Source organism: Nocardia otitidiscaviarum (assembly GCF_007362295.1).
Lineage (GTDB): Bacteria > Actinomycetota > Actinomycetes > Mycobacteriales > Mycobacteriaceae > Nocardia > Nocardia otitidiscaviarum.
This window is the reverse complement of the sequence record NZ_CP041695.1, coordinates 1,953,019-2,010,689: the sequence shown is the minus strand read 5'-3', so window position 1 is coordinate 2,010,689 and position 57,671 is coordinate 1,953,019. Positions and strand designations below refer to the sequence as shown.

The window sequence follows — 57,671 nt, the reverse complement described above, 5'->3', positions numbered from 1 at the left end:
GCCGATCACCACGGCCGCCGCGACCAGGGTCAGCAGCCAGGTCATGCTGGTCGCCATGGAGAAGGCCGCGCCCGGATTGCGCACCAGGCTGAACCGCAGCCAATCGCCGATGAGGTAGACGGGCTCGCCGGGCGTCAGCGTCGCCACGGCGACGACCTTCGTCAGCAGGTCCAGGCCGAGCAGGACGGCGGCGATGATCAACAGCGTCCGCAACCGCAGCGGCCGACCCGCGGTCGCCGCATCATCCGGACCAACAGCGCCGGCTGCGCCATCCGAACCGACAGCGCCGGCTGCGACATCCGAACCGACAGCGCCGCCCGAACCAACAGCGCCATCCGCGCCTGCCGTGGTATTCGAGCCTGCAGCGGTGTCCGAGGTTGCTTCGGCAATCGACCCCGTCGCGAAATCCGTGCCCGTGGCGGTGTCCGCGTGTGTCTCCGCACCCGAGCCCGCCTCAGCGTCCGAACCCACAGCGGCGTCCGAACCCACCGCAACACCCGAATCCGCCGCCGTGCCCGAGCCCTTCTCGCGCGCCGCTCCGGCCTCGGCCGCCCCGCGCTCCGCCCCTGCGCCGGACACCCCGGAACCACCCCTCGACGGCGCGTTCTCCGCGTCGGCAGGGGTGTCGGGCGTGTGCTCGCCCACGGCGGAGCCGCCGGGTGGCGGTGGGGATTGGTCTGCGCCGGTGTCGCGCGGCCGGTCGATACTCACGCCTGCCATCATCCCCTATGCCGATTGCCGCCTCGTCGCTCACCGTGTCGCACACTCGGGCGCCGCCTGAGAACCAGGTGGGGACCCACCCCCTGACAACCCAGCTGATTATCAGGATCGCGCCGTACCCTGTTCGACGTGACGGTGTTGTCTTCTCCCACTTGCTCGGCGACCGCCACCGCACCCTGCGCCGGAGACTCCGGCCGACCGCGGTCCGCGATCCGATCCGCCCGCCCCAGCGTGCTGCTGGTGGTGATCGCCGTCGCCTTCTCGGCGTTCGGCGTCGGATGCAGCAATCGTTCGGAGGCCACCGTCGATGTCGAGGGTGCGGAACCGGCCGGGATCGGCAAGGAGGTCACGGTGCCCATCGCGGCGGTGGTGACCACCGTCCTCGATGCCGGGGAGAGCCCGCGCGACATGCTGTCGCGCAGCCTCCCGACCGGCACCACCCAGGAGGTGACGCTGCGCACCGACCACCACATCGTGCAGCAGATCAACGACCAGGCGGTGCGCGACTTCTCCCCGCCGGCGGTCACCATTCCGCTCACCGCGCTGACCGATGAGCAGGGCTGCGAGCTGGTGCTCGGCAATGTCACCTCCAGCGATCCGGTGCTGGCCAAGGCGCTGCGGCCCGCCGACGGTTCGCGTGCGGGCCTGGAGATGAGCGAGTACGGGGCCATCACCGCACTGCGGCTGACCCCCAACACCGCCACCTCCGATCCGGCCCGCGCCGCCCTGGAGCAGGCGTTCTACCAGGCGGTATACCAGTCCATCGCCTTCCCGCGCACCCCGGTGGGCGTCGGCGCGGTGTGGACGGTGCGGCAACGAGTGTCGGGCAGTGTGCCGCTCGACCAGGTGACCACCGCGACCCTCACCGATCGGGAGGGCGATCTGCTCACCATCGCGCTCGACGTCACCCAGACGCCGAAAGTGTCGGAGTGGGAACTGCCCAACAATGCCGGCACCCTCGATATCGTCGACTACCTCATGCACGGGTCGGGCGTGATCACCGTGGATCTGACCAAGCCGCTGCCGGTATCGGGCGCGATCACGGTGGGCGGCAACCAGACCTACAAGGATCCGCGCAGCTCGGTGACGCTGCGGCAGACGCTGAGCACCGAAGTACAGTGGGGCGAGTGAGCGGACGGACGGTGACGGCGGCCCTGGCCGCGGTCGTCGCGGGACTGGCCGTATCCGCATGCGGCTCCGACGATTCCGAACCCCCGCCGCCGACACTGGGACCGACAGTGTCGCCGCCCTCGATACCCGCCGACGCACCCGTTCCCGACGCGGCGGCATTGCGCGCCGATCTGCTCGGCGTCGACCGCCTGCCCGCCGGTTTCGCCGCCCTGCCCGATCCGGAACCGGACGAGAGCGCCGGTTTCGGCGACACCGATCCCCCGCAGTGCGCGAAAGTGCTCGCGCCCATAGCCGATCAGACGCCGGGTGCGGTGTCGCGCGCCGCCGCCTCCTTCGGCGGGCCGAACTTCACGAGTATCGACATCGACGCCGCCGCGTATGCGAACAATACTGCGGCACAGGCTTTTTCGGATGCCCAGTCGCTGCTGCGGGAGTGCGTGCGGTACTCCGCCGCCGATTCCGACGACACCACCGTACGTTTCCGGGTGGGTGGCCTGGAGCAGCCGACGGCCGGGGACGCCTCCACCGCGTTCCGGGTCGACACCACCAGTGACGGGCTGACCCTGTACTCCGCGGTCAGCGTGACACTGGTCGGCACCACCGTGGTGCAGGTGGCCCTGAGCGGCCCCGAGGAGCCCGATCCGCGACGACTCACCGAGCTGACCGCCGCCCAGGTGAACGCCCTGCGGGGAATCGCCGGTCCCTGACAACCCGCCTTGACGGTCTGCTGGCGGGCCACCACCCCCGATACGCAGGCGAACCCGGCGCGGCACCCGCATATCGACACCTGTCTGTCGGTGCCCCGGCCTACAGTCGGGCTGTCATACCCATCATCGATCGGAGGTATTCCGATGTCCGATGTCAAACCCATTCCCGACGGCTACCCGGTGGTCTCCCCGGCGCTCGCCATCGACGGCGCGGCCCAGGCCATCGACTTCTACAAGCGGGTGTTCGGTGCGGCCGAGCGCTTCCGCATGCCGGGCCCCGAGGGCACGATCGCCCACTGCGAACTGCTGTTCGGCGATTCCGTCGTCATGATCGGTGATCCGGCCCCGGAGATGGGCTTCCGCGATCCCAAGTCGGTGGGCGGCACCCCGGTCAACCTCTACACCTACGTCGAGGACGCCGATGCCGCGCACGCCGCCGCCCTGGCGGCCGGAGCCCGGGAACTCCAGGCACCCGAAACCCAGTTCTACGGCGACCGCACCGCCGCCTTCGAGGACCCGTGGGGCCACCGCTGGACGGTGTCCACCCATGTCGAGGAGGTCAGCCCGGAGGAGATGGAGAAGCGGATGGCCCAACTGGGCTGACCACCGCTGTGCCACCGCACGCATCTGTGCCACCGCACCCGTCGCGACGAAGCAACGGGTGCGGGTCGACCGTCAGCGCCAGCCCAGCACGTCGATGGGGCCCGGACTCCACAGGCCGGAGCGGTTCTCCGGGGTGACGATCGGCCGCGCCGGAATCGCCGAGTCGTCGATGCGGGTGAAGCGCTGCAGCTCACCCCAGTCCGTGCGCCACGAGTGGTTCAGGTAGGTGGCCATGGTCTGCGGGCGCAGCAGCAGCGAACTCCAGCCCAGCGGGCCGCCGCTGTCGTGGCTCTGCCAGCGGTTCGTATCCTTGGCGCCACCGCGGTCGGGCAGGATGCGCCACTGCGGGGTCTCGGCGATGCCGTTGTGATGCTCGTAGGGCCGCTGGCACGGAACCTGCAGGCCCACTGCCCAGTCCAGCAGCACCGGGGCGTCGGACCCGACGACCTGCTGCAGGGTGCGCGTCTGCGGGACGCGCGGCGGCGTCAGCGCCACCCACTGCTTCCAGTTGTCGTCCCGATCGGAGGCGATCAGACGGATCGCGGTGGCCTCGGCCGGGATATCGGTGAACGGGAAGCGCAGATTGCGCCAGGTCGGCGCGGGACCGATATCGATCGGCGCGACCCGGCCCACCTCCCGCACCCCGCCCGCCGCGTCGGCGACGCCGTAGGCGATCTCGACCGACTGTCCGGGCGTGACGATGCCGGACGCGTCGACCGAGCGGATCCGACCGGCCGCCGTGACCGCGATGATGCCGGTGCGCTCACTGGCCTCCGGCAGCCGGTACCAGCCGGTGGTCAGGCTCGCGATCGGCTCGGTCGTGCCGTAGCTGCCCAGCACCGGCGTGGTGGCCGGGTCGAGGCCGAACGGCAGTGCGGCCGAGGTGGTTCCGGACGCGTCGTCCTGTTCCGCACTGTCCAGCGCGCTCACGATGGCGCTGGTGTCGACCTCGTCGTCGGCCTTCAGATCCGTCGCCACCCCGTTCGGGGCGAAGCCGACCGCGTCGGCGGCGAAGGTACCGAACGCGTCACCGGCCAGCGGCGCCAGCATGCCCGCATTGGGGTCGGTTTCGACCAGCACCTCCTCGGCGATACCGCACGGCTTGCCCAGGACGGCATTGACATTCGACTTCGCCAGGGAGAACCCCGGGCACTGCGCGACCGCCCCCTTGGCCAGCGAACCCACCTCGAACAGCACCATGAAGGCGGCAACCACCGTCAGCGGCGGCAGCGCCACCAGCCGCCACAGCGGACGGGAGATGCGATGCGAGGCACCGGGTTCCGGCGCGCGGACATGGAACCACCCGGCGAGCGCCAGCAGCAGCAGGGCCAGCAGCAGGAACAGCTTGTTGACGCCGACGCCGGCCAGCACCACGGACTTGTCGTTCCAGGGGATGCCCCAGTTGGAGACGTACCACCAGCCGTTCATGCTGGAGAACGTGATGGCCAGCAGGAAGGCCACGATGGCCGCGAACAGGGCGCGGTTGCGGGGCGAGCGCAGCACCCGCGGACCGACGGCCACCGCGGTCACCACGGCGACCGCACCGGCGATCCCGGCGTAGACGCCGTTGTGGTGCGTCCACTTGGTGGGCGTGATCATCATGAGCAGGATGACGCCGACGCTGGTGCCGAGCAGACGGCGCACCGGACCGGCGGCCGTGAACGGAATCCGGCCGCCCCGACGCAGCAGCACGAAGGCACACACCAGCAGTCCCGCCCAGAACATGAACATGCCGAAGCGCCGGGCCACCGAACCGTCGATGGTGGGCATGAACAGGTACTGGTAGCGCAGATATTCGTCGTACCACTGGACGTTCGGGCCGACGAGTTCGTGCACGTGCCGCATTTCCAGCATCGCCGCCGCGGTCTGGTCGGCGAAGGCCGCCGCCAGTACCACCGTTCCGGCCGCCGCCACCGGCGCGATCAGGCTCAGATAGGAGCCGATGCGCGTCCGCAGTGCGGTCGCGAACCCGGCACCCGGGGCGACGGGTTCGCTCAGCTCACGCGCCCGCGCGTCGAGCGCCCGCCACATCGGCCTGATACCGGCCAGCAGCGGCGCGACGCAGATCACGCCCGAGGGTCCGGCCGTGCAGGCGAACGCCCCGATGAGCGCCGCCACCGCGTAGGGCAGCAGCCGCCGCGTCGCGACAGCGCGCTCCACCGACACCCAGGTGAGCAGCAGCGATACCGCCACGGCGGCCTCGGGGCGCAGCCCATTGTTGTAGGGCAGCCAGACGGCCAGGAAACCCAGACCGCCGGTCCACACCGCCACCCGGTTACGCGAAATGCGCACGCCGAGACGCGGAATCACCTCGCGACTGATCACCAGCCAGGAGATGACGCCCGCCAACAGCGCGGGCAGCCGCACCCACGGGCTGGCCGGTGAGATCAAGGCCAGGTAACCGAACAGTGAGTGGTACAGGCCCACCGGGTTCTCGGGGACCCCGAAGTAGGCGAAGTAGTTGGCCATATAGCCCGACGGGATGGCGGCGCGGCCCATACCGAACAGGTAGCCGTCGTCCGCCGTGGTGGCCCCGATGAAATGCCAGAGCACCAGCGTGCCCAGCACCACTCCGTCGACCAGGGAGAAGGTCCACCACCGCTGCGGCAGGAAGCGTCGCCGCGAGCGCCCGTCGCGCCGGTCGAGGCGGTACAGCGCGAACAGCGCCACGACCGTCCCCAGCAGGGCGGTCCAGATCGCCACCTGCTTGAGCACGGTGGGGGTGGAGGAGAAGCGGCTGTCGACCTGGGCGGTGACGCTGGTCCCGGCCGCGGTGGCGAGATCGCTGTAGATGCCGACCAGCTGGGGCCGGTAGTCGCCATCCAGGGTGACCGGCGCGACCGTGGTACCGGTGAGGGTGGCCGTGGTCCGGTCCATTCCGGCGTGCACGACCAGGGCGCAGTCCGCGCCGAGTTCGTCGACGGGCACGCTGACCAGTCGCTGGTCCCGCAGCACCGCCTCCAGCCGGGCCGGTGTGGTGGTGCCGTCCTCGGCGGTGCTCGCCGCGCTCACCCATGCCAGGAAGCCGTACCGCCACCGGTCCGGCGCGCCGTTCGGCGTGGTCGCCACCAGCGTCCCGCCGTCCGGAACGAGCTGTGTCACAGCCGCACACGGGATCTCGGCGTCGAAGCTGACCGGGGCGTAGGAGACCAGCGGGGCCTCCACGCCGCGCGTGGAGTCGCCCTGCGGCCAGCTGAGGGTCGCCGCGTCGACGGTGACCGGCAGCAGCGGCACCGCCACCGCGGACAGCACCGCGAGGAGTCCCGCCAGAAGAGCGACAGGGCGGGCCCAGCCGCCCCTCCGATCGGTGGAACCCGACTCCGTACTGTCGGCGGCATCGGAGTCCGCTCGCTCCATCACATCGGTCACGGAGGGCGATGTTAGCGAAAGAAAAGGCCCGGTGTCCCTTCGCGGACCCGGGCCCCTTCGCCGTCAGCGCGTCAGACGCAGGCCGGGGAGGTCTGGTTGGCCAGCTGGATCATGTTGCAGATCCACTCCTTCTGGACCTTCCACTTGCCGTCCTCGGCGACGAACGGCACGACCGCCTGCTGCGGTTCGCCGCCCGCGAGCGCCACCTGGGCGTCGGCGGTGATGGTGCCGTTGCCCAGATCGGTCACGCCGGTGACGGTGATGCTGGCGTTGTTCTGCTGCACCGCCTCGACCAGGCGGGTGGGCAGCTCCGGATCGGCGCTGATGCCCTGCAGCAGCTCGAGCTTCTCGGAGTTCGGCACGTTCGGGTCGAGACCGCGCTGCAACTCCGCGTTGAGGTCGGCCACGGTCGGCACCGGCGGCAGATCGGACTGCGCCTGCACCTGCGAGGTGGTGGTCTTGGTCGTGGTCTTGGTGCCCTCGGTCTCCTTGTCACCACTGCCACACGCCGACAGTCCGAGTGCGGTCACGACTGCCAGCGTGGCGACCGCGATACGTCCGGTCTTCTGAAGCTTCAACTGCTCGTCCTTTGCGTTCGAGTAGGTCCGTTCGTCCATGTGACAGCCGCCCGTAACCCGACCGGCGGCGCTGCACGAGGCACCAGGCTAACAGTGCTGTGGCCGGAAATAACTCCTCGAACCCGGTGCGGAGCAATTTCAGAATGAACCCACAGAGTTCGGCGAGGCTATCGCCAGGCGCACAGTCGATTCGCCGCGCCGCCGCGGCGCCGTGAGCGGGCCGCCGACCTCGGCCGACGCCGTCAGCGCAGGCTGCCGAGCGGGTCGGCGCGGCGCAGGTCGGGGTCCTCGGCGGCGAAGGTGCGGGCGGGGCCGGGGCCGGTGGAGCGGGTCTCGAAACGCACCGTCACCACGCCGTGGCCCGCGCCCTGCACCCAGCCGTGCCCGAACTCCGGATGTTCGACATCCGCCCCGGGATACCAGGTCTGGGTGGTGTAGGAGCGGGTGGGCGGCGGCACCTCCGGCTCCGGCCCGGCGGCCAGCGCGAGAGTCGGCTCCTCCGATACCGATTCGGTGTCCACGGTCCGGTCCAGTTCCGGGAACAGCGATTCCTGGCGTATCTCCGACAGACCCGCGAAACCCACGCCGACCAGGCGAATCGGCCCCAGCTCGGCCGGATCCAGGGCCGAGCGCTGGGCGGCGGCGGTGAGGGTGGCCAGATCCTCGGTGGCGTAGGGCAGCGTGGAGGACCGGGTCACGATGCTCATATCGGACTTCTTGAGTTTCAGCACCACGGTGCGGGCCGCCCGACCGTCGGCGGTGAGCCGCCGGTACGCGGCGGCGGCCATGGCCTCGATGGCGGGGCGCAGCTGCGCGAGGTTGACGATGTCGGATTCGTAGGTGGTCTCGGCGCTGATCTGTTTGGCCTCGGCGCGTTCGGCGACGGGCCGATCGTCGATGCCGCGTGCCAGCCGGTGCAGGGCCGCGCCCACGCTGCCGCCCAGAATCGAGGCGGCCTCACTCTCCGGCAGCGCCGCGAACGCCCCCACCGTCTCGATTCCCAATGTGCGCAAACGACTTTCGGCGACCGGACCGATTCCCCAGAGTTTGCGCACCGGCAGCGCGGCGAGCATGTCCCCCTGCTCCTCGGGTGAGATCACCCGCACCCCATCGGGTTTGGCGAGTCCGGAGGCGATCTTGGCGAGCTGCTTGCCGCTGCCCGCGCCGACCGAGGCGACCAGGCCGGTGCGCTCGCGCACCGATTCCCGCAGCTGCTCACAGAATTCCAGCACCCGCTGCGGCGTCGCCCCCGCCAGTTCCGCGGGTTCGCCGAACGCCTCGTCGAAGGACAGCGTCTCCAGCACCGGAATCCGCGCCCGCAGCACGTCGAACACCTGCCCGCTCAGCTCCGCGTACACCGCCCCGCGCGGCGGCACCACCACCGCGCCCACCCCCACCAGGCGGCGCGCCATATGCATGGGCATGGCCGAACGCGCCCCGAACACCCGCGCCTCGTAACTGGCCCCGGCCACCACACCGCGCCCGCCCACGCCCCCGACCAGCACCGGCCGTCCGCGCAGCGTGGGCCGGGTGAGCTGCTCCACCGACGCGAAGAACGCGTCCATATCGATATGCAGCACCCACCGCCGGGTCGAGCGGATTCGCTGTTCGCGGTCCGGCCGGGTCGGTTGGAGACCGGCGGCCGCGTGACCGTTCGACCCGCCACCGGCTGGGAGGTGGCTGTCGGTCTGCTGGGAGCCGGACCCGACCGAGCGGTGTGCTGCGGGCGATTTGCCCGATGCCGCGCCGGGCCGCTGACCAGGCACAACGTACCCGTCAGTCGGTTCGGCGGCGGTGTTCACATCGAGAAATCTACGCTCGGCTACCGACAGGTACGACGCCGCGGATGTGTGATGATCGGGGCATGACTATTCGCAAGGCCGTGATCCCCGCCGCGGGTATCGGCTCCCGCCTGCTGCCGCTCACCAAGGCGATCCCGAAGGAGATGCTGCCGGTCGGCGACAAACCGGTGATCGAGCACACGGTCCGCGAGCTGGTCGCCTCGGGAATCACCGATATCACCATCGTGGTGAGCGCCGGAAAGTCGTTGATCCAGGACCACTTCCGGCCCAATCCCGCCCTGGTGGCGCAGCTGCGCGCCGACGGCAAGCAGGCATACGCCGATGCCGTGGAGGAGGTCGGCGAACTCGGCCGCCTCGGCCATATCACCTACCTGGACCAGCACGGCCCCTACGGCAACGGCACCCCGGTGCTGAACGCCGCCCGCACCCTGGGTGACGAGCCCATGCTGGTGCTGTGGCCCGACGACGTGTTCGTCGCCGAGGTGCCGCGCGCCCAGCAGCTCATCGACGCCTACGAGAAGACCGACGCGCCGGTGCTGGCCCTCATGCCCATGGACCCCGCCGAATCCCAGCGCTACGGCGTGCCGGTGGTGGAGGAGGAGCACAGCGACGGCCTGATGCGCATCTCGGGCCTGAAGGAGAAGCCCAAGCCCGCCGACGCGCCCTCCTCGTACGCGGCCATCGGCGGCTATGTGGTGACGCCCGGCATCATCGCGGAACTGCGCCGCCAGGTCGACAACTGGTACACCCACCGCACCGGCGAGGTGTACCTGACCGACGCCATCAACACCTTCGCCGCCAACGCCCCGGTCTACGGCCAGGTCATCCGCGGCCGCTGGTACGACACCGGCAATCCGGCCGATTACCTGGTCGCCCAGTTCGCCTCCGCGCTCAACCACCCGGAGTACGGGCCGCTGCTGCGCGGACTCTGCGACTGAGGCTCGATCAGTAGAACCGGCGCACGGAGAAGATGTCGAAGTCGGACAGCGGGGTCAGTCCGACCGGAACCCCGGGCGAGTGCGCATTGAGAACCTGCCCGGCCCCCGCGTAGATGCCCACGTGCGAGGCGTCGCCGTTGAGCACGATCACATCCCCCGGCTGCAGCGCGCCGACGGGCACGGTCAGCCCGGCCTCGGCCTGCTGCCACGTGGTGCGCGGCATGTCGATACCGACGCTGCGGAAGGCCCACTGCACCAGCCCGGAACAGTCCCAGGCGTCGGGTCCGGTGCCGCCCCACCGATAGGGCTTACCGGTCTGGGTGGTGGCCAGGCCGAGCGCGACCATGGCCCGGGGACTGGCGAGAGGCAGCTGCGCCGAACCCGACGCGCTGCCGGAGGCCGAGCCGCTGCCGCTGCCCGAGGCGGAACCGGAGGCACTTCCGGTATCGGAGTGGGACGCGCCCGCCCAGAGCACACCGGCGCACAGCAGGGTCATGGTGGCCGCAACGGCCCGGATCAGGCGGTGGATCGCTTGTCGTCGCACGTGCTCGTCCTTCGGTCGGCACTCCCCGAACGCTCATTGATCACGCAACGCTCATTAACCACGCATTTGCCGTCTCTTCTGTTGTAACCCAGAAGTGCGGCGAGTCGTCGAACCCGCCACCATGCGTGTCATGAGACTCCGATCACAAACCGTGGCCGGAATGTGACATTGCACCCCCATGGAAATCGGGGCATAAGTAGCATTTCGGCGTCCCGCGGGGGTCCGGGAGTCCGCATCCGCCAGCTACCACAGGGGCCCTGAGTTGACTCGTCGTATCAGGGCGCGAGCGCTACTGCTCGCGCTGACAGTGGTTTTCGCCTGCGCACTGCCCGGCACGCCGGGGCCTGCCGCGGCGGGGCCACCGCCCGACCCGGTCACCACCACCGGAACCCTCATGGCCACACCGGTTTCCGCGGACGGCTCCACCATCTCCTCGTACCGCGTCCGCGACGCCCGCAACATCACCCTCACCGTGCACTCGGCCGCCATGGACCGCGACGTGGTGGTGGAGGTGCAGCGCCCCGCCGACACCTCGGTGCCCAGGCCGGTGCTGTACCTGCTCAACGGCGCTGGGGGCGGCCAGGATACGGCCACCTGGCGACGCAATACCGACGCGACCGAGTTCTTCACCGGCAAGAACGTGAACGTGGTGCAGATCGTCGGCGGCGGCTTCACCTACTACACCGATTGGCGCGCACCGGATCCCCAGCTCGGCACCAATATGTGGCGCACCTTCCTCACCGAGGAACTGCCGCCCCTCATCGACGGCGCGTTGGGCACCAACGAGATTCGCGCCATCGCCGGAATGTCCATGTCCGGCACCAGCGTTCTGCAGCTGCCCATCGCCGCACCCGGCCTGTACCGCGCGGTGGCGGCCTACAGCGGTTGCGCCCGCATCAGCGACCGAATCGGCCAGCAGTTCGTGAAATTGGTGGTCGCGGCGGGCGGCGGCGACGTGCACAACATGTACGGCCCGCCCGACGACCCGATGTGGGTGGCCAACGACCCCTACGTGCATGCCGAGGGTCTGCGCGGCCTGGAGCTGTACCTGTTCAACGGCACCGGCCTGCCCGGGCCGCGCGACACCCCCGGCGATATCCGCAGTCTCGGCCCCAATGACGGCGGACTGATCCAGCAGCTGGTGGTCGGCGGCATCATCGAGGCCGCGACCGACTGGTGCACCCGCAGTCTGGTGGACCGGCTACAGCAGCTGGACATCCCGGTAACCGCCGATTTGCCACCTCGGGGTACACACTCCTGGGGCTACTGGGAGGACGCGCTCAAGCGGTCGTGGCCGGTGCTGGCTCGGGGGCTGGAGCTACCCGAGTCCTGAGCTGTGCCAGTGCGGTCCGCACGCCGGCGCGGACCGTCGCCGGATCGCCGAGACCGCCGCTGAGGGCCACGCCGTCGCGCACCAGCAGCAGGTAGTGGGCGGCGGTGTCCGGGTCGTCGTGCCCGGCCGCCGCCAACCGCTCACGCACCAGCCGCCGGAACCAGTCCCGGTAGTCGGCCACCACCGCGCGCACGGCGTGCGCGGGGTCCGGGAATTCCACGGCCGCGTTGAGGAAGGGGCAGCCGCGGAAGCCGGGCGCACAGCTCAGCTCGCCGAGCCGCTCGAAAATCACGGTGACAGCGGCCATTCCGGAGTCGGGCACGGCTTCCAGCACGGCACGCTGGCGCTCGTACTCACGCGCCAGATAGGCCACCACCAGATCGTCCTTGGTGCGGAAGTGCCGGTAGAAGGTGGCCTTGGCGATACCGGCCTCGGCGATGATCCGGTCGATGCCCACGGTGTGGACGCCCTCGGCGTAGAACAGCCGGGTGGCGGTCTCCAGGAGTCGATCGCGGGCGGCACTCATACCTTGACGATAGCAGACAGATCTGTCTACTCTGGCCGACGAAGTGAACAGACAAGTCTGTCTAGGAGGACTCCATGGCTCCCATGTACACCGCCGTCGCCACCTCGGTCGGCCGCGAAGGCCGTTCCTACAGCGATGACGGCATCCTCGACCTCACCCTGGCCCGTCCCAAGGCGCTGGGCGGCGACGGCGCGGGCACCAATCCCGAACAGCTCTTCGCCGCGGGCTACTCGGCGTGCTTCGCCAGCGCGCTGCAGCTGGTCGCCAAGCGCATGAAGCTGGACGCCGACGAGGCCGCCGTCACCGCGGAGGTCGGGCTCAACAGCCGCGAGGGCGGCGGCTTCAGCCTGTCGGTGGTGCTGCGGGTGGAACTGCCCGAACATCTGCACAACGAATCCGGGCGGGCACTGGTCGAGGCCACCCACCAGGTGTGCCCGTACTCGCACGCCACCCAGGGCAATATCCCGGTCGAACTCGTCGTCGAGTAGCCACCACCGGTCACATCGCGCGCGACCGGCGAACTGTCCGGAACCCTGCTCCGCGGAGTCGTTCTCGGCCGAGTGCCTCTCGGCCGAATCCCGCGCAGCCGAATCCCGTGCAGCCTAATCCTTCTCCGACAGGGCAAACGTCTGCTGCGGCGAGGTCCAGTCGAACCAGCTGTCCGGTTCCGCCAGCCAGGTGCGGCCGGTGGCGGTGTCCTCCACGGCCACCCGCAGCAGCTGCCAGCGGTCGGAGTCGGTCGTCATCCCACCGAGCCGCACCTCGAGATCGGTCGGCGGATCGTGCGCGATGTAGGTGTAGGGCCCGTAGCGGCGACGCGCGCCGCTCTCCAGATCCTCCGTGGGCCCGTTCAACGGCAGCCACACCAGATGGCAGTCGGTGTGGCCGAGCAGCCGGACCAGAATGCTGCCGGTGGTTCCCGCACCGGGTTCCCGGCCGGTTTCCAGGGTGATCCGGTAGCGGGCGGACGGTTCCCGGTGCAGCCGGAATCCGCGCGTCAGCACGGTGTCGACACTGCCGGTCTCCTCGGGCACCACCGCGGCCGCGAAACCCTGTTCGGTCTCGGGCACCGGCGTGCTCTGCCACAGCGTGTGGGCGTCGAGATCCTCCACCTGGAACCAGTCGATGGCCGCGAGGGTCCAGGTCGACTCCTCGGAGTCGACGCGCACCCACAGCTCGGTGAGATCGTCGAGGGCGGTGCCGTAGTCGATGTGGAAGGTCTGCTCGCGCCCGATCTGAGTGGGGTCACCGGGTAGATGCACCGCCGCCTCACCCGTGGCGGCCCCGGTATCCCCGAGCCGCACATACACATTGCCATTGCTGCCCGCCTGGTCGGCACCTCCGTACCGGACGGTCACAGCGAATTTCGGTCCACAGGCCATATCGCCACCTCCGGTAGCCGGGTAACCACACCGGAACGCCGGAAACCCCGGGGTGGTCGCCGCGACGGACGCCCACCCCGGATACCGATCAGGCCGACGGGGCGGCCGCGACCCGGGCCGGCACCGCGGGCACGGCGTCGGTCTCGGGCACCTCGGTGCCGCGCAGCGACGCGCCCACCGTCTCCCGCAGGAAGGCCCAGGCCACCAGGCCGACCAGACACGCGCCCACCATGTAGAGCGCGGGGAACAGCGTCCAGCCGGTGCCCTCGATCACGGCCTCGTTCACCAGCGGCGCGGTACCGCCGAAGAGCGCCGTGGACACGTTGTAGCCGAGGGCGAATCCCGCATAGCGGACATGGGTCGGGAAGATGGCCGGGAAGGTCGCGGTGATCGTCGCCAGCTGCGGCAGGTAGAGCAGCCCCAGCACCACGAAGCCGATGACGGCCCAGACGATGCCCTGCCCCATCAGCCAGTACATCGGTATGGCGAGCACCGCCAGACTCAGCAGCGACACCAGCCACATCGGCCGCCGACCGACCCGGTCGGAGAGATGACCGAAGGCGGGCAGCGACACCATCATGATCAACTGGCCGATCAGCATCATGGCCGTGGTGGTCGACTCGTCGACGCCGATGGTGTTCTCCAGATAGGTCGGCTGGTAGGTGAGCAGGGTGTAGTTCACCACATTCAGCGCGATCACCAGGCCGCCCAGAGTCAGCAGCTCACGCCGGTAGTCCCGCAGCAGCACGCGCAGACCGGTGCGCGGATGCTGCTGCTCCTTCACCTCGGTGAAAACCGGGGACTCGTCCAGCTTGGTGCGCAGATACCAGCCGATCAGGCCGAGCGGCACGGCCAGCAGGAAGGGGATGCGCCAGCCCCACTCGTACATGGCGTCCGACCCCAGCGCGAGCTGGCAGGCCAGCACCACGGCCGAACCGCCCACGAAACCACCGAGGGTGCCGAACTCCAGGAAGCTGCCGAGGAAGCCGCGACGGCGGTCCTCGCAGGACTCCGCGAGATAGGTCGCCGCACCGCCGTACTCGCCGCCGGTGGAGAAGCCCTGCACCACGCGCAGGGAGATGAGCAGGATGGGCGCCAGCACCCCGGCGGTGGCATGGCTGGGCAGCACGCCGATCAGGCCGGTGGCGGCCGCCATCAGCAGAATCGTCGTGGCCAGGACCGCTTTTCGGCCGATGCGGTCGCCGAGCGGCCCCCACACCATGCCGCCCAGCGGACGCAACATGAAGGAGATCGCGAAGCCGAGCATGGTGCCCAGGACTCCGAGATCTCCGGGAAAGAACGCGGCCGTGATGTAGGTGGCCGCCGCGGCGTAGACGCCGTAGTCGAACCATTCGGTGGCATTGCCCATGGCGGCGGCGGCCACCGAACGGCGTTGTTGTCTGGGTTCCGGATCGCGGCTAGTCATGCCAGCTCCTCTCCCCCGCGAATTGGCGTATGTCGTTTCCGCGCCGTGAGGGCACGGCGCACACGAAATAACCGGGTACCCGGGACGCGGATTCGGCAAACCACAGCTACTCTCCAGCAGCGCCCGGGCAATACCGCTACCAGCGCATACGAGAGGATAGTGACCCCGGTCGCACCTCATTCCAGCGGGCGCGCCGACCAGGCGCACAACCTGTCGCGGACACCGCCCCGGCCCGGAGCAAAGCCTGCGCGACCGGCGGAGATCCACGATGCGACGGTCATCGCGCCGAACTGTCAGGCGGCTCCGCCCGAAACGGCACCGCGAGCCCGGCCGACGAGGCGACTCGACCGCTCAGCCACCGCGGCCCGACCAGTCGGCTCGGAAGACTGAGCCGCCACCGCCGCCCGACCACTCAGCTCGAAACACCGAGCCGCCACCGCCGCCCGACCACTCAGCTCGAAACACCGAGCCGCCACCGCCGCCCGACCACTCAGCTCGAAACACCGAGCCGCCACCGCCGCCCGACCACTCAGCTCGAAACACCGAGCCGCCACCGCCGCCCGACCACTCAGCTCGAAACACTGAGCCGCCACCGCCCGACCACTCAGCTCGGGGCGGAGCCGTATCGGCTCCGCCCCGAGTTCGCTCGCCCTCGTGCGCGATCACGCCTTGGTGATCGTCACCCGCACGCCGCCCACGATCTCGCTGGCATCCGCGCCCGCCGCGTCGAAACTCAGCGAGGTGGCGAGGATTTCCCCGGCGATGAGATCGCGGTGGGTCCGCGCCCACTCCTGCCGCTCGGCGGGCACCTCCAGCACCACGGCGATGCGGTCGGAGACGTCCAGGCCCTTGGCCTTGCGGGTTTCCTGCAGGTCGCGGATGAGGTCGCGCGCCCATCCCTCGGCCTCCAGTTCCTCGGTGACCGCCGAATTCAGCACCACCAGACCGGCATTGCCGGGCAGGGCGGCGGTGGAGTCCGGCTCGGCGGCGACCAGGCGCTGGGTGTACTCCTCGGGCAGCAGGGTGATGCCCGCGGCGCTCACCACGCCGTCGGCCGATTCGGTCCACTCGCCCGCCTTGACCGCCTTGATGACGGTCTGCACGTCCTTGCCCAGGCGCGGACCGGCGGCACGGGCGTTGACCACCAGTTCGAAGCGGCCGTGCGCGGCCACATCGGTGGTGAGGTCGACCTTCTTGACATTCACCTCGTCGGCGATCAGGTCGGTGAACGGGGTGAGCCGCTCCGCGTCCTCGGCCGCCACGGTGACCTCCGAGAGCGGCAGCCGCACCCGCAGATTCTGGGCCTTGCGCAGGCTCAGCACCGTCGAGCACACCGCGCGCACCTCGTCCATGGCCGCGACCAGCTCCGGATCGGCGGGCAACTCGGTCTCGGCCGGCCAGTCGGCCAGGTGCACCGAGCGGCCGCCGGTGAGGCCGCGCCAGATCACCTCGGTGAGCAGCGGCAGCAGCGGGGCCGCCAGCCGGGTGGTCACCTCCAGCACGGTGTGCAGGGTGTCGATGGCATCGCGGTCCTCCTCCCAGAAGCGCGAACGCGACCGGCGCACATACCAGTTGGTGAGCGCGTCGGCGAAGGAGCGCAGTTCGTCACATGCCCCGGCGATGTCGTAGACCTCCAGCGCCTCGGTCATGACCTCGCGGGTGCGGGCCAGCTTGGCCAGGATGTAGCGGTCCAGCACATGCGGCGAATCCGTGCGCCAGGTACCGGCTTTCGAGGCGTAGAGCTGCAGGAAGGTCCAGGCGTTCCAGAGCGGGCGCAGCGCGTGGCCGACCCCCTCGCGGATGCCGCGCTCGGTGACGATGAGGTTGCCGCCGCGCAGGATGGGCGAGGCCATGAGGAACCACCGCATGGCATCGGATCCGTCGCGGTCGAACACCTCGTTGACATTCGGGTAGTTGCCCTTGGACTTGGACATCTTGAGCCCGTCGTCGCCGAGCACGATGCCGTGCGCCGCAACGGTTTTGAAGGCCGGACGGTCGAACAGCGCGGTGGCCAGCACGTGCAGGGTGTAGAACCAGCCGCGGGTCTGGCCGTTGTACTCGACGATGAAATCGCCCGGGTTGTGGCCGACGGCGGCGGTGCCGCCCGTGGACTCGGCGGTCGCGGTGCCGTCGAACCAGTCCTTGTTCTCGAACGGGTAGTGCACCTGCGCGAACGGCATGGAGCCGGACTCGAACCAGCAGTCGAGCACCTCGGGGGTGCGCCGCATCATCGACTTCCCGGTCGGGTCATCGGGATTCGGGCGCACCAGGTCGTCGATCATGGGCCGGTGCAGATCGGTCGGGCGCACGCCGAAGTCGCGCTCCAGCTCGTCGAGCGAGCCGTACACGTCCACCCGCGGATAGGCCGGATCGTCGGAGACCCACACCGGGATGGGCGAACCCCAGTACCGGTTGCGGCTGATGTTCCAGTCGCGCGCACCCTCGAGCCACTTGCCGAACTGGCCGTCGCGGATGTGCTCGGGCACCCAGGTGATCTCCTGGTTGAGCTCCACCATGCGGTCGCGGAACTTGGTGACGGCCACGAACCAGGACGGCACCGCCATGTAGATGAGCGGCTGCCCGGACCGCCAGCTGTGGGGGTAGGAGTGCTCGATGGTCTCGTGCCGCAACAGCTTTCCGGCGGCCTTGAGGTCCTTGATGATCACCGGGTTGGCGTCGAAGACCATGAGGCCCTGGTACGGCGGCACCATGGAGGTGAACTTGCCGCCCGCGTCGAGGGGCTGCACCAGTTCGATACCCGCCGCCGACGCGACGTCCATATCCTCCTCACCGAAGGCGGGCGCGAGATGCACGATGCCGGTGCCGGAGTCGGTGGTCACGTAGTCGGCGGTCAGCACCCGGTGCGCGTTCGGGTGGCCGACGAAGAAGTCGAACGGCGGCTGATAGCACAGATCGACCAGGGCGGCGCCGAGATGTTCGCCGAGCACCTCGAAGCCGTCGGCCTCCTCGCCCAGCTCGCGCGCGTAGTGCGAAACCCGTTCGGCGGCAAGCAGGTAGCGCTTGCCGTCCTTGCCCTTGACGTGGGTGTAGGTGACGTCGGGGTGGACGGCGATCGCCAGGTTGGACGGCAGCGTCCAGGGCGTGGTGGTCCAGATCAGGGCGTTCGCGCCGTCCAGCTCGTGCAGCGGATGGTCCGCCGGCACCGACAGCACCATATCCACGGTGACCGCCGGGTCCTGCCGCATCTTGTAGGCGTCGTCGAGGCGGGTCTCCTGGTTCGACAGCGGCGTCTGCTCGTACCAGCTGTAGGGCAGCACCCGGAAGCCCTGATAGATGAGCCCCTTGTCGTACAACGCCTTGAAGGCCCACATGACCGACTCCATGAAGTCGAGATCGAGGGTCTTGTAGTCGTTGTCGAAGTCGACCCAGCGGGCCTGACGCGTCACATAGTTGCGCCACTCATTGGTGTAGCGAAGTACCGAGGACTTGCATGCGGCATTGAATTCCGCCAAGCCCATGGCATCGATCTGTGATTTGTCCGTGATACCGAGCTGCTTCTCCGCTTCGATTTCCGCGGGCAGGCCGTGAGTATCCCATCCGAATCGGCGCTCGACCTTCTTTCCGCGCATGGTTTGGAAGCGCGGGATCAAATCCTTGACATAGCCGGTGAGCAGATGTCCGTAATGCGGCAACCCATTGGCGAAGGGGGGCCCGTCATAGAAGACGAATTCCGGTGCATCGGAACGGTTCTCGATGCTGGCGCGGAAGGTGTCGTCGGCGGCCCAGCACGCCAGGACGCGCTGCTCCAGATCGGGGAAGGACACCTGGCCGCCGCCGGTGCGGCCCAGGTCGACGCGGGGGTACGCGTTGCGGGTGGCTGTGGGGTCCACCGCGGGGTTGTCTACAGGGGCCTCGTCCGCCATCGCGGGCTCCGTCTCTCCTCGTGCCATCACCTGTGGGCACGGGGACGACGACGAGCGCCCGATGCGCTCTCACCGCGGTACCACCCCGCTTGTCCGGCGACGTCCCGGTCGGGACGGCCGAACCTCTCGTTGCGAGCTGTGACGGGCTCACCCGTTCGGTTCTACTGAGCGGCCGCGGCCGCCGTTCTTCCGAAGGCTCCCCGGTGATTGCCGGATCGACGCCGTAGTGCAGTGTCAAGTCTAGCGAGCGCGGTCCAGGGATTATTCCGCGGACCCGCGCTCTAGTGTCTGGCGTGCTTACCGCCTGGCCGGGACTGGGTCTCGTCCTCGTCGGAGCGCATGGACAGCGCGCTGACCAGCAGGAGCACCGCGCCGATCACACAGACCACGATGCAGGCCCACGCCCACACCACGGAACCGGTGGTCAGGGCGGTCACCAGCAGTCCGAATCCGACCGCCGCTAGGCCGAGCGTCACCACGAGCACGGGCACCCCCTGGTCTGACCGCGAATTCCGAAACGGTGGTGTCGCTGCGCTGTGTCACCCGGCCCGTGGTCACCCGGCCCGTGCGGGCCGTGCTGCGCGGCACCGGGGGACGTCGTCGCGACGGCTTTACTTGCCGCCCTTGAGCAGTGCACCGTTGCCGGACGCGCCCTCGCCGAACTCGCCGCCGTCGACCGGCACCGCGGACCCGCGGTTCTCCAGCTCCTCGAGCTGCGATTCCAGGTAGGACTTCAGCCGCACCCGGTACTCGCGTTCGAAGGTCTTGAGCTGCTCGATCCGGCTCTCCAACACACTGCGCTGCTGAGTGATGGTGGCCATGATCTCGGTGTGCTTGCGCTCGGCGTCGGCCTGCAGGCCGTCGGCCTTCTCCTTGGCCTGGCGCAGCTGATTGTCGGAGCGGGTCTGCGCGTCCGACAGCATGGCCTCGGCCTTCTGGCGGGCGTCGGCGATCATCGACTCGGAGCGGGTGCGCGCATCGCTGACCAGGCGCTCGGAATTGGTTCTGGCGTTCGCCAGCAACTGCTCGGCCTCGGTCTTGGCATCGGAGGTGAGCCGATCGGCCATCTCCTGGGCCAGCGAGAGCACCTTGGCCGCTTGCAGATTCGCGTCCGCGGAGGGCGCGTCCTTGGCGGCGGGCGCGGGGGCCGGCATGGGCGCGGGGGCCGGAGCCGGGGCGGGCTTGGGCGGCTCCGGCGCGGGAGCCTGCTTCACGGCCGCGACCGGGCCCCGATTCTTCTTGGCGTCAGCGAGTTCCGCGTCGAGCTCGGCGACCCGCTGGCGCAGATCGGCGTTCTCTTCGATGAGGCGTGAGAGCTCCTGCTCGACCAGATCGAGGAAGGCGTCGACTTCGTCCTCGTTGTAGCCGCGCTTCCCGATCGGTGGTTTGCTGAACGCGACGTTGTGCACATCGGCTGGGGTCAGCGGCATGGAAGGATCCCTTCACGCTTCGTACGGAGATCTAGCACTAGATCAGACAAGCTTTCTTCTCGGCCCATTCTGTCACATCTCAGCTACGCGGTGCCGCCAGTGGCCGTGAGCGAGTAGAGGAAGAAGACGACAAAAAGCAGGACCATAATCGACAGATCGAGCCGAATTCCCCCAAGATTCACTGGCGGTATCAAACGCCTCAGGAGTTTCACCGGTGGATCCGTGATCGTGAAGATCACCTCGAAGATGACGGCGAGGAAGCCGCTGGGGCGCCAATCGCGCGCGAACACGTGGATGAACTCCACGATGACGCGGCTGATCAGCAGCAGCCAGAACAGGAGCAGGACTAGGTTCAACACCGCGATCAGGGCCACGTGTTCACTCTGCCTCAGAATCGGTGTCCCGCAAAACATACGCGCCGCTCGGATCGGCGCGCCCTCCCCCGTGCACGGCGTGTCCCCGCAGGGTGCGGCGGTGCGGCCGCACCCGGACGGGGTCGCTATTTCTGGTTGTAGAAACCGGTTTCGGCGATGCGCCGACGCTCCTCGGCCGATACGTCCACATCGGCCGGTGAGAGCAGGAACACCTTGGTCGCGACCTTGTCGAACGAGCCACGCAGCGCGAAGGCCAGCCCGGCGGCGAAGTCGACCAGGCGGCGAGCGTCGGAGTTGCTCATCTCGACCAGGTCCATGATCACCGGGGTGCCGTCGCGGAAACGCTCGCCGATGATGGCGGCCTCGGCATAGGTGCGCGGACGCAGCGTCGTGATCTTGGACAAGGGGCCGCCTTCCTCGAAGAGCCCGGACCGGCGCGGCGGCGCGGTCTCGATGCGGCGCTCCTCCATCCGCAGCTCTTCCATGCGCCGCTCGGCCTCCGTGTCCACCGCCAGCGCACCGCGGGTCGCGCCGCGCACCATCGGCGCACCGCCGCCCAGGCTGCGGGTGCGGCTGGACGGGGCGGTGTCGATGCGGGTGGGACGGCGCGGCGGCTCGTACCGGTCATCCGCGTAGTCGTCGGCGTAGTCATCGCGACGCGCCACGCTGTAGCCCGGCTGGTACGGGGCCTTGTAGGACGGCTCGGGGTAGGCGGGCTCGTCGTCGTAGCGGTCGTCGGCGTACCGGTCGTAGTCGCGGTCGTATTCCCGGGGACGGGGCCGACGCGCACCACGCTCGTCGAGGCCACCCCGGTGTCCCCCGCGGTCGTCGACGTAGTCGTCCTCGTAATCCTCGAGCGGAACCATGCCGAAGTACGCCTTGAACTTGTGCAGCGTGCTCATGCCTCCACCTCGCTAGCGCTCAACTCCAGCACGAGCACGCTCGTGGCTGCGTCGATCATTCGCTCGCTACGCTCGCTCATACCGGTCGACCTTCCTTCGGCCCCGACTGGCCTGGGGTGTTGAAGTACTGCTCAGTCCCTCGTCCTTCACAAGCATATGTTTCAAATGTGACTGATGAGGTTTCTTTGCTAAGGCGAGGTTATCGGTCGCGCGCCCATCAACGCGGTACCGACACGCACGCAGGTCGATCCGTGGGCGATGGCGGCCTCCAAATCGTTTGACATCCCCGCCGACAGCTCCCTGGCCTGGGGATGTGTCGCCAGCAGGCGGCCGTGCAGGTCGGCCAGGCGGGCGAATTCGGCGGCCGGATCGGTGCCCAGCGGCGGAATCGCCATCAGGCCCGCGAGCTGCAACGATGCCGTTTCCTCGATCCGGTCGGCGAGGGCCGGGAGATCGTCGGGGGCGACGCCGCCGCGGGAGGGGTCGGCGTCCAGGCTGACTTGCAGCAGGACACGCAGGGATGTGTCGCGATCGCCCGCCTCGAGGGCGGCGGTGACAGCGGTGTCGAGCGCGGTCGCCAACCTGTCCGAATCGACCGAATAGACGGTATTTGCCCAGCGTGCAACGTGTTTCGCTTTGTTGCGCTGGAGACGTCCGATGAATTCCCAGCGCACGTGCGCCAGGTGGCGCAACTGGGCCACTTTCTCGCTGGCCTCCTGTTCTCGGGATTCGCCGAATTCGCGGCGGCCGAGTCCATAGAGGATTTCGATATCCGAGGCCGGAAAGAATTTAGTTACGGGGAGTAAGCGTACGGTGTCGGGTTCCCGCCCGGCCACCCGGCATGCTGCGTCGATGCGCTCGGTCAGGGTGGTGAGGTTGGCCGACAGTTCGGCGGTGCGCGCCGTGACGCGCGTCTCGCCGTCGGTTTCGATACCCATTGCGGCGGTGGACGATTCGGAGGTCATGCCGCCGCTCCCTCGGATGACATCCAAATCACACCGGCGATTCGGCCGGTCGGCGCGCCGCGGCGGTGCGAGAACAGCGTTTCGTCCTCGATGGTGCAGCGCGGGTCCACCGCGACCGCGCCGACCCCGGCCGCCTCCAACTGCCGCCGGATGCCCGCGCGCAGATCCAGGCCCGGGGTGCCCTTGGCGGTGGTGGTGGCGCTGCCCGGCAGATGCTCCTCGACGTCGGCGCGCATGGTGGCGGGCACCTCGTACTGGCGTCCGCTGGCCGCCGGGCCCAGGAACGCGCCGATGCGTTCGGGTTTCGCGCCGAGTTCGTACATGGCCTCGAGCACCCGCGGCACGATACCGATGCGCGCGCCGATGCGGCCCGCGTGCACGGCCGCGATCACCCCCGCCTCGTCATCCGACAGCAGCACCGGGACACAGTCGGCGGTCAGCACCACCAGCGCCAGATCCGGCTGCGTGGTGACCAGGGCGTCGGTCGCGGGCACGGCGTCGGTGCGCGGCCCGTCCACCACCGTGACGGTGCGCCCGTGGATCTGCTCCATCCAGATCAACCGCTCCGGCGCCAGCCCGAGGTTCTCGGCCAGCCGCAATCGATTGCGCCGCACCGCCTCCGGATCGTCGCCGACATGATCCCCGAGATTGAACGAGTCGTACGGGGCCTTCGAGAACCCGCCCGCCCGTGTCGTCGTCACCCGCCGAGTACGCAGTACCGGTGCAGCAGAAGTCATGCCTCCGAGGGTAATGGCCACCACCGGGCAACCCGCGCCAGCGGCCGCGTGCGGACCATCACGTGACGCACCGCCCCGGACACCGGAACCGAACACCCGCCGCCCGACTCTCGACCACGCTCGGCACCGCGATTCCCATCGCACCACCGGCGACGGCGCTGTCGGTGGGCTCGATGCCGAGGTGACACGTCTCTCAGCCCGCGGAGCCGCTGGCCGAACCCGAGGAACCGGAGGAGCTGCCCGCCGAGCCGGAGGCGGAACCGCTGCCGCCGCCGGTGTTGCCGGTGGCGACGAGGCTGAAGTCGCCGCACCAGCCGCCGGGGCCGCGGGTGGCCTGGCAGGCGATGTAGGCGGTGTCGCCGACGGCGGTGAAGGTCTGGGTGACGGTGGTGGGGGCGGTGGCGGTGACGTCGCGGCTCACGTAGGCCACGCTGGTGGCCGAGTCCAGGGCCAATGCCAGCACCCCGCCGCCGTCGGCCGCGCCGACCCGCACCGAGAAGGTGTACTCGGCCCCCTTGACGACGGGGACGTCCTGGCCCACGTACCCGCTGTCGCGCACGGTGGCGGTGCCGCCGCCGAGGTGGGCGTTGTAGATGTGCCCCTCCCAGCCCCGGGCTCCCTCGGTGAACGCGGGATTGGCGACCAGATTCTGCGCGGCGGTCAACTCCACCCCCGGCGATGCCTGGGCAATCCCGGTGGAGGCGAAAGATCCCACCGCCGCGACCGCAATCGCGCAGCGAGCAGTCCGTCCCACCGTGCTGATCATGAAGCTCCTCCCGCACGCGGCGATTCCCGCGCATCGAATCCGTTACCCGCTGGCAACCCAACGACCGGCCACGCTAGCAGGCCGCGGCACCCGGACCACGCCACCCTCCGCGCCGCCACCGGTACGGCGGCGTACCGCGCCCGCCAGTACGCCGCCAGACGACACCACGCCCACATCAGCCGCCCGAGCGACAGCTGGCGCACATCAACCACCTGGACAGCGGCGGCTACTCAGGCGGTCGCACTGGGGCACACCGACGTCGACCATCGCGAGTTTCGGACCAGCCGCGGGCACGGCTGGCCGCGCACGACCACCGGCTGGCCGCATGGTGCCCCGGCGTGGCGGAGGTCTGGAATCCGGCGTACTCGCGTTTTTCGACGGTGCGGCGTCTGCGCGAGATTCCGGGGCCGGGACGCTCACGGCCACATCCCGAAACGCGCCGACGCACCGGTCCCGTGCGGGTACCGGTGCGTCGGTGGTGGTGGGTCAGCGCCGCATGAACGACGGCACGTCCACGTCGTCGTCGGTGTCGTCGTCGGAGGGCTGGATGTGCGAGCGGGGGTTGTGCGCCACCGTCGGGTCGATGGAGGGGCGGGGGGAGCCGTAGGAGGGGGCGGGACCGCGGGAGACCGGTTGTTCCGGGGCCGGGGCAGGGTCGGGGCGCACCGGGTCGGGGGTGCGGGCCGAACCGTAGTCGGAGGTGCGGGAGGTGGACGGGGCCACGTCGCCCGCCCGGGCGGAGCCGATGGTGGAGGTGGCGGTCCGGGTGATGGTGGATTCGATGCGCCGGGCGGGGCCGGTGCCGTCGAAGCCCGCCGCGATCACCGTGACCCGTACCTCGTCACCGAGGGAGTCGTCGATGACCGTGCCGAAGATGATGTTGGCCTCGATGTGTGCGGCCTCCTGCACCAGCGAGGCGGCCTCGTTGATCTCGAACAGGCCCAGATCCGAACCACCGGCGATGGACAGCAGCACCCCGTGCGCGCCGTCCATGGACGCCTCCAGCAGCGGTGAGTTGATGGCGGCCTCGGCCGCCTTCACCGAGCGCCCCTCACCCCGCGCCGAACCGATGCCCATGAGCGCACTGCCCGCCCCGGACATGACGCTCTTGACGTCGGCGAAGTCGACATTGATCAGACCGGGGGTGGTGATCAGGTCGGTGATGCCCTGCACACCGTTGAGCAGCACCTCGTCGGCCGAGCGGAAGGCGTCCATGAGCGAGACCGCCGCGTCGCCCAGCTGCAGCAGCCGGTCGTTGGGGATGACGATGAGGGTGTCGCAGGATTCGCGCAGCGCCTGGATGCCCGCCTCGGCCTGGTTGGAGCGGCGCTTGCCCTCGAAGGAGAACGGCCGCGTGACCACACCGATGGTGAGCGCGCCGAGCTTGCGGGCGATGCTCGCCACCACCGGCGCGCCGCCGGTGCCGGTGCCGCCGCCCTCACCGGCGGTCACGAAGACCATGTCGGCCCCCTTGAGGACCTCCTCGATCTCGTCCTTGTGGTCCTCGGCGGCCTTGCGGCCCACCTCGGGGTCGGCGCCCGCGCCGAGGCCGCGGGTGAGTTCCCGGCCGACATCGAGCTTGACGTCCGCGTCCGACATCAACAGCGCTTGCGCGTCGGTGTTGACCGCGATGAACTCGACTCCCTTGAGTCCCTGTTCGATCATTCGATTGACGGCGTTCACGCCGCCGCCGCCGATACCGACGACCTTGATCACTGCAAGGTAGTTGTGCGGGGGCGTCATGGACTCTCGCCTTCCTTCGATCCAACAAGCTTGGTGTCTTCGGATGCTCGCCGTAAGCCAGTACCGAAAGGTCTCGGTCTGATAAAGCCTCAACCATAGGTTTAGCGTTATGTCAAGTATCCGACTGTTGCGGAACGCTATTCGCAGCCACCGCGTTACGCGCGCAGGCGCGCCGAAACGAGATTCAGAATCTTGCGTGATCCCACTCGTCCGACCCGCCTCGCATCGTATCGTGGACGGTTGCTCTCCGGTGCCGGGATGGCAGCCGGAAGCGCTCCGGATGACCACCGAAAATTTCGGTGTCCCAAAGGGTATCGTTCACTTTACCGTGACGAGATTCGGACTCGAAATGTCGAACACCTCGCCGTCGCGTGTCAGCAGCGGTATCACCACCGCCGCCTTGCGCTCGGAATCGCCTGCTCCACCCCACAGCACGCGCCGTCCGTCGCGTAGCTCGAGCTGAATGTCCGAAACCGATCTCGCCACAATCTCTCCCACCTCGAGCCGCAGTGATACCGGGACCGCATTGATCACGGTGACGGCCGCACGGGTGGCGGGATCGTTGCCACCGGGAGTTTCGGTGACCAATTTCGGTACTCCGATCGGGGCCGGTTCGATGGCGAATTCCACGCTCTCGGAATCGATCAGGTGGGCGCCGTCGGGCGCCTCGAAGAAGAGCACCGGTGTGCGTTCGACCACCGTCACCCGCACCGAGGACGGGAACACCCGCTGCACCCGCACCGAGTGCACCTTGGGCAGCCGCGCCACCCGCTGCGCCAGCTCGGTGGTGTCGATGCGCAGCATGGACCGCCCCGCCGGCATGTCGAGAGCGTCGAGGACCTGCGCCTCGGTCACCACCGACAGGCCGTCGACGCGCACCGTGCGCACCGCCAGCAGCGGTGAGAAATAGGCGACCAGGCCGAGCGCCAGCGCGACCACGACCCCGGCGGCCACGCCGATGCGCGCCCGCCGCGACTCCCGGACCCGGATCCACCAGGGCTCCCGGCGACCGCGCCGGAGCCGGGCCCAGCGGGCCGCGTCGGCGCGCCGGCCGGTCTCGTCCGGATCGACGGAATCATCGACCGGATCGGCCGTTTCGGCGTCCACTCCCCCGCGGCGCATGCCGGATCACCGCCCGTGCGCGGGCCGGGCGCGCAGCCCGTCGAGAATCTGACCGCCGAGCATGGTGACATCGCCCGCGCCCATGGTGATCACCACATCGCCGGGGCGCGCGAGTCCGGCCACCTGGCGGCCCACCCGCGACATATCCGGCTGGTAGTGCACGGGTTTGGTGACGGCCTGCGCCACCAGTGCCCCGTTCACGCCCGGCAGCGGCTCCTCCCGCGCGCCGTACACGTCGAGCACCACCACTTCGTCGGCGAGGTCGAGGGCGGCCCCGAATTCGGTCGCGAAGGTGGCGGTGCGGCTGTACAGGTGCGGCTGGAAGACCACGATCACCCGCCCGGGCCGCGACCGCGCCCCGTCGGCGGCCTCCTGCGCCACCAGCTCCGCCGCCGCGCCGAGCACGGCGCGCACCTCGGTGGGGTGGTGGGCGTAGTCGTCGAAGACGCGCACGCCGTTCTCCCGACCGGTGAGCTGGAAGCGCCGGTGCACGCCGCCGAAACCCTCCAGCCCCTGGATGATCTCGCCGACGTCGGCCCCGGCGGCGCGGGCGGCCAGCAGCGCGCCGAGCGCGTTGAGCGCCATGTGGCGGCCGGGTACCGAGAGCCGCAGCGTGCGCGGCGCGGGTTCGTCGGCGAGCTGGAACTGCGCCACACCGCCCACATCGCGCGGCTCCCAGGAGTGCAGGCGCGCGGCGACGGGCACCCCGGTCGCCACTCCGGCCGAGCCGTAGCCGAGCACCTGGATGCCGCGGTCGTCGTCGGCGAGCCTGGCCACGGTGCGTTCGGCCAGTCCCAGCGAGCCCGGATCGTCCAGGCACACCACGAGTTTCCCGCCGGGTACCAGGCGGTCCACGAAATCGTCGAAGACCTGTACGTAGGCTTCGTCGGAGCCGAAGTAGTCCAGGTGGTCGGATTCGATATTGGTGACCACCGCGACATCGGGCGCGTACTGCAGCAGCGAGGCGTCGCTCTCGTCGGCCTCGGCCACGAAGCTGCCGCCGGTGCCGTGGTGGGCGTTGGTGCCGGATTCGTTGAGTTCGCCGCCGACCGCGAAGGACGGATCGAATCCGCAGTGCTGCAAGGCCACCACCAGCATGGAGGTGGTGGAGGTCTTACCGTGCGTACCGGAGACCAGCAGCGAGCGGTGCCCCTGCATGAGCGAGGCGAGCACGGCGGGGCGCAGCAGCACCGGGATGCCGCGGCGATTCGCCTCCACCAGTTCCGGATTGGTCTTGGGGATGGCGGCGTAGGTGGTGACGACGGCGCTGGGGCCGCCGGGTAGCAGGTCCAGGGCGCTGGCGTCGTGACCGATGCGCACCTGCGCGCCGCGCGCCCGCAGCGCCAGTACGCCGCGGCTCTCCTTGGCGTCCGAGCCGGAGACGAGTCCGCCGCGGGAGAGCAGGATGCGCGCGATGCCGGACATGCCCGCGCCGCCGATGCCGATCATGTGCACCCGGTGCAGATTCGCGGGCAGGTCGGTGCGCTGTTCGACCGGTGCCGCCGTCTCCTCCGTCATCGGCCCGCCACCTCCAGCACGATACGCGCGATGACGTCGGCGGCGTCGCGATGTCCGGCGTTCGCCGCGGCGCGCCCCATTGCCGTCAGCCGATCGGAATCCATGAGCAGCGGTATCACCTCGTCGATCACGTATTTCGGAGTCAGCTCCGCGTCCGCCACGATTCTGCCACCGCCGGCGGCCACCACCGGGCGGGCATTGAGTTCCTGCTCCCCGTTTCCGTGCGGGAGGGGGACGTAGAAGGCGGGCAGACCGACGGCCGACACCTCGGCGACGGTCATGGCGCCCGAGCGGCACACCACCGCGTCGGCGGCGGCGTAGGCCAGATCCATCCGCGACAGGTACGGCACGGCAACGTATTTCGCATTGTCCCCGGCGGTGTCGTCGAGGGTGAGGCTGTTCTTCGGCCCGTGCGCGTGCAGTACCGAGATACCGGCGGCGATGAGCTGCGGCGCGGCGGCCGAGACCGCCTCGTTGAGCGTCCGCGCGCCCTGGGAGCCGCCGAAGACCAGCAGTACCGGTCCCTCGGCGGGCAGGCCGAATTCGCTGCGCGCGGCGGCCCGCAGGCCCGCGCGGTCGAGTCCGGAGATGGATCCGCGCACCGGGATGCCGACCACCTCGGCGTCGGCCCGGCCGCGCGCCGCCACACCCGAATTCGGCACGGCCGCCAGCACGCGCGCCGCGACGCGGGCACCGACCTTGTTGGCGATACCGGCCTTGGCATTGGCCTCGTGGATGACCACCGGAACCCTGCGCCGCCGCCGCAGCGGACCCGGACCGGCCGCCAGATAGGCGGGTAGCGCGACATAGCCGCCCACCCCGAAGATCACATCGGCCTCGACGGCGTCGATGATCTGGCGTGTCCGTGACACGGAGGCGCGGACACGCCCCGGCAGCCGCAGCAGATCCATGGTGGGCTTGCGCGGCAACGGCACCGGCGGCACGAGTTCCAGCGGATAGCCGCGTTCGGGCACGAGTTTCGTTTCGAGTCCGCGCTGGGTGCCGAGTGCGGTCACCCGGATATTCGGGTCGATTCGCCGCAGCGCGTCCGCCACGGCCAGCGCGGGCTCGATATGTCCCGCGGTGCCACCGCCCGCCACGATCACCGAGAGCGGTCGCTCCCCTGTCACCTCGAATTTCCCCGTTCTCTCGCATGTCTCATCGGATAGCTGGGCTCCCAGGCCCGGGTGCTGCGCCACGATTCGGTGGAGGCCGAACGGCGACGCGATGAATCCGAATCTATCGACCTGCGCGCGTCCGCGCCGCCCCGACCGCTCGGTGGCAGTGCGCGTCGCGATTTCGCGCCTGGTTTGACCGCTTTCGCCGAGCGTTTGGCCGCCGAGCGGGCGCGGGCGGCGCGGGCGCGTCCGGCGGAGTAGATCTCCGGCTTCGGCAGGCGCAGCAGGCGGCTGAACCGGCCGTCCTGTCCCGCGTGCAGTGCCGCCACCGCCTCGGGTTCGTGCCGGGCCGCATTGGCGACGATGCCGAACATGAGCAGCGTGATGGCCAGCGACGAGCCGCCCGCCGACACCAGCGGCAGCTGCAGCCCGGTCACCGGCAGCAGCCCCACCACATAGCCGATATTGATCAGCGCCTGGCCGGTGATCCAGGTGGTGGCGGTGGCGGACAGCAGCCGCAGGAACGGATCCACCGAGCGGGTGGCGATGCGCAGCCCGGTGTAGGCGAACAGCGCGAAAAGCCCCAGCACCAGCGCACATCCGAGGAAGCCGAGTTCCTCGCCGATAATGGCGAAGATGAAATCGTTGTGGGCATTGGGCAGATAGCTCCACTTGGCCCGGCTCTGTCCGAGGCCGCGACCCCAGATACCGCCGTCGGCAAGCGAATACAGCGCCTGCCGGGACTGGTAGCCGATGCCCTGCGGATCCTCACCGGGATTGAAGAAGGCGCGCATGCGGTCGGAGCGGTAGCCCGCCGACAACGCCAGCACCCCCGCCGCCACCACGCCCGAGACGGCGATGGTGACGAACATGCGCAGCGGCAGCCCGCCGAACCACAGCAGCGCCGCCAGCACGATGCCCAGTGCGATGGTGGTGGACAGATTGGGCTCGAGCACGACCAGGAAGCACACCAGCAGCCCGGCGGGCACCAGCGGCATCAGGATCTCGCGATAGCCCACGTGCCCGTCGGCGTATTCGGCGCGGCGCGAGGCCAGCAGGTGCGCGCCCCACACCACCAGGGTGATCTTCACGATCTCCGACGGCTGCACGGAGACGAATCCGAGGTCGAACCAGCGCCGCGAACCCGACACCTTGGTGCCGATGCCGGGGATGAGCACCAGCACCAGCAGCACCACCGACAGCGCGAACACCGGGAAGGACAGCTGCCGCAGCACCCGCAGCGGAATCCGCAGCGCCACATAGAACGCCAGCGCGCCCACCGCCGCGAACGCCGCCTGCTGGATGAACAGCGAGTACGCCGATTTGCCGACCGCGTACGCCTCGACGCTGGAGGCCGAGAGCACCATGACCAGGCCGAGCACCGTGAGCAGGGCGGCGATGCTCACCACCAGGTGGAACGAGGCCAGCGGGCGGGCCAGCCACGCGCCGAACCACCCGGCCCGGGCCCGTCGCGGGGTCTGCGCCGCGGCGGGCCGGGTGGCGGTCATTCGGTGCTCCCGATGTCCTTCTCGTTCAGGTCCGCCACCGCGGTGGCGAAGCTGCGGCCGCGATGGGTGTAGTCGGTGAACATGTCCAGCGAGGCGGCGGCCGGGGCCAGCAGCACGGTGTCGCCGCGCCGGGCGTATCCGGCGGCGGCGCGTACCGCGCGCGCCATGACGGCGTCCGGCCCGATCGCGGCGAGTTCGGTGGCGACCATCCCTGCATCGTCCCCCGAACCCAGGGTCACGACCGGGACGTCGGGGGCGTGTCGCGCCAGCGCGGCGGCGATCACATCGGCGTCCTGGCCGAAGAGCACGGCGGCGACGAGGTGTTCGCGCACCTCCTCGACGAGGTCCTCCACGCCCGCGCCCTTGAGCTGACCGCCCGCCACCCAGATCACGTGCGGGTGCGCCAGGATCGACGACCGCGCGGCGTGCGGGTTGGTGGCCTTGGAGTCGTCGATGAAGTCGACGCCCGCGACCTCGCGCACGAAGGCGGCCCGATGCGGGCCCACCTTGTGCTCGGCCAGCCCCTCTTTCACGAATTGCGGTGCCACGTCGATGGATCGGGTGAGCGCGGCGGCGGCGAGGGCGTCGGCCACTCCGGCCGGGCCCGGCGGGCTGATATCGCCCACCTCGGCCAGGATGGCGGCCTTGGTGAAGGCGCGGTCGAGCAGTTTGCCGTCCACCACGCCGAGTTCGCCGTCGGCGGGCACGCCGACGCGGAAGCCGACGGTGCGGCGCGCCTTGGACTTTCGGGCCAGCGCGGCGGCCACGGCGTCGTCGAGACCCACCACGCCGACCCGCCCGGTGAGTGCGCGCGCCTTGGCGGCGGCGTAGGCGTCGAGGCCGCCGTGCCAGTCCAGGTGGTCCTCGGCCACATTCAGCACCACCCCGGCCTCGGGTCGTACCGAGGGGGCCCAATGCAGTTGGAAGGAGGACAGTTCCACGGCCAGCACCTGCGGTCCGGGATTGCGCCGCAGCGCGTCCAGGATCGGGGTGCCGATATTGCCGCAGGCCACGCTGGGGATTCCGGCCGCGCGCAGGATGGCGTGCGTCATCTGCGTGGTGGTGGTCTTGCCGTTGGTGCCGGTGATGACCAGCCACTTGCGCACCGGACCGTAGATGCGGGCCTGATCGACCCACCAGGCGAATTCCACGTCGCCCCAGACCGGGATGCCGGAGGTGACCGCGGTGACCAGCACCGGGGAGTCCGGCCGCCAGCCCGGGCTGGTGATCACCAGCGCAAACCGGTCCAGCGCCCCGTGTTCCACCAGATCCGCGGGGGCGGCGGTGGCCAGACCGAGTTCGGCCGCCTCCGCCAGGGCCTTCTCACCGCCGTCGGTGACCACCGGACGCGCGCCGATGTCCTGTAGCGGCTCGATGAGCGAGCGCCCGGACACCCCCCATCCGGCGACGAGAACGTCACGGCCACGCAGAAATTCGAGCATGGGCCCCGGTGACCGGAGCACCCTCGGAGAATGTTCGACCATCGCCTTCGACCTACCCGACCGACAGATACTCGCTGTAGAACAGGCCCAGACCAACCGCGGACGCCATACCGGCGAGCATCCAGAATCGGATGATCACCGTCGTCTCGGCCCAGCCGCTCAATTCGAAATGGTGGTGGAACGGGGCCATCTTGAACAGCCGGTTCCGGGTGGTGCGGAAGACCGCGACCTGCAGCACCACCGACGCCGCCTCGGCCACGAACAGCGCGCCGATGACGATCATGAGCAGTTCGGTGTGCGTGGTGATGGACAGGCCCGCCAGCAGACCGCCCAGCGCCAGCGATCCGGTGTCACCCATGAAGATCTTGGCCGGAGCCGCGTTCCACCACAGGAATCCGATGCACGCCGCACCGCCGGCCGCGCACACCAGCGCCAGATCCAGCGGATCGCGCACGTTGTAGCAGCCCGCCTCCGGGTAGTCGACGCAGGCGTTGCGCCACTGCCAGAAGGTGATGATCATGTACGCGCCCAGCACCAGGCTCATGGACCCGGCGGCCAGACCGTCCAGGCCGTCGGTGAGGTTCACCGCATTGGACCAGGCCACCACGACCAGGCAGACGAAGGCCAGGAAGATCCACACGCTCATCGACACGGTGGTGATGTCGCGCACGTAGGACAGGTGTTTGCTGGCCGGGGTCAGCCCGCTGTCGTTGCGGAACTTCAGCGCCAGCACGCCGAAGACCACGGCGGCGGTGAGCTGTCCGATGTACTTGCCCGCCGCGGTGAGGCCCAGATTGCGCTGCTTGCGAATCTTGATGAAGTCGTCGAGGAAGCCGACGCCGCCCAGCGCGGTGGCCAGGCCCAGCACCAGCAGGCCCGAGGCCGACGGTCCGGGCTGGCCGTAGCTCATGCCGATCAGGTGGGTGCCCAGGTAACCGGCCCACATACCGGCGAGGATGGCGACACCGCCCATGGTGGGGGTGCCGCGCTTGGCCTTGTGGCTCTCCGGGCCGTCGACCCGGATCTCCTGTCCGAAGCCCTGTTTGGCGAACATGGAGATGAGGACGGGGGTGAGCAGAATGGAGACGGCGAGCGCGATGGCGGCCGAGAAGAGGATCTGGGTCATCGTGCGGCCTCCTCCGCCGCGGCGGGCCGCGCAATCGAATCAGCGGCGGGCCGCGATTTCGAATCAGCGGCGGGCCGCGAATCAGAACCAGCGGCGGGCCGCGCATCCGGACCTGCTGCGGCCGTCAGATGTTCGGCGACGGCCCACAGCCCCACCGACTTGGACGCCTTGACCAGCACCACGTCACCGGGTGCCAGTTCGCTGTCGAGCAGTTCGACGGCGGCGGCGATATCCGGCACGTGCACCGCCTCCTCGCCCCAGGATCCCTCCTGCACCGCGCCCTGGAACAAGGCGCGCACCGGACGGCCCGCCCCGACCACGATGAACCGGTCCACGTCGAGCCGGACGGCCAGGCGGCCGATCCGGTCGTGTTCGAGCACCGATTCCTCGCCCAGCTCCCCCATCTCACCGATGACGGCCCAGCTGCGGCGCGCGGTGTCGCCGGATTTGGCCATGGTGACCAGCGCCTTGAGCGCGGCCCGGACCGAATCCGGGTTGGCGTTGTAGGAGTCGTTGATCACGGTGACGCCGTCGGCCCGGGTGCGCACGTCCATGCGCCGTTCCGAGACCGCCTGCGCCGCACCGAGGGCGGCGGCGGCCGTCGCGAGATCCGCCCCGCATTCCAGGGCGACCGCGGCGGCGGCGAGCGCATTGCCGACCTGGTGTTCGCCGTGCACGGCCAGGGTCACGTCCACGCTCTCGTCCCCGCGGCGCAGGGTGAAGCGGGCGCGCGCCTGCTCGTCCAGGGTGACGTCGGTGGCGCGCAGATCCGCGCCGGCGGCCTGGCCGACCTGGACCACGCGCGCCGCGGTGCGTGCGGCCATGGCCGACACCAGCGGGTCGTCGGCATTGAGCACCGCGAGCCCGGTGGCCGGAAGTGCTTCCACCAGTTCGCCCTTGGTCTCCGCGATCGCCTCGCGGCTGCCGAATTCGCCCAGGTGCGCGGTGCCGACATTGAGCACCACGCCGATGCCCGGCGGGGCCACCTCGGTGAGGGCGCGAATGTGGCCGCGGCCGCGGGCGGACAGTTCCAGCACCAGGAAGCGGGTGTCGGCGTCGGCGCGCAGCGCCGTCCAGGGGTGACCGAGCTCGTTGTTGAACGAACCGGGCGGAGCGACAACGGGTCCCAGCGGGGACAGGACGGCGGCGAGCAGGTCCTTGGTGGAGGTCTTGCCGGAGGATCCGGTCACGCCGACGACGGTGAGGCCACCGGCGGCGACGAGCCGGTCGACGCTGGTGCGGGCCAGTTTCGCCAGCGCCGCCAGCACGGCCGCGCCGGAGCCGTCGGTATCGGCGGCCAGCGCCAGCGCCCGGCTGGTGCGGCGGTCTTCCGGTGCCGCGTCGCCGTCGGCTCCGGTATCTCCGTCTCGCGCTGCCGGGGCGGCGGACGGTGGCGTGACCACGATGGCGGGCACGCCCACCGGTCGGGCCGCCAACACCGCCACCGCGCCCGCGGCGACGGCCTGTCGCGCGTAGTCGTGTCCGTCGACCCGTGCACCCGGCAGCGCCAGGAACAGGTCGCCGGATCCGATACGGCGCGAATCGAATTCGACCGCGCCGGTCACGGTCACCTCCGGGTCGGGACAGTCGTGTAGCGTGCCGCCCACGACATCCGCGATCTCCCGCAGTGTCATCTCGATCATGAAACCGTCAGGTCCTTAGTTTTCTCGGAGAGAGCCGCCGCGAGCACCTCGCGGTCGTCGAACGGATACTTCACACCCGAAATCTCCTGCCCTGTCTCATGTCCCTTGCCCGCCACCAGCACCGCGTCCCCGGGCCGGGCCCAGTCCACGGCGGCGGCGATGGCGGCCGCCCGATCCCCCACCTCGCGCACCTCGCCACGCTGCCCCTCCGGCAGCGCGTCCGCGCCCGCGCGCACGGCCGCGCGGATGGCGGCCGGATCCTCCCCGCGTGGATTGTCGTCGGTGATGATGAGCAGATCCGCGCCGCGCGCCCCCGCCGCACCCATGAGCGGGCGCTTCCCGGCGTCGCGGTCCCCGCCCGCGCCCACCACCACGGCCAGGCGGCCGCCCGCGCCCTGTTCGGCGAGATACGTTCGCAGCGTGGCGATCACCGATTCCACGGCGGCGGGCTTGTGCGCGTAGTCCACCACGGCGAGGAAGTCCTGGCCGCGGTCCACGCGCTGCATGCGGCCCGGCACGTCCACCTCGCCCAGCGCGGCGGCGGCCGCGGCCGGATCGACACCGGCGGCCTCGCACACCGCGACCGCGAGCAGGCCGTTGGCGATGTTGTAGTCACCCGGAAGGCGCAGGCGCACCGGCACGTTCAGCGCACCGCGGGCGGCGGTGAAACTCTGGGTGCCAGCCGGTCCGGCGGTGACGTCGGCGGCGGTCCAGTGCGCGGGCTGCGTGGTGGAGACGGTCACGATATGGGTGCGCTGTTCGAGCTCCCCGGCCAGCCGCCGTCCCCAGGCGTCGTCCACGCAGATCACCGAGGTGGCCGCGCCCACCGACGAGGCCGGATCGAACAGGCGGCGCTTGGCCGCGTAGTAGTCCTCGAAATCGGCGTGGAAATCCAGGTGGTCCTGGGACAGATTCGTGAACGCGCCCACCGCGAACTCGACGCCGTCCACCCGGCCCAGCGCCAGCGCGTGACTGGACACCTCCATCACCACGGCCTGCACGCCCCGCTCCACCATGACCGCGAACATGGCGTGCAGCTGCGGCGCCTCCGGGGTGGTGAGGGCGCTGGGCACGCGCACGCCGCCGATGCGGGTCTCGATGGTGCCGATGAGCGCGGTGCGCAGCCCGGCCGCGGTCAGGCCCGCCTCCACCAGGTACGAGGTGGTGGTCTTGCCGGAGGTGCCGGTGATGCCGATGATGCGCAGCCGCCGCGACGGATCGCCGTAGAGGGCCGAGGACAGCGCGCCGAGCACCGCGCGCGGATCGTCGCGCACCAGCACCGGCACCTCGATCGCGCCGATCAGGTCCGCACCCGCCGCGTCGGTCAGCACGGCGACCGCGCCGCGCGCGACGGCGTCGTGGGCGAACCGCGCCCCGTGCGCCCGCTCCCCGGCCAGACCCGCGAACAGGTCGCCGGGCCGGACGGCGTTCGAGCGCTGTTCGATACCGGTGACCCGGATATCGTCCAGGGCCGCGGCGGCGAGCGCCGCGTCCGCCGAGCGCCGGTCGTGCGGCGCGAACCGCGCGCCCGTCAGCTCGGCCACCGACCGCAGGCTGGTCGCCGGTGGGTCCGCGGGCCGGAGTACCTGCGGCTCGGTCGAACCTCCGCTACGCGGTTGCGACTGCGCGGGCACGAAGCTCCTCTCTGGGGATGAACGGCTGGGCGGTGATCGAGCGCGTCGCGGGGCCACCGCAACGGATCGACGAGTCAGGTTACCTGTGGTGCCTCACTGGGCGATCGGCGCGGCGCGGTTCGCTCACCCGCCGGTGTCGGCGCGGGGTCGTCCGGAGCGTGCACTCACCCGTTCCCAGTCCTAGGACGCCTGCAGGATCAGGGGTTTCGCCGGTGGCGACGGCGGCACGCGATCGCGCTGCAGGGCCCACGACGCGATGGCGTGGAACAGCGGTGCGGCCGACTGCCCGCCGCTGCCGTCGGAGCTGCGCACCGGGGCGTCGAGCATCAGGCCGATCACGTAGCGCGGGTTGTCGGCGGGGGCCATCCCGGCGAAGGTGATCCAGTAGCTGGAGGTGGAGTAGCAGCGGCAGCCGGGGTCGATCTGCTGCGCGGTACCGGTCTTCCCGGCCACCTGGTAGCCCTCGACAGCGGCGGGCACGCCGGTGCCCATCTGGACGCCCATGGGATCGCGCTGCACCACGGCCTGGAACATCTCGCGCAGGGTGGCGGCGGTCTCCGGGCTCACCACGCGCACACCCTCGGGCGGTTCCTCCTCGGTGCGGTTGCCGTCCGGGTCGATCGTGGACTTCACGATGCGCGGCGGCACCCGGACACCGTCGTTGGCGATGGCCTGGTACATGGCGGTCATCTGCAGGGTGGTCATCGAAAGGCCCTGGCCGATGGGCAGATTGGCGAAGGTGGAGCCGGACCACTGCTCACGGGAGGGCACCACGCCCGCGCTCTCGCCGGGCAGGCCGACGCCGGTGCGCTGGCCGAGGCCGAATTTCTGCAGCATGTCGTAGTAGCGGTCCTCGCCGATGCGCTGCGCCAGCATCAGCGTGCCCACATTGGAGGACTTGCCGAAGATGCCGGTGGTGGTGAACGGCATGACGCCGTGCTGCCAGGCGTCGTTGACGGTGACGCCGCCCATGAAGATGTTTCCCGGCACCTGCAGCACCTCGTCGGGCGTGGTGAGGCCGTATTCGATGGCCGCGGCGGCGGTGACGATCTTGTTCACCGAACCGGGTTCGTACACCTCCTGCACCGACGGGTTGCCCAGCGAGGAGCTGGACCAGTGCTGCGGTCCCAGGGCCGGATTGAAGGTCGAATCATTGGCCATGGCGAGCACCTGCCCGGTGCGGGCGTCCAGCACCACCGCCGAGGCGGCCTGCGCTCCGGACAGCTCCTTGGCCTGCTGGATCTGCTGCTGCACGTAGTACTGCAGATCGGAGTCGAGGGTGAGTTCGACGCCGTAGCCGTTGACGGCGGGCTGCCGGTCACGCCAGCTGCCCGGGATGACCGCGCCGTCGGAGCCGCGGTCGTAGGTGTGCGAGCCGTCGGTGCCCGCGAGAATCGCGTCCAGGGCCGATTCCAGGCCGATCTGGCCGTGCCCGTCCCAGCCGGTCGCGCCGATCACATTGGCGGCCAGGGAGCCGCCCGGATATTCGCGCAGATCCTGGCGCTCGGTGCCGACCTCCGGGAACTTCAGGCTGATATCGGCCGCTACCCGGGGATCCACGTTCCGCACCAGGTAGACGAACGGCTCGTCACTGCGCAGCTTCTTCAGCAGATCCTGTTCCGGCGCGGCGGTGCCGAGTTTGCCGTGAATGTATTTCGCGATGGCCTGCATGCGCTGATCCGGCTCGGGTTTGGCCGAATTCTCGTCGTGCGCCTCCTGCAGATCCTTGCGCACCCGCACCGGCTGGAAGGTCAGCGCCTTGGCATTGACGGTGAAGGCCAGCGATTTGCCGTTGCGGTCGAGAATCGGCCCCCGGGTGGCGGCATCGATCTGATGCACCGTCCGCTGACTGGCCGCCTCCGCCGACAGCCGTGGCGCGGAGACGCTTTGGATCCACAGCAGTTGCAAGGCCGCGACCAGCAGCGCCACCAGCATCACGATCCGCCCCACGCCGAACCGGAACCGCGTGGACGCGTCCAACCCCGGCGCGGGCCGCGGTCTGGACGGCTTGCGCGCCCGCGCGGGCCCCGCCGCGCTCCGCGCACTCGCCGCCCGCTTTCCCGAACTCGCGCGCCCGCCACCGCCGTTCCCGCGTCCGCCACCGAAACGGCCGCGACCACGCCCGTTCTCGGCACGGTCGCGGCCGGAATCACGGCCACGCGACATCCGCGACGTCACCCGACCACCCCGTTTCGCGCAGCGCCGCGGCGACCATGCGGTCGGTGGCCGTTGCGGGCCGCACCCGCAGCCGACCCGGTGCGGCCGAGAAGCCTGGAGCCCGTGGCTGGTTCCGTTCCCGTTGTGGCACAGCCGCGTATGGCCCGTGCGACCGGATGTGCGGCACTCCGGTCGGCCGGTGCCGTGGCGGACCGGCCCAGCGCGCGGATCACCTCGGCACCTCCTGGAGGGCCGGGGCGGGCGTCGCCTGCACGGGGTTCGGGGTAACCGGCACGGGGGCCTGCGGGATGTCCTGGACCTGTTGCGGTGCGGGTGCAACCGGGTCCTGGGGCGCGGGCTGCTGCGCTGCCGGGGGTTGCGGCGCGTCGTTGTTCACCGGGTCGGCCGGGGGTTGGGGCGCGCCATCGTTCGCCGGGGCGGCCGGGGGCTGCTGGTTCGGTGGGGCGGCCGGGTTCGGTTGTGGGGCGGCCTGGATGGCCGGGTTCTGGTTCGCCGCGGGCGGCGGGGCGGCCGGGGTGGTGGTGACCGGGACGACCCGCTCGCCCTGCGCCTGCGAGAGATTCGGCGGGGGCGCGCCCGGGGTGGGCGGCAGGGTGTTGAGCGGTGGGGCGGGGGAACCCGCCGCCGGGGTCGGATCACCGACCACGATCACCTCACCGTTCGGGCCGATCACCAGGCGTGCGGGGTCGCGGGCCGGGATCATGCCGAGTTCGCGGGCGCGGGCGGCGAGCACGGGGGCCGAATCGGCGGCCGCCACCTCGCGCTGGAGGGCATCGCGCTCATCGGAGAGCTGCTGGTTCACTCGCCGGGCCGCACCGAGCTCATAGCTGTCCTCGGTGGCGCGGGTAGTGAGCAGCAGGGTGAGCGCCAGCCCGCAACCGAGCAGCGCGAGAATGGTCGCGACGAACGGAATGCGGCCCGCCAGCACCGGTTCCCCGGTGCGCGGCAGGGCGGGTGCGCCCTCGCGGCTGCGCCGCTTGGCGTAGGCCCGCTGCGCCGCACCGGATTTCACCTGCTCGGCCGCCTTGACCCGACGGGCCGGGCGGTTCTCGCGACGCTGCACACGTCCCTGCGTCATCGTCATAGCACCACCCCTCCCACACCTGTGCCCGCGCGCGGTCGTCTGCTCCGGGTCATGTCGTCTCCTCCCCAGCGATCCGCTCGGCCGCGCGCATCCGTACCGGCGCGGCCCGCGGGTTGTCCTCGATCTCCTGCTCCGTCGCCTTCTCCGCGCCGCGGGTCAGGATCTTGAATTCCGGGCCCATACCGGGCAGTTCGACGGGCAGGTCGAGTGGGGTGCGCGAGGCGGACCGCTTGGCGAACTCCGCCTTGACCACCTTGTCCTCGAGCGACTGGTAGCTCATCACCACGATGCGTCCGCCCGGAGCGAGCGCGTCGAGGGCGGCGGGCAGCGCCGCTTCGAGGGATTCCAGTTCTCGGTTCACCTCCACCCGCAGCGCCTGGAAGGTGCGCTTGGCGGGGTGCCCGCCGGTGCGACGGGCGGCGGCGGGAATGGCGGCGTAGAGCAGTTCCACCAGTTCGGCGCTGGTGGTGAAGGGCTTCTGCTGGCGGCGGCGCAGCACCTCGGAGGCGATCTTGCCCGCGAACCGCTCGTCGCCGTAGGTCTTGAGCACCCGGGCCAGATCACCGTGGCTGTAGGTGTTGAGCACATCGGCGGCGGTCATCCCGCCGCTGGGGTCCATGCGCATATCGAGTGGCGCGTCCACGGAGTAGGCGAAACCGCGGTCGGCCTCGTCCAACTGCATGGAGGAGACGCCGAGATCCATCAGGATGGCCTGTACCGAACCCCGCGGGGCGAGTCCGGCCTGCTCCAGCGCGCCCGGGATCCCGTCGTACCTGGTGTGCACCAGGGTGATTCGGTCCTCGAACGGGCGTAGTCGCTCACCCGCCAGTTTCAGCGCCTCGGTATCGCGATCCAGTCCGACGAGGCGGATGTTCGGATAGGTGCGCAGGAAGTACTCGGCGTGGCCGCCCAGGCCGAGGGTGCAGTCGACATAGACCGCGCCATCGGAATGCAGTGCGGGACCGAGGATTTCATCGGCGCGGTGGAGGAGGACCGGAACGTGGCGGGGACCATCGGCGTTTCGGTGCACCTAGACCTCCCGGATCCTGCCTCACGTTCGTTCGCACACCCCGTGCGGGTCGCTTGCGATTCGGACTTCACTGCTGAGTTGGTCGACTCTTCAGTGCGGTGGCCAATGCCCCGTGGTCTCTGACCGAAGCACCGCACCTGGCGTTGGGGAAGTACGTCAGGGTCGGCGTCGGGCAGAGGCCGCAGGGCACTCGCCTCGCTGTGGGCTAGAAGATCCCGCCCAGCGACTCGTCTCTGGCTTGCGAGTAATCCTCCTCGTGCTCGGCGAGGTAGGAATCCCACGCCGCCTTGTCCCAAATCTCCAGAAAGTCGACCGAGCCAATCACCACGCAGTCCTTGGTCAGGTTGGCGTAGCGGCGGTGTTCGGCCGACAGCATGATCCGGCCCTGTCCGTCCGGGCGCTGCTCATCGGTGGAGGCCGCGAGTGCGCGGACGAAGGCACGGGCCTGCGGATTGCTTCGAGACGCGGCCGCGGCTCGCCGCGCGAGGGCGGTGAACTCGTCCTTCGGATACACGGCAAGGCTGTGGTCCTGTCCCTTCGTGACCATCAACCCTCCCGCCAGTTCGTCTCGAAACTTCGCAGGCAACGTCAGTCGCCCCTTGTCGTCCAAACGGGGGGTATAGGTCCCGAGAAACAACTCCCGACACCTCCTACCGGATCACCCCTCGTCTGTTCGGCCTCCTGTAGTGCGCGCTCCACATTACCCCACTTTCCCCCACTTTCAATCGAAAGCGGCGGTGATCTCGGTCCCCGGTTGGCGAACTTCGCAGGTCACATCAGCTATCACCGAGGTGGGGAAGGTGCGCCGCAGTTCCCCCGACACACACGGCATACGGTGCCGCCGGTCCGACAACCGTCAGCAAACCCGCAGATAGCACGCATATCCGACAGCCGTGGGGCGCGGTGGGGAATACGGGTGGGGAGGTGTGGGGAGTCGTGGAATTGGGTATCGGGAACCCGCGACACGCACAAGACACGCCGCAGCGCCACACCCGAAATCAGTGTGGCGCTGCGGCGTGTCGCGCTTGTTTCCGAGCCGGGCCGAAGCCCGGCCGTCAATTGTCCTGTTCGAAGCGCCGCCGGAAGCGGTCTTCCATCCGGGCGGAGAATCCGCCCGCCTTCTTCGGGCGACCGCGCCCGCCACCGGGATTCGCACCCGATGTCGGATCGCCCTCGCCGCCGCCGTTGGCGGCACCCAAGCGGGGGCCACCCATCAGCAACAGCACGCCCGCTCCGAACATCACGATGAATCCGACCAGGCTGATGATCGGGAAGTCCCCGAGCTTGATCGGGGCGGCAATGCCCGCGACGAGTAGGAACAGGCCGAGGACGAAGAGCGCGGCCGCTTGCAGTCTGCGACGACCGGTGGCGGAACGTAGCCGCCCGCCTCGTACGGTCGACGCGAACTTGGGATCCTCAGCATAGAGCGCGCTCTCGATCTGTTCGAGCATGCGCTGCTCGTGCTCGGAGAGTGGCACGGTACCTCCCCCGGCACTAGGTAGTGGCGGTCGCCTCCGGGTAAGCGACGGATAGCCGACCTTGGCGGCTGTCTGCCACCAATGATACGAGTTCGATCAGAACCGGACCACCTACTCGGCCGATGTTCAAGCCAGCATTCCCGCGATCCATCCCGTGGAGGGTCTCGTTTTGGCCGCCGCGGCGAGCAGATCGTCCACGTCGTGCAGGAATGCGCCTACCCGCGAAGCGAACTCGTCGGCCTTGGCGTCGTCGATCTCCCGTGGTAGACCGGCCTCCAGCGCCGCGCGCGTCTCCGACTGGGCGCTGAAGTAGTCCGACCACATGATGAACTCGGGGGCCGCCTTCTGCATGAGCACCCAGGCATTGCGCGAACGCGCCCGCGGCATCCGGTCGACTCCGGTCAGCGCGAGCACCGCGCCCGCGCCGCGCAGGGCCGCCAGATAGGCGGTGCGGAAGCGCTCGGCCGGATCCCTCTCCCCCGCCGCCTGCATGAGCAGACCGTCGGCGCGCCGCAACAGCTCACCGGCCCGGCCCGGACGGCCCGGACGTTCAGTTTTCCCGGTCATCGGGTACCTCCCCACTCGCATACCCTGATCCACCAGGCATCTTGCCCATCGTGCGACCGGTGACGGCCACCGCCGAAGATCGAACAGGTATTCGAAGGATTCAATTGAGTTTGAATATAGAGAGAGCCACCGACAAGTTCCGGCGCTTCGCAGCACCGGATCCCAGCGCACACGGAAGTCGCGTCTGCCCCACATGACCGCCGTCACCCCGAAACCCACGCCCGTCGTCGTCGATCTGTCGGCCGCGACCATGCGCGCCCGGCTCGCCGACGCCCTCGCGGTGTACGTCGCGGCCATGGACTATCCGCCGGGCACCGAACACCACCGCGCCCCCATGTGGACCGAGCACACCACCCGGCCCGGCTGGCAGGCCGTCGCCGCGCTGCTCCCCGACGACGACGGCCGCCTCGACCTGCGCACCGCACCGGTACTGGCGATCGCCTACGGCTATCACGGTGCGGCGCACCAGTGGTGGCATCAGCAGGTGTACACCGGCATGCGGCGCACCGGCTGGCCCGAATACGCGGCCCGCGACCTGCTCTCCGACTACTTCGAACTCACCGAACTGCATGTGCACCCCGCCGCGCAGGGCCGCGGTATCGGCGAAACCCTGCTGGCCCGCCTGCTGGCCAACCGCCCCGAACGCATGGTGCTGCTGTCCACCCCCGAGGTGGACCAGGAGGCCAACCGCGCCTGGCGCCTCTACCGCCGCCAAGGCTTCGGCGATATCGTGCGCCACTTCGTCTTCTCCGGTGACACCAGGCGTTTCGCCGTCCTGGGCCGGCGGCTGCCGCTGTGAACGCACCGCCGGACAGCGTTCGCGCCACACCCCGAAACGACCGCCCGCGGCCCCCGCGATCCCACGCCGAAGACGGTCACGCACGCCGAGACGACCGCGAGCGCGTCACGTACCCCCGAAGGATGGCGGTGCCACCGCTACCAGTTCACGAGCCGAGCCACGGCGCCCTGGTCACCAGGGCGCGGTGGGCACGCAGCGGCTCCGCCCGACACGAAGTCCGGCAAGCACGCGGCGGATGCACCCGACACGAGACGCGGTGGGCACGCAGCGGCTTCACGCGACACCAGACGCGGCAGGCACGCAGCGGCTTCACGCGGCACCAGACGCGGTGGGCACGCGGCCGATTCGCGCGGCACGAGATCCGGCGGGCACACAGCTGCCTCACGCGACACCAGACGCGGCATGCACGCGGCCGATTCGCGCGGCACGAGATCCGGTGGACACGCAGCGGCCTCACCCGACACCAGACGCGGCAGGCACACAGCGGCCTCACCCGGCACGAAATCAGGCGGGCACACACCCACATCACGCGGCACGCGATCCGGCGGGGACACGGCGGATTCGTGCGGGGAGGGGTGTGGTCGTGCGGGTGATCGTGGTCGGGTCGGGGCACAATGCGCTCGTCGCCGCCTGTTATCTCGCGCGGGACGGGCATGCGGTGGAGGTGCTGGAGCGGGATACCGTGATCGGCGGGGCGGTGTCCACCGTGGAGCGGTTTCCCGGACATCGGGTGGACCGCGGGTCGTCGGCGCACATCATGGTGCGCCACACCGGGATCATCGAGGAGCTCGAGCTGGAGCGGTTCGGGCTGCGCTATATCGACTGCGATCCCTGGGGTTTCGCGCCCGCGCCGCCCGGGGGCGGGCATGAGCCGCCGCTGATCTTCCATCGAGACGTGGACCGGACCTGCGCGTCCATCGCCGCGGCGTGCGGGGAACGAGATGCCGAGGCATACCGGCGATTCGTCCGGGTGTGGGGGCCGCGCAGCGCCCGCGTCATGCGGTCGTTCGCGGGCGCGCCCACCGGCGGGCGGCTGCTGCGCGCGTTCTGGGGCCTGGACGCCCGCGACGCCGCCGGGGCGACCGGGCGCGGTGACGGCGGCGCGCTCTCGCGGGAATTCCTGCAGACCGGAGACGCACTGCTGGACAGCCTCTTCGACAGTGAACGGCTGAAGGCCGCACTGGCCTGGTTCGGCGCACAGTCCGGGCCACCCATGTCCGAGCCCGGCACCGCGCCCATGGTGGGCTTCGCGGCGCTCATGCACACCCTGCCGCCCGGGCGGGCCGTCGGTGGCAGCGGCGCGCTCACCCGGGCCCTGGCCGATCGGCTGCGCGCCGACGGCGGCGTGCTGCGCACCGGCGACGCGGTCACCGCCCTCACCCGCGACGGTAGCGGCTGGTCGGTGCGCACGGCGGGCGGACGCGAACTGCGCGCCGACACGGTGGTCGCGGGCGCACACATCCTCACCACCCTGGACCTGTTGGAGCAGGGCGGTTTCGACGCCGCCCGGCTGGCCGACTGGCGACGCCGCATCCGGGTCGGCCCCGGCATCGGCATGGTGGTGCGTGCCGCCACCAGCGACCTGCCCCGCTATCCGGGCGCGGACACCGCCGAATCCGCGACCGGCCTGCAACTGCTGACCACCGACCGCCGCCACCTGCGCCGCGCCCACGGGGCCGCGCTCGCGGGCGACCTACCGCCGCGCCCGGTGGTGCTGGCCATGAGTTTCAGCGCCCTCGATCCGAGTATCGCGCCCGCCGGGGAGCACCAGCTCTCGCTGTGGGCGCAGTGGCATCCCTACGCGCTCGCCGACGGCAGCGACTGGAACGCACACGCCGACCGCGAGGCCGACCGCGTCATCGCCGAGGTCGAGGCGCACGCACCGAGTTTCGCGGACACCGTGCTGCGTCGCCACGTACAGACCCCCGCCGACCTGGAACGGGAGCTGGGCCTGCGCGGCGGCAACGTCATGCACGTGGAGATGTCCCTGGACCAGATGTTCGCCTGGCGCCCCCTTCCCGAACTCGCCGCCCACCGCGTCCCCGGCGCACCCGGCCTCTACCTCACCGGCGCGTCCACCCACCCCGGCGGCGGCGTCTCCGGAGCCAGCGGCCGCACCGTAGCCCAGCTCGTCCACCGCACCACCCGCCGCCGCTTGCACCGACCCCGCCCATGACCAGCGCCACCCCACTCCTCGCCGCCGCACCCCACGCCGTCGATCGTGCGAGGGGGAATTGGTGGCGGGGTGCTCTCGGGCGATGCCGCCACCAGTTCCCCGTGATCAATCGTCCAGCCGCGTGCGGAGGCGGAGCGGCGGGGGCGCTAGGCGAGGGGCGGGTAGGTCGGTGAGGGCGGCGCGGTGGCCGGTGGCGGTGGTTCCGGCGGTGTTGCTGGTGGCGGTGCAGATTCTGTATCCGCTGACGGCCGGGGTGGCGCGGGATCGGGTGATCGTGGCGGTGGTGTTGCTCTCCGCGGCAACGGCTGTGACGCATGCGGGGCGGACGCGGGGTGTCCGGTGGGCCGTCGGTGTGCTGGTGATCGTGTCCGGGGTGGGGTTGCTGGCCGAGATGGTGGGCACGGCAACGGGATTCCCGTTCGGCTGCTACGACTACGCGAGCGGGCGGATCGGGCCGTCGGTGGCGGGGGTGCCGCTGGTGGTGGCGCTGGCCTGGACCGGTGGCCTGTACCCGGTGTGGATCGTCGCGGGGCAGCTGTACTCGCGCACGGTGATGCGGGTGATGATGACGGCCGTGGGGGCGGTCGGCTGGGATCTGTTCCTGGATCCGCAGATGGTGGCGGACGGACAGTGGACCTGGTGCTCGCCCTGGCCCGGCCTGCCCGGACTCCCGGAGATTCCGCTGACGAACTACCTCGGCTGGTTCGCCGTCGGCCTGGTGATGGCCGGACTGCTGGCGGCCTGGGACCGAGCCGAACCGAAACCCCAGCGCGCCCGCACCTCCGCGCCGCCTCCCGTCTCACCACCTGCGACCACCACCGATACGCCGGACTCCGTCTGCATACCACTCAATTCCCCGTCCGATCAGCGCACCGCCTCGTCGCAGGCCGCCAGGCTCAGCGCGCCAGAGCCGACTACCTCCCCCGACGCCGGGAATAAAGGGGTGGCGGCACCGACCAGCCCCGCCACCGGGCAGCGGACGACCGAGTCACCAGCCACCTCCGCCGCCGGGCAGCGCACGACCGAGCCACCAGCCACCTCCGCCGCCGCACCTGACCCGGCCGTGTCACAGTTCCCTGGCCCTCGACCCGACGCGGCACAGGTGGCGGCGGTCCGATCCGGGGATGTGGCGGTGCCGGTGGCCGTATTCCTGTGGACCTGGCTGGGTTCGGCGCTGGCGCATGCGGTGTTTCTCGGGTTGCCGGTGTCGGCGGGCTACGGGGTGGTGGGGCTGGGGGTGTTGGGGATTCCGCTGGTGCGGGCGTTGTCCGCCCGTCGAATCACGCTGCGGCCGGTGCGTCATGGCACGATGTGAGCCGTGCAGCCGAGTCCGAAGACCGCCATCGCAGCCGACCCGCTCGAACCCGCGCCGACCGCGCGGCGACCGCGCCGTGCGGTCCGGGTGACCGCCGCCTTACTGTTCGCGGCGTTGCTGCTGCCGCTGCTCTCCGGCTGCCTGCGGGTGCAGGCGTCCATGGGTGTGTCGTCCAACGACCGCGTCTCGGGGCGGATCGTCGCCGCCGCCGTCCCGCAGAGCGAGGACGACAAGGGTCCGCAGCTGAAGGCGCCGGACGCGCTCACCGGCAAGGTGCGCGTCGAGTCCTATTCGCAGGACGGCTATGTCGGCAGCCAGGTGTACTTCGAGGACCTGACCTTCGGTGAGGTGCAGCAGCTCAGCGCGCTGTCCGATCAGACCCAGGGCATGTTCACCCTCGCCTTCAACCGCCTCGGCGACCTGGTCACTCTCACCGGCCGGGTCGATCTGGGGAGCCTGCCGCCGCACGGTTCGGATGTGCAGTTCACCGTGGCCTTCCCGGCCCGCGTCGGCACCACCAACGGCACCCGCGAGGGCGATTCGGTGGTCACCTGGAAGCTGCCCGCCGGTGATGTGTCCACCCTGCGCGCCGAGGTCGGCTACGCCGATCCCAATACCCGTTCCTTCGCGGGCTGGGCGGGCATCGTCGGCGGCATCACCCTGGCCGTGGCCGCCATCGTGGCGGTGCTGGCCTACATGAACCGCAACCCCGACGCCCCCGAATACGTCCGCGCCGCCCGCTGGATCCGCCCCGGCCGCGGCCCACGAACGCCCGCCGAGTAGAGGCGACCGGCCTTGCGCCGCAGCATCTTTCCCACACGCCACCGGGCTGTGCCTCCCACACGCGAGCGGGCTGCGCGCGGCATTCCCAAGAATGAGCGGCTTGTACGCGGCTCTCCCTCACGCGAGCCGTTCGCGGGCGGCTTTCCCGCGCGCGAGACGTTCGTGGGCGACTCCCCTGGGCGCAAGCGGTTCGTGCGCGGCATGCCCGCGCGCGAGCGGTTCGTGCGCGGCTTCCCCGCGCGCAAGCGGTTCGTGCGCGACTCCCCCGCGCGCAAGCGGTTCGTGCGCGACTCCCCCGCGCGCAAGCGGTTCGTGCGCGACTCCCCCGCGCGCAAGCGGTTCGTGCGCGACTCCCCCGCGCGCAAGCGGTTCGTGCGCGACTCCCCCGCGCGGCAGCGGCTTGTGCGCGGCTTCCCCACGCGACAGCGGGCTGTACGCGTCGGTGAGCGGTTCGTGCGGGTCGGGGCCGCCGTCGCGGTGGCCGGGGCCGCCATGGCGCTGGTCAATCGGCTCACCGTGCCGCGGCTGCGGGTGGGGCAGAGTGTGATCGAACCGGTCACGGTGTGCGTTCCGGCCCGTGACGAGGTTGATCGGGTGCCCGCGCTCATCGCGGATCTGCGTGCGCAGCAAGGAGTTCCGCGGCTGCGGGTGATCGTCCTGGACGACGCCTCCGCCGACGGCACGTACGAGGCGATCGCCGAGGCCATCGCCGGTGACGATCGATTCACGCTGGCGCGCAATCACTCCGAGCCGCGCGCGGGCTGGACCGGCAAGACGGCGGCGTGTGCCGCATTGGCCGAATTGGCCACGGCGACGGAGCCCACGGCGCTCGTCTTCCTGGATGCCGACGTCCGGCTGGCCCCCGGAGCGCTGGCCGCCGCGGTCACCGAATTGCGCCGCCGCCGTGCCGCACTGCTGTGCCCCTGGCCCGAGCAGCGCGCCGAATCCCCCGCCGAACTGCTGGTACAGCCGCTGCTGGCCTGGTCGTGGGCGGGTACGCTGCCCGTCGCGGTGGCCAACCGCACCCGCCGCCCGTCCATGGCGGTGGCCTGCGGCCAGTTCCTGGTCTTCGATACCGCCGCCTATCGGGAGATCGGCGGACATGCGGCGGTCGCGGCCGAGATCACCGAGGATCTGGCCATCGCCCGCGCCCTGCGCCGAGCGGGCCGCCGCACCGTACTGGCGGCCGCCGGAGGCCTGGCCGGCACCCGAATGTACCGCGACGCAGCCGAACTCGAATCCGGCTACACCCGCTGGCTGTGGTCGGCCTACGGCGGCCGCACCCGCAGCGCCGCCGTCGCGGGCCTCGCAGCCCTCGCCTACTGGGTGCCCCCGCTGGCCGCCGTCGCGGGCCGGGATCGACTGCGCCGCACCGGACTACTGGGCTACGCCGCCGCCGTCGCCGCCCGGCTGCTGGCCCGCGGCACCGAGCGCCACCGTACCCTGTCGGTCACCGATATCCTTGCGGCCCTGGCCCATCCGCTCTCCATCGCCGCCTACCTGCGCCTGTCCTACCGCTCCCACCGCGCCCACCGCGCGGGCACGCTGACCTGGAAGAGTCGCGACATCCACGGTTGACCGGCCGGACCGCGAGCACTCCCGCGCACGCTGCGCACACCAGCACTCACCCGCCGTACGGCGACCCCGTGCCGAGGTCAGGGCACCTCGGTTATGCCGACCGTGGGCAGGAAGAAGCAGGAGGCCGCGCCGTTGCGGACCACGCCGAAGATGGCCGCGAGCACGGTGCCGGAACCGGTTTCGACCGGGACGGCGCGGACGCCGCCGCGCGGCAGGGCGGCGAGGAAGAAGTCGGCGACCGCCCGTTCGACCATCGGGCGGAGTTCGGCCGGGACCTGCGGCGGGATCATGGAGCGCACCACCTGGGACATCGAACCCATGGGCGCGAAACCGGATCGGCCGGTATCGGCATTGAGCCACACCACCTGCATGCCGGAGGTGTCCGCACCGTCGGCGGCCAGGCCGTAGGGCACGAAGGCGAACATGGTCTGGCCCGCCTTCACGGCCGAGAGGTCGAGCCCGGGAATGTCTCTGGCGAATCTGGGCCACGGGCCGGGGATCGCTCCGGCCATCGCGGGAGCCAGGCCGAGGGTGGTGGAGTTCAGGCAGAACGGGGCGGCCGTCGGGTACAGGAACGGCTGCACCCCCAACTCTTCCAGGCGCTCGACGGATTGGCCGTAGGCGCTGAGCCAGTCGCCGGGCGCCGCCGCCTCCATGGCGCGGGCGATGGCCGTGCTCGCGTCCGACTCCGGCCCGCCCGGGCTCGGGGCGGCGGTCGCGGGGCCCGCGAGGACCGCGCAGGCGCTCAGGGCGCCCACCACTCGGACGAGGTTGTGAAACATCGGCATGTCTGTCTCCTCGGAGTCGCGGTCGAGGAGGGACATTACTCCCGTGACCAGTGCATTCCGGGCATTTCACCCGGCGCGGTCAGGCGCGAACCGGTGCGGGAGTGACCGTGTAGCCGAGGTTGGACAGCACCTCACCGGTGGCCTTGGCGAAGTTCAGCGTGATGAAGTGCAGGCAGGGCGCGCCCTCGTCGATGAGCCGCTGCGCCATCTCGGTGGCGATCTCGATACCGGCGGCGCGCACGGCCTCGCGATTCTCCTCGGGACCGTCCCCCGCGGCCTTGCGCAGGCGTTCCATCACCGCGGCGGGCAGCGGGCGGCCGGACAGTTCCTCGGCGCGCTGCACGGTGCGCAGCGAGGTGATCGGCATGAGTTCCGGAATGATCGGCTTGGCACCCTGCTCCGGATCGGCCGCCACCGCCCGATCGCGCAGCCGCAGATAGTGCTCGACGTCGAAGAACATCTGAGTGATCGAATACTCCGCGCCCGCACGCAGTTTCGCCAACAGGAAGCGGGTGTCGGAGTCCAGGTCGACCGAACGCGGATGTCCCTGCGGGAAGGAGGCGACGCCCACGTGGAAGTCGCCGAGCTCGCGCACCATGCGCACCAGCTCCTCGGCGTACTCGACGCCGTCGGGATGCTTCACCCACTCCCCGAGCGGATCGCCCGGCGGATCGCCGCGCAGCACCAGCAGGTTGCGAATGCCGCAGTCCGCGTACGCGCCGACGATGGAGCGCAATTCGGCGACACTGTGGTCGACGGCCGTCAGATGCGCCACGGTGAGCAGCGTCGTCTCCCGCGCCAGCTGCCCCGTCACCCGAATGGTGCGATCGCGGGTGGACCCGCCCGCACCGTAGGTCATGGATACGAAGGCCGGATGCAGCCGCTCGAACTCCCGCGCCGCCCGCCACAGCCGTGCCTCCCCGGCGGCGTCACGTGGCGGATTGAACTCCACCGAGAACGGAATCGACCCGTCCGGCCGGGGCCCGAGGTGCTGCACAACCGATGGAGTTCCGGAAACCTGCAGCGTGCGGGAAACTCGGCCAGGGGTCGAAGCTCCCCGTACATCGTCGAAACTCACGGCCCCAGTGTAGGGGGCGCGACACCCGCACCCGACCGCCACCCGCACCACCTCGATCGTCGCGACCCGCACAGACACCCCGGCCTGTCCGAGAAACGAGACGACTGTCTCACCTACCGGACACGCCTGCCATACGAACCAGTCGGCATTCAGACCGGCACCGGCACCGGGCAGACCGCCGCGCGGGTCGACGGCTGTCCCACCACGGACGGGCGCTCTCCCGCTGGGTACAGTCGAGCCCGAACGTCCCTCGCGGACGAACCGCGGTCGCGGCGGCGGCGAACCACTGTTGCCAGCGCGGCATCCGAGCACGAATCTCAGGAGGTCCCCCGTGTCCGCCGGACCCGGTACGCCGACCCGTCACCCGGCCCTTCCGGCAGCGGGCTCGGGGTCGCTGGTCGCAGCCGTCGAGGAGCGACTCACCGACTTCTTCGCCAGCCGCGCGCCACTCGTGGAACCCCTCGGCCCGGTTTTCGTGGACGCGGCGCGCGCCCTGGCGGATTTCGTGCTGCGCGGCGGTAAGCGCACCCGGCCCGCGTTCGCCTGGACCGGCTGGCTCGGGGCGGGCGGACGCGCCGACGATCCGGCCGCGGCGGCGGTGCTCACCGCCTGCTCGGCGCTGGAACTGGTGCAGGCATGCGCCCTCATCCACGACGACATCATCGACTCCTCCCGTACCCGGCGCGGCTTCCCGACCGTGCACGTCGACTACGAGCAGCGGCACCGCGACGCCGGGTGGGCCGGGGATGCCGACCACTACGGCACCAGCGTCGCCATCCTGATCGGTGACCTCGCGCTGGCCTGGGCCGACGACATGACCCACGAGGCCGGGCTGGACGCCGCCGCCCGCGCCCGTTTCGCGCCGGTGTGGGCGGCCATGCGCACCGAGGTGCTCGGCGGACAGCTGCTCGATATCCACGGCGAGTCCGCGGGGGACGAATCCGTGGCGGCGGCGCTGCGGATCAACCGCTACAAGACCGCCGCCTACACCATCGAACGGCCGCTGCACATGGGCGCCGCACTCGCCGACGCCGATCCGGAACTCATCGCGGCCTACCGCGAGTTCGGCACCGACATCGGCATCGCCTTCCAGCTGCGCGACGACCTGCTGGGGGTCTTCGGCGATCCGGCGATCACCGGTAAACCCTCCGGCGACGACCTACGCGAGGGCAAGCGCACCGTCCTCGTCGCCGAGGCCCTGACCCGCGCCGATGCCACCGATCCGGCCGCGGCGCGACTGCTGCGCGAGAGCCTCGGCGCGGATCTCGACGCCGACCGGGTGGCGCGGCTGCGCACCGTCATCACCGATCTCGGCGCGGTGGACGCGGTGGAACGACGCATCACCGATCTCACCGACCGCGGTCTCACCGCCCTCGACGACAGCACCGCCACCGCCGAAGCCAAAGCCCATCTACGGAAGATGGCGCAGGCCGCGACGGCGCGCGCCTACTGAATCACACGGAGCGGTGGAATGAGAACTGTTGCGGGACCGACCGATCGGGTCGTGGTGGTGGGCGCGGGACTGGCCGGACTGGCCGCCGCCCTGCACCTGACCGGGTCCGGACGACAGGTGACGCTGCTGGAGCGGGCCGATCACCCGGGCGGGCGGGTCGGCCGCTATCGCGGCCCGGACTACGAGATCGATTCCGGCGCAACCATTCTCACCCTGCCCGAACTCGTCGACCAGGCGCTCGCGGCGGTCGGGCACACCCGGGAGTCGGTCGGGCTGCGCATTCTCGACGTGTCCCCCGCCTACCGCGCACGCTTCGCCGACGACACCGTCATCGCCGTCCACGCCGATCCGGACGCCATGGCCGCCGAGATCACCCGTGTGCGCGGCACCGCCGCCGCCCAGCGCTACCGGCGACTACGCGACTGGCTGCACCGGGTCTACCGGGCCGAGTTCGGCCCCTTCATGGACACCAATTTCGACTCCCCACTGGATATGGTCCGCATCCCCGAGAAGCGCACGGCGCTGGCCGAACTGGTGCGCATCGGCGCGTTCGGCCGCCTCGGCCCCCGGGTGCGGCGCATGCTGGGCGATGAGCAGCTCAGTCGCCTGTTCAGCTTCCAGGCCCTGTTCGCGGGAATGGCCCCCGCCCGGGCCCTCGCCGTCTACGGCGCGATCCCGTACATGGACACCTGCCTGGGCGTGTACTACCCGGAGGGCGGGATGCGCGCCATCGCCGACGCCCTGGCCCGCGCCTTCACCGCGGCGGGCGGCACCCTCGCGGTGAACACCGAGGTCACCGGCATCGATTATCACGGCCGCCGGGCCCGGGCCGTCCGTCTCGCCGACGGCAGCACCCTGCCCTGTGATGCCGTGGTGCTCACCGCCGACCTCGGCGATCTGGACCGTTTCGGCGTGCGCCGCCGCCGCTGGCTGCGCGCCTCCCCGTCGGCGGTCGTCGCGCACGGCACCATTCCGGCGCGGGAGACCGAATCCTGGCCGGTGCGGGCGCATCACACCATCGATTTCGGCCGGGCCTGGGACGACACCTTCACCGAGATCGCCGCCCGACCGGGCCGTGGCGCGCTCATGAGCGATCCGTCGCTGCTGCTCACCCGGCCGGCGCTCACCGATCCGACCCTCTACCTCGACCGCGCGGGCACCCGGTACGAACCGCTGTCGCTGCTGGCACCCTGCCCCAATCTCGATGCGGCGCCGCTGGACTGGGACCGATTGGGTCCGGCCTATCTGCGCGAACTCCTGATCACTCTGGAAGCGCGCGGCTACCAAGGGATTTCCGAGCACTTCCGCATCGACCACGTCGACACTCCGCGCACCTGGCTGGAGCGGGGCATGGTGGCGGGCACGCCGTTCTCGGCGGCGCACCTGTTCCGCCAGACCGGCCCCTTCCGCACCAGCAACCTGGTGCGCGGCCGCGACAATGTCGTTCTCGCAGGCTGCGGCACCACCCCGGGCGTCGGCGTGCCGACCGTTCTGCTCTCCGGACGACTCGCCGCGGCGCGCATCACGGGTGATGTGCGACATGCCCGGACCGGAACCGGCCGCACCGACGCGGTGGCCCCGTCGCCGACGCACTAGACTGGCCCGCGTCCAGAATCCGATGCGGTCACCAGACCGCCGACCTTTCCGGGGGGAATGACCGCCAATGCCGACCCCCGACACGGACGCCGCCACCGCACCGGACGCCTCCGGCGACAGTGTGGCGACCCCAGGGCCGACGACAGCGGCCACCGGCACAGCGATTTCGGGACAGAGCATGGTGAGCATCGGACACGATATCGGCACGGGGACCGACGGCGAGGCCGCCGCGCGCCGCCGCTGGGCCTACGTCGCGGACTTCATCCGCAGCCCGGAGGGCCGGGCGGCGCTGCTCGGCTTCTTCGGCGCGGTCATGATCACCTTCGGCGGGTTCGGAGCGGGCAGTGTGCGCCGCCGCGACCCGCTGCTGGAGGCCGCGCACCTGTCCTGGCTGCGCTTCGGGCACGGCTACTACCTGTCCACGCTGTTCGTGTGGATCGGCGTGCTCGCCATGATCACCGCCTGGGTGCGGCTCGGGCGGATCACCATCGGCACCGTGCGCGGTCCGGCGGTGACCCTGAACGAACTGCGCGCCATCGTCGGCATCTGGATCTTCCCGCTGCTGTTCGCGGTGCCGATGTTCAGCCGCGACGCCTACTCGTATCTGGCGCAGGGCGCGCTGCTGCGCGACGGCTTCGACCCCTATCAGGTCGGTCCGGTGGTCAATCCCGGTGTGCTGCTGGACAATGTCTCCAATGTGTGGACGCTGACCACCGCGCCCTACGGCCCGATCTTCCTGCTGCTCGGTGACGGCATCACCTCCATCACCGGTGACAATGTGGTGGCCGGGACCATCGCGCTGCGGCTGGTCATGCTGCCCGGGCTGGCGCTCATGCTGTGGGCGGTGCCGCATCTGACCAAGCATCTGGGCGGCAAGCCCACCACGGCGCTGTGGCTGGCGGTGCTCAACCCGCTGGTGCTCATCCATCTCATCGGCGGCGTGCACAACGAGATGCTGATGGTCGGGCTGATGGCCGCGGCCATCGCGCTGGTGCTGGAGAAGCACCATGTCGCCGGATTCGTGGTGCTGGCCATCGGTGTGGCCATCAAGGCCACCGCGGGGGTGGCGCTGCCGTTCCTGGTGTGGATCTGGATGATCCACGAGCGCGACCGGCGGGCCGAGTTGGCGCGTGCGCAGGGCTCGGACGACGAGGGGGAACTGCCGCATCCGGTGCTCATGTTCGCCAAGATCGCCGGACTCGGCGTCTCGGTGTTCGCGGCGGTCTTCGTGGCCGCCTCGGCGCTGGCCGGGGTCGGTATCGGCTGGCTGACGGCGCTGTCCGGCTCGAAGAAGATCATCAACTGGCTGTCCGCGCCGACCATCATGGCGCACATGGTCACCTGGGTGTCGCCGCTGCGGCTGGAATCGGTGCTGTCGGTGACGCGCATGCTGTGCGCGGTCGCGCTGGTGGTGGGGCTGGTGTGGACGTGGTGGCGGTTCCGGCACAGTGAGCGCGAGGCCGTCTTCGGCATCTGCATCGCGTTCGTGGCCATCGTGATCCTCTCGCCCGCGGCGCTGCCCTGGTACTACTCGTGGCCGCTGGCGCTGGCCGCCGGATTCGCGCTGTCCACCCGGACGCTGCAGTGGCTGGTCGGGCTGTGCACCTGGCTGATGCTGGTGTTCAACCCCGACGGTTCGATCGGGCTCTACAACTGGCTGCATGTCGCGGCGGCCACCTTCGCCGCCGTGGTGGCGGCGCTGGCGCTGCGCACCGTGGATCCGTTGCGGCTGAGCACCGAGCACACGCGCTCACGGACCGAGCCGCCCGCCGCGGCGGGCGCGGCCACGGCCATGGCCGCCCCGGCGTCGGGGTCCTCGGCGGCGGGTGTGTCATCGGCCGCCGCGGCGGCGGGTTCGTCGGCCACCGCGTCGTCGGCGCACACGCAGTGAGCTCATCGGCCGAACTGACGCGCGCCTACCGGGACTGCCGTCGGATCGCCGCCGCCCACGGCCGTACCTACTTCCTGGCCACGCGGCTGCTCTCGCCGGAGCAGCGCCCCGCCGTGCACGCGCTGTACGCGTTCGCCCGGCTGGTCGACGATATCGTCGACCACACCAGCGGCCGTGACCATGCGAAATCCAGTGCGGCGCACCTGGATGACATCGAGCGCGACCTCCGCACCCGCCTCCGCCGACTGTCCGGCGACGACGCGATCACCGCCGCAGCCGCCGACGAAGCGACGATGCCGGGCGGCGAACCCACCGTCGCCTCGATAATCCGGACCGTAGCGGCCTCCGCCGACACCGAGGCGCGAGATCCGCGGTCCCGCGTCCTGGCCGCCGTGGCCGACACCATTCACCGCTACGCCATCGCGCCGGAACACTTCTGGGTCTTCCTCGATTCCATGCGCATGGACGTCCCCGGCAGCCCGCTGTTCCGCGACCGCTATCCGTCCATGGCCGCCCTGCGCGAATACATGGCCGGTTCGGCCGCCGCCATCGGCCTGCAACTGCTGCCCGTCCTCGGCACCGTGGTTCCCACCGCCGCTGCGGAACCGGCCGCCGCAGCCCTCGGGGAGGCCTTCCAGCTCACCAACTTCCTCCGCGATGTCGGCGAGGACCTCGACCGCGGCCGCGTCTACCTGCCCGCCGACGAACTCACCGCCTTCGGCGTGCACGACGACCTGCTGCGCCACTGCCGCGCCACCGGCCGCACCGACCCGCGGGTGCGCCGGGCCCTGGCCCACCTCATCGCCACCAACCGCGCCGTCTACCGCACCGCCACCCCCGGCATAGATCTGCTGCGGCCCCGGGTGCGCCCTGCCATCCGCACCGCCGCCGCCCTCTACGCGGGCA

At 70.5% G+C, this 57,671-nt stretch carries 48 protein-coding genes (2 of these 48 only partly in view); 15 read left to right on the top strand and 33 right to left on the bottom strand.

The annotated features are described in order from the left end of the window. Positions 1-219, bottom strand: partial view of a signal peptidase II gene (lspA, locus tag FOH10_RS08565; RefSeq protein ID WP_221938018.1) — the 5' portion only. It extends 297 nt beyond the left edge of the window; 219 of the gene's 516 nt are visible here — the first part of the coding sequence; the start codon lies at positions 217-219; its stop codon lies beyond the left edge, outside the window. A 630-nt stretch (positions 220-849) separates the two neighbouring features. Here lspA and FOH10_RS08560 point away from each other — a divergent pair. From FOH10_RS08560 to FOH10_RS08550, 3 genes are all read left to right on the top strand, one after another. Beyond that, positions 850-1,851 carry a hypothetical protein gene (locus tag FOH10_RS08560; protein WP_244961795.1) on the top strand — a complete coding sequence of 334 codons (1,002 nt, stop codon included), beginning with the start codon at positions 850-852 and terminating at the stop codon, positions 1,849-1,851. Beyond that, a complete protein-coding gene (locus FOH10_RS08555; protein ID WP_143980313.1) occupies positions 1,848-2,558 on the top strand; it encodes a hypothetical protein in 711 nt (236 codons plus the stop codon). The genes FOH10_RS08560 and FOH10_RS08555 overlap by 4 nt, the downstream gene beginning before the upstream one ends. 144 nt (positions 2,559-2,702) lie before the next feature. Beyond that, a complete protein-coding gene (locus FOH10_RS08550) occupies positions 2,703-3,161 on the top strand; it encodes a VOC family protein (protein ID WP_143980312.1) in 459 nt (152 codons plus the stop codon). Positions 3,162-3,233: 72 nt separating this feature from the next. Here the strand turns inward: FOH10_RS08550 and FOH10_RS08545 are convergent, their stop codons facing one another. The 3 genes from FOH10_RS08545 to FOH10_RS08535 form a co-directional block, all read right to left on the bottom strand. Further along, the gene (locus tag FOH10_RS08545) at positions 3,234-6,518 is read right to left on the bottom strand and encodes an arabinosyltransferase domain-containing protein (protein WP_143983945.1); all 3,285 of its coding nucleotides are present in this window, start codon (positions 6,516-6,518) and stop codon (positions 3,234-3,236) included. An 83-nt stretch (positions 6,519-6,601) separates the two neighbouring features. Beyond that, the gene (locus FOH10_RS08540; RefSeq protein WP_228812349.1) at positions 6,602-7,108 is read right to left on the bottom strand and encodes a WKL family lipoprotein; all 507 of its coding nucleotides are present in this window, start codon (positions 7,106-7,108) and stop codon (positions 6,602-6,604) included. A 242-nt stretch (positions 7,109-7,350) separates the two neighbouring features. Beyond that, positions 7,351-8,673, bottom strand: a complete 1,323-nt coding sequence (locus FOH10_RS08535) for a DNA polymerase IV (RefSeq protein ID WP_244961793.1) — start codon at positions 8,671-8,673, stop codon at positions 7,351-7,353. Positions 8,674-8,972: 299 nt separating this feature from the next. Between FOH10_RS08535 and FOH10_RS08530 the strand changes: the two genes are divergently transcribed. Then, the gene (locus FOH10_RS08530; RefSeq protein ID WP_039812467.1) at positions 8,973-9,848 is read left to right on the top strand and encodes a UTP--glucose-1-phosphate uridylyltransferase; all 876 of its coding nucleotides are present in this window, start codon (positions 8,973-8,975) and stop codon (positions 9,846-9,848) included. Positions 9,849-9,855: 7 nt separating this feature from the next. Here the strand turns inward: FOH10_RS08530 and FOH10_RS08525 are convergent, their stop codons facing one another. Continuing rightward, entirely contained in the window at positions 9,856-10,344 is a 489-nt protein-coding gene (locus FOH10_RS08525) for a C40 family peptidase (RefSeq protein WP_143983944.1), read from the bottom strand. Positions 10,345-10,654: 310 nt separating this feature from the next. Between FOH10_RS08525 and FOH10_RS08520 the strand changes: the two genes are divergently transcribed. Continuing rightward, positions 10,655-11,725, top strand: coding sequence for an alpha/beta hydrolase (locus FOH10_RS08520; RefSeq protein ID WP_244961792.1), 1,071 nt, complete (start codon positions 10,655-10,657; stop codon positions 11,723-11,725). Here FOH10_RS08520 and FOH10_RS08515 read toward each other — a convergent pair. After that, positions 11,673-12,251, bottom strand: coding sequence for a TetR/AcrR family transcriptional regulator (locus FOH10_RS08515; RefSeq protein WP_143980309.1), 579 nt, complete (start codon positions 12,249-12,251; stop codon positions 11,673-11,675). The two genes, FOH10_RS08520 and FOH10_RS08515, sit on opposite strands and share 53 nt — an antisense overlap. A gap of 74 nt (positions 12,252-12,325) precedes the next feature. Here FOH10_RS08515 and FOH10_RS08510 point away from each other — a divergent pair, with 74 nt between their 5' ends. Further along, positions 12,326-12,739 (top strand): organic hydroperoxide resistance protein, encoded by a 414-nt coding sequence (locus tag FOH10_RS08510; protein WP_029929268.1) that lies wholly within the window; start codon positions 12,326-12,328, stop codon positions 12,737-12,739. Between the two features lie 114 nt (positions 12,740-12,853). Here the strand turns inward: FOH10_RS08510 and FOH10_RS08505 are convergent, their stop codons facing one another. The 25 genes from FOH10_RS08505 to FOH10_RS08385 form a co-directional block, all read right to left on the bottom strand. Beyond that, complete coding sequence (locus FOH10_RS08505; protein WP_143980308.1) at positions 12,854-13,609, bottom strand: hypothetical protein; 756 nt, start codon at positions 13,607-13,609, stop codon at positions 12,854-12,856. A 112-nt stretch (positions 13,610-13,721) separates the two neighbouring features. Beyond that, the gene (locus tag FOH10_RS08500; protein WP_029929272.1) at positions 13,722-15,059 is read right to left on the bottom strand and encodes an MFS transporter; all 1,338 of its coding nucleotides are present in this window, start codon (positions 15,057-15,059) and stop codon (positions 13,722-13,724) included. A 662-nt stretch (positions 15,060-15,721) separates the two neighbouring features. After that, entirely contained in the window at positions 15,722-18,943 is a 3,222-nt protein-coding gene (ileS, locus tag FOH10_RS08495) for an isoleucine--tRNA ligase (protein ID WP_143980307.1), read from the bottom strand. A gap of 281 nt (positions 18,944-19,224) precedes the next feature. Beyond that, positions 19,225-19,428, bottom strand: a complete 204-nt coding sequence (locus FOH10_RS08490) for a hypothetical protein (protein WP_029929276.1) — start codon at positions 19,426-19,428, stop codon at positions 19,225-19,227. 126 nt (positions 19,429-19,554) lie between these two features. Continuing rightward, complete coding sequence (gene wag31, locus FOH10_RS08485; protein ID WP_039812462.1) at positions 19,555-20,373, bottom strand: DivIVA-like cell division protein Wag31; 819 nt, start codon at positions 20,371-20,373, stop codon at positions 19,555-19,557. A gap of 83 nt (positions 20,374-20,456) precedes the next feature. Continuing rightward, positions 20,457-20,747 carry a YggT family protein gene (locus FOH10_RS08480; RefSeq protein ID WP_029929281.1) on the bottom strand — a complete coding sequence of 97 codons (291 nt, stop codon included), beginning with the start codon at positions 20,745-20,747 and terminating at the stop codon, positions 20,457-20,459. 125 nt (positions 20,748-20,872) lie between these two features. After that, positions 20,873-21,649: a cell division protein SepF gene (locus tag FOH10_RS08475; protein WP_029929282.1), complete on the bottom strand. Its 777-nt coding sequence runs from the start codon at positions 21,647-21,649 to the stop codon at positions 20,873-20,875. A gap of 188 nt (positions 21,650-21,837) precedes the next feature. Continuing rightward, entirely contained in the window at positions 21,838-22,587 is a 750-nt protein-coding gene (locus FOH10_RS08470; RefSeq protein WP_143983942.1) for a YggS family pyridoxal phosphate-dependent enzyme, read from the bottom strand. 23 nt (positions 22,588-22,610) lie between these two features. Continuing rightward, the gene (gene pgeF / locus FOH10_RS08465) at positions 22,611-23,351 is read right to left on the bottom strand and encodes a peptidoglycan editing factor PgeF (protein WP_143980306.1); all 741 of its coding nucleotides are present in this window, start codon (positions 23,349-23,351) and stop codon (positions 22,611-22,613) included. 193 nt (positions 23,352-23,544) lie between these two features. Continuing rightward, complete coding sequence (locus FOH10_RS08460) at positions 23,545-24,117, bottom strand: hypothetical protein (RefSeq protein WP_143980305.1); 573 nt, start codon at positions 24,115-24,117, stop codon at positions 23,545-23,547. Positions 24,118-24,603: 486 nt separating this feature from the next. Continuing rightward, positions 24,604-25,860 (bottom strand): cell division protein FtsZ, encoded by a 1,257-nt coding sequence (ftsZ, locus tag FOH10_RS08455; RefSeq protein ID WP_029929287.1) that lies wholly within the window; start codon positions 25,858-25,860, stop codon positions 24,604-24,606. A 318-nt stretch (positions 25,861-26,178) separates the two neighbouring features. After that, a complete protein-coding gene (locus tag FOH10_RS08450) occupies positions 26,179-26,982 on the bottom strand; it encodes a cell division protein FtsQ/DivIB (RefSeq protein ID WP_143980304.1) in 804 nt (267 codons plus the stop codon). A 6-nt stretch (positions 26,983-26,988) separates the two neighbouring features. Beyond that, entirely contained in the window at positions 26,989-28,500 is a 1,512-nt protein-coding gene (gene murC, locus FOH10_RS08445) for a UDP-N-acetylmuramate--L-alanine ligase (RefSeq protein ID WP_051037090.1), read from the bottom strand. Further along, the gene (murG, locus tag FOH10_RS08440) at positions 28,497-29,630 is read right to left on the bottom strand and encodes an undecaprenyldiphospho-muramoylpentapeptide beta-N-acetylglucosaminyltransferase (protein WP_143980303.1); all 1,134 of its coding nucleotides are present in this window, start codon (positions 29,628-29,630) and stop codon (positions 28,497-28,499) included. The genes murC and murG overlap by 4 nt, the downstream gene beginning before the upstream one ends. Continuing rightward, the gene (gene ftsW / locus FOH10_RS08435) at positions 29,627-31,126 is read right to left on the bottom strand and encodes a putative lipid II flippase FtsW (RefSeq protein ID WP_143980302.1); all 1,500 of its coding nucleotides are present in this window, start codon (positions 31,124-31,126) and stop codon (positions 29,627-29,629) included. The genes murG and ftsW overlap by 4 nt, the downstream gene beginning before the upstream one ends. Then, on the bottom strand, positions 31,123-32,568 hold the full coding sequence (gene murD, locus FOH10_RS08430) for a UDP-N-acetylmuramoyl-L-alanine--D-glutamate ligase (RefSeq protein ID WP_143980301.1): 1,446 nt from the start codon (positions 32,566-32,568) through the stop codon (positions 31,123-31,125). The genes ftsW and murD overlap by 4 nt, the downstream gene beginning before the upstream one ends. 52 nt (positions 32,569-32,620) lie before the next feature. Beyond that, positions 32,621-33,694, bottom strand: a complete 1,074-nt coding sequence (mraY, locus tag FOH10_RS08425; protein ID WP_029929299.1) for a phospho-N-acetylmuramoyl-pentapeptide-transferase — start codon at positions 33,692-33,694, stop codon at positions 32,621-32,623. Beyond that, on the bottom strand, positions 33,691-35,337 hold the full coding sequence (locus FOH10_RS08420) for a UDP-N-acetylmuramoyl-tripeptide--D-alanyl-D-alanine ligase (RefSeq protein ID WP_143980300.1): 1,647 nt from the start codon (positions 35,335-35,337) through the stop codon (positions 33,691-33,693). The genes mraY and FOH10_RS08420 overlap by 4 nt, the downstream gene beginning before the upstream one ends. Then, positions 35,334-36,971 (bottom strand): UDP-N-acetylmuramoyl-L-alanyl-D-glutamate--2,6-diaminopimelate ligase, encoded by a 1,638-nt coding sequence (locus tag FOH10_RS08415; RefSeq protein ID WP_143980299.1) that lies wholly within the window; start codon positions 36,969-36,971, stop codon positions 35,334-35,336. The genes FOH10_RS08420 and FOH10_RS08415 overlap by 4 nt, the downstream gene beginning before the upstream one ends. 180 nt (positions 36,972-37,151) lie before the next feature. Then, a complete protein-coding gene (locus tag FOH10_RS08410) occupies positions 37,152-39,137 on the bottom strand; it encodes a peptidoglycan D,D-transpeptidase FtsI family protein (RefSeq protein WP_186000890.1) in 1,986 nt (661 codons plus the stop codon). A 220-nt stretch (positions 39,138-39,357) separates the two neighbouring features. Beyond that, positions 39,358-40,233: a cell division protein FtsL gene (gene ftsL, locus FOH10_RS08405; RefSeq protein WP_186000762.1), complete on the bottom strand. Its 876-nt coding sequence runs from the start codon at positions 40,231-40,233 to the stop codon at positions 39,358-39,360. Between the two features lie 49 nt (positions 40,234-40,282). Then, a complete protein-coding gene (gene rsmH / locus FOH10_RS08400; protein ID WP_143980298.1) occupies positions 40,283-41,263 on the bottom strand; it encodes a 16S rRNA (cytosine(1402)-N(4))-methyltransferase RsmH in 981 nt (326 codons plus the stop codon). 205 nt (positions 41,264-41,468) lie between these two features. Then, on the bottom strand, positions 41,469-41,900 hold the full coding sequence (mraZ, locus tag FOH10_RS08395; protein WP_029929310.1) for a division/cell wall cluster transcriptional repressor MraZ: 432 nt from the start codon (positions 41,898-41,900) through the stop codon (positions 41,469-41,471). A gap of 418 nt (positions 41,901-42,318) precedes the next feature. Then, on the bottom strand, positions 42,319-42,741 hold the full coding sequence (locus tag FOH10_RS08390; RefSeq protein ID WP_029929312.1) for a DUF3040 domain-containing protein: 423 nt from the start codon (positions 42,739-42,741) through the stop codon (positions 42,319-42,321). 126 nt (positions 42,742-42,867) lie between these two features. Then, entirely contained in the window at positions 42,868-43,308 is a 441-nt protein-coding gene (locus FOH10_RS08385) for an SAV_6107 family HEPN domain-containing protein (protein WP_039812420.1), read from the bottom strand. A gap of 193 nt (positions 43,309-43,501) precedes the next feature. Here FOH10_RS08385 and FOH10_RS08380 point away from each other — a divergent pair, with 193 nt between their 5' ends. From FOH10_RS08380 to FOH10_RS08355, 5 genes are all read left to right on the top strand, one after another. Then, on the top strand, positions 43,502-44,107 hold the full coding sequence (locus FOH10_RS08380; protein ID WP_143980297.1) for a GNAT family N-acetyltransferase: 606 nt from the start codon (positions 43,502-43,504) through the stop codon (positions 44,105-44,107). A gap of 583 nt (positions 44,108-44,690) precedes the next feature. After that, the gene (locus tag FOH10_RS08375; RefSeq protein ID WP_143983940.1) at positions 44,691-46,283 is read left to right on the top strand and encodes a phytoene desaturase family protein; all 1,593 of its coding nucleotides are present in this window, start codon (positions 44,691-44,693) and stop codon (positions 46,281-46,283) included. A 190-nt stretch (positions 46,284-46,473) separates the two neighbouring features. Then, positions 46,474-47,598: a carotenoid biosynthesis protein gene (locus FOH10_RS35495; RefSeq protein WP_244961791.1), complete on the top strand. Its 1,125-nt coding sequence runs from the start codon at positions 46,474-46,476 to the stop codon at positions 47,596-47,598. A gap of 27 nt (positions 47,599-47,625) precedes the next feature. After that, positions 47,626-48,381: an LppM family (lipo)protein gene (locus FOH10_RS08360; RefSeq protein WP_063832089.1), complete on the top strand. Its 756-nt coding sequence runs from the start codon at positions 47,626-47,628 to the stop codon at positions 48,379-48,381. Between the two features lie 492 nt (positions 48,382-48,873). Further along, on the top strand, positions 48,874-49,959 hold the full coding sequence (locus tag FOH10_RS08355; protein WP_143980296.1) for a glycosyltransferase family 2 protein: 1,086 nt from the start codon (positions 48,874-48,876) through the stop codon (positions 49,957-49,959). 77 nt (positions 49,960-50,036) lie between these two features. Here the strand turns inward: FOH10_RS08355 and FOH10_RS08350 are convergent, their stop codons facing one another. Then, positions 50,037-50,747: a hypothetical protein gene (locus tag FOH10_RS08350; protein ID WP_143980295.1), complete on the bottom strand. Its 711-nt coding sequence runs from the start codon at positions 50,745-50,747 to the stop codon at positions 50,037-50,039. Between the two features lie 79 nt (positions 50,748-50,826). Next, positions 50,827-51,771, bottom strand: a complete 945-nt coding sequence (locus tag FOH10_RS08345; RefSeq protein ID WP_228807976.1) for a methylenetetrahydrofolate reductase — start codon at positions 51,769-51,771, stop codon at positions 50,827-50,829. Positions 51,772-52,156: 385 nt separating this feature from the next. Between FOH10_RS08345 and FOH10_RS08340 the strand changes: the two genes are divergently transcribed. The 4 genes from FOH10_RS08340 to FOH10_RS08325 all read left to right on the top strand — a co-directional run. After that, on the top strand, positions 52,157-53,278 hold the full coding sequence (locus FOH10_RS08340; protein ID WP_244961790.1) for a polyprenyl synthetase family protein: 1,122 nt from the start codon (positions 52,157-52,159) through the stop codon (positions 53,276-53,278). Positions 53,279-53,296: 18 nt separating this feature from the next. Then, a complete protein-coding gene (gene crtI / locus FOH10_RS08335; RefSeq protein WP_143980294.1) occupies positions 53,297-54,874 on the top strand; it encodes a phytoene desaturase family protein in 1,578 nt (525 codons plus the stop codon). 178 nt (positions 54,875-55,052) lie between these two features. After that, positions 55,053-56,765, top strand: coding sequence for an alpha-(1->6)-mannopyranosyltransferase A (locus tag FOH10_RS08330; protein ID WP_143983938.1), 1,713 nt, complete (start codon positions 55,053-55,055; stop codon positions 56,763-56,765). Then, positions 56,762-57,671, top strand: partial view of a phytoene/squalene synthase family protein gene (locus FOH10_RS08325; RefSeq protein WP_143980293.1) — the 5' portion only. 182 nt of this gene lie beyond the right edge of the window; only the first 910 of its 1,092 coding nucleotides appear in the window; its start codon is at positions 56,762-56,764; the stop codon falls past the right edge of the window. Before FOH10_RS08330 ends, FOH10_RS08325 begins: the two co-directional genes overlap by 4 nt.

Excerpts from the sequence above, each read along its gene's own strand:
- ileS (WP_143980307.1), bottom strand. The coding sequence starts at position 18,943 with ATGGCGGACGAGGCCCCTGTAGACAACCCCGCGGTGGACCCCACAGCC.
- FOH10_RS08350 (WP_143980295.1), bottom strand. The coding sequence starts at position 50,747 with ATGCCGATGTTTCACAACCTCGTCCGAGTGGTGGGCGCCCTGAGCGCC.
- FOH10_RS08410 (WP_186000890.1), bottom strand. The coding sequence starts at position 39,137 with ATGTCGCGTGGCCGTGATTCCGGCCGCGACCGTGCCGAGAACGGGCGT.
- pgeF (WP_143980306.1), bottom strand. The coding sequence starts at position 23,351 with ATGACTTCTGCTGCACCGGTACTGCGTACTCGGCGGGTGACGACGACA.
- FOH10_RS08545 (WP_143983945.1), bottom strand. The coding sequence starts at position 6,518 with ATGGAGCGAGCGGACTCCGATGCCGCCGACAGTACGGAGTCGGGTTCC.
- FOH10_RS08470 (WP_143983942.1), bottom strand. The coding sequence starts at position 22,587 with ATGGGTATCGAAACCGACGGCGAGACGCGCGTCACGGCGCGCACCGCC.
- FOH10_RS08510 (WP_029929268.1), top strand. The coding sequence starts at position 12,326 with ATGGCTCCCATGTACACCGCCGTCGCCACCTCGGTCGGCCGCGAAGGC.
- FOH10_RS08330 (WP_143983938.1), top strand. The coding sequence starts at position 55,053 with ATGGTGAGCATCGGACACGATATCGGCACGGGGACCGACGGCGAGGCC.
- FOH10_RS08525 (WP_143983944.1), bottom strand. The coding sequence starts at position 10,344 with ATGACCCTGCTGTGCGCCGGTGTGCTCTGGGCGGGCGCGTCCCACTCC.
- FOH10_RS08355 (WP_143980296.1), top strand. The coding sequence starts at position 48,874 with ATGGCGCTGGTCAATCGGCTCACCGTGCCGCGGCTGCGGGTGGGGCAG.
- FOH10_RS08460 (WP_143980305.1), bottom strand. The coding sequence starts at position 24,117 with ATGATCAGCACGGTGGGACGGACTGCTCGCTGCGCGATTGCGGTCGCG.
- FOH10_RS08515 (WP_143980309.1), bottom strand. The coding sequence starts at position 12,251 with ATGAGTGCCGCCCGCGATCGACTCCTGGAGACCGCCACCCGGCTGTTC.
- FOH10_RS08385 (WP_039812420.1), bottom strand. The coding sequence starts at position 43,308 with ATGACCGGGAAAACTGAACGTCCGGGCCGTCCGGGCCGGGCCGGTGAG.
- FOH10_RS08475 (WP_029929282.1), bottom strand. The coding sequence starts at position 21,649 with ATGAGCACGCTGCACAAGTTCAAGGCGTACTTCGGCATGGTTCCGCTC.
- wag31 (WP_039812462.1), bottom strand. The coding sequence starts at position 20,373 with ATGCCGCTGACCCCAGCCGATGTGCACAACGTCGCGTTCAGCAAACCA.
- murD (WP_143980301.1), bottom strand. The coding sequence starts at position 32,568 with ATGCTCGAATTTCTGCGTGGCCGTGACGTTCTCGTCGCCGGATGGGGG.
- ftsL (WP_186000762.1), bottom strand. The coding sequence starts at position 40,233 with ATGACGATGACGCAGGGACGTGTGCAGCGTCGCGAGAACCGCCCGGCC.
- crtI (WP_143980294.1), top strand. The coding sequence starts at position 53,297 with ATGAGAACTGTTGCGGGACCGACCGATCGGGTCGTGGTGGTGGGCGCG.
- FOH10_RS08550 (WP_143980312.1), top strand. The coding sequence starts at position 2,703 with ATGTCCGATGTCAAACCCATTCCCGACGGCTACCCGGTGGTCTCCCCG.
- FOH10_RS08420 (WP_143980300.1), bottom strand. The coding sequence starts at position 35,337 with ATGATCGAGATGACACTGCGGGAGATCGCGGATGTCGTGGGCGGCACG.
- FOH10_RS08500 (WP_029929272.1), bottom strand. The coding sequence starts at position 15,059 with ATGACTAGCCGCGATCCGGAACCCAGACAACAACGCCGTTCGGTGGCC.
- FOH10_RS08450 (WP_143980304.1), bottom strand. The coding sequence starts at position 26,982 with ATGCGCCGCGGGGGAGTGGACGCCGAAACGGCCGATCCGGTCGATGAT.
- ftsZ (WP_029929287.1), bottom strand. The coding sequence starts at position 25,860 with ATGACGCCCCCGCACAACTACCTTGCAGTGATCAAGGTCGTCGGTATC.
- FOH10_RS08380 (WP_143980297.1), top strand. The coding sequence starts at position 43,502 with ATGACCGCCGTCACCCCGAAACCCACGCCCGTCGTCGTCGATCTGTCG.
- murC (WP_051037090.1), bottom strand. The coding sequence starts at position 28,500 with ATGACGGAGGAGACGGCGGCACCGGTCGAACAGCGCACCGACCTGCCC.
- ftsW (WP_143980302.1), bottom strand. The coding sequence starts at position 31,126 with ATGACCGCCACCCGGCCCGCCGCGGCGCAGACCCCGCGACGGGCCCGG.
- FOH10_RS08535 (WP_244961793.1), bottom strand. The coding sequence starts at position 8,673 with ATGGACGCGTTCTTCGCGTCGGTGGAGCAGCTCACCCGGCCCACGCTG.
- mraY (WP_029929299.1), bottom strand. The coding sequence starts at position 33,694 with ATGACCCAGATCCTCTTCTCGGCCGCCATCGCGCTCGCCGTCTCCATT.
- FOH10_RS08530 (WP_039812467.1), top strand. The coding sequence starts at position 8,973 with ATGACTATTCGCAAGGCCGTGATCCCCGCCGCGGGTATCGGCTCCCGC.